At 69.5% G+C, this 54,343-nt stretch carries 62 protein-coding genes and 1 tRNA gene (2 of these 63 only partly in view); 35 read left to right on the forward strand and 28 right to left on the reverse strand.

Translation table 11 applies throughout. From position 1 onward, the window contains the following. The 8 genes from VFQ64_RS13115 to VFQ64_RS13150 form a co-directional block, all read left to right on the forward strand. Positions 1-472: the final stretch of a hypothetical protein gene (locus VFQ64_RS13115; RefSeq protein ID WP_325103787.1), read on the forward strand. 476 nt of this gene lie to the left of the window's left edge; 472 of the gene's 948 nt are visible here — the last part of the coding sequence; its start codon lies beyond the left edge, outside the window; its stop codon occupies positions 470-472. A gap of 202 nt (positions 473-674) precedes the next feature. After that, on the forward strand, positions 675-3,443 hold the full coding sequence (locus tag VFQ64_RS13120) for an ATP-dependent DNA helicase (RefSeq protein WP_325103788.1): 2,769 nt from the start codon (positions 675-677) through the stop codon (positions 3,441-3,443). Continuing rightward, positions 3,440-3,976, forward strand: coding sequence for a histidine phosphatase family protein (locus VFQ64_RS13125; protein WP_325103789.1), 537 nt, complete (start codon positions 3,440-3,442; stop codon positions 3,974-3,976). The genes VFQ64_RS13120 and VFQ64_RS13125 overlap by 4 nt, the downstream gene beginning before the upstream one ends. Continuing rightward, entirely contained in the window at positions 3,963-5,087 is a 1,125-nt protein-coding gene (locus VFQ64_RS13130; RefSeq protein ID WP_325103856.1) for a type III polyketide synthase, read from the forward strand. Before VFQ64_RS13125 ends, VFQ64_RS13130 begins: the two co-directional genes overlap by 14 nt. Next, positions 5,084-5,773, forward strand: coding sequence for a methyltransferase domain-containing protein (locus tag VFQ64_RS13135; RefSeq protein ID WP_325103790.1), 690 nt, complete (start codon positions 5,084-5,086; stop codon positions 5,771-5,773). Before VFQ64_RS13130 ends, VFQ64_RS13135 begins: the two co-directional genes overlap by 4 nt. Continuing rightward, positions 5,770-6,852, forward strand: a complete 1,083-nt coding sequence (locus tag VFQ64_RS13140; protein ID WP_325103791.1) for an NAD(P)/FAD-dependent oxidoreductase — start codon at positions 5,770-5,772, stop codon at positions 6,850-6,852. Before VFQ64_RS13135 ends, VFQ64_RS13140 begins: the two co-directional genes overlap by 4 nt. 31 nt (positions 6,853-6,883) lie before the next feature. After that, the gene (gene msrB, locus VFQ64_RS13145) at positions 6,884-7,276 is read left to right on the forward strand and encodes a peptide-methionine (R)-S-oxide reductase MsrB (RefSeq protein WP_325103792.1); all 393 of its coding nucleotides are present in this window, start codon (positions 6,884-6,886) and stop codon (positions 7,274-7,276) included. Between the two features lie 40 nt (positions 7,277-7,316). Further along, on the forward strand, positions 7,317-9,410 hold the full coding sequence (locus VFQ64_RS13150) for a PBP1A family penicillin-binding protein (protein WP_325103793.1): 2,094 nt from the start codon (positions 7,317-7,319) through the stop codon (positions 9,408-9,410). Here the strand turns inward: VFQ64_RS13150 and VFQ64_RS13155 are convergent. Genes VFQ64_RS13155 through VFQ64_RS13165 form a run of 3 tightly spaced genes read right to left on the reverse strand, consistent with a single transcriptional unit; the run spans position 9,383 to position 11,053 of the window. Then, the gene (locus VFQ64_RS13155; RefSeq protein ID WP_325103794.1) at positions 9,383-10,060 is read right to left on the reverse strand and encodes a M48 family metallopeptidase; all 678 of its coding nucleotides are present in this window, start codon (positions 10,058-10,060) and stop codon (positions 9,383-9,385) included. The two genes, VFQ64_RS13150 and VFQ64_RS13155, sit on opposite strands and share 28 nt — an antisense overlap. After that, complete coding sequence (locus VFQ64_RS13160) at positions 10,050-10,475, reverse strand: YcgN family cysteine cluster protein (protein WP_325103795.1); 426 nt, start codon at positions 10,473-10,475, stop codon at positions 10,050-10,052. Before VFQ64_RS13160 ends, VFQ64_RS13155 begins: the two co-directional genes overlap by 11 nt. Next, positions 10,472-11,053: an SCO family protein gene (locus VFQ64_RS13165; RefSeq protein ID WP_325103796.1), complete on the reverse strand. Its 582-nt coding sequence runs from the start codon at positions 11,051-11,053 to the stop codon at positions 10,472-10,474. Before VFQ64_RS13165 ends, VFQ64_RS13160 begins: the two co-directional genes overlap by 4 nt. Before the next feature lie 72 nt (positions 11,054-11,125). Between VFQ64_RS13165 and VFQ64_RS13170 the strand changes: the two genes are divergently transcribed. After that, positions 11,126-11,719, forward strand: coding sequence for an ankyrin repeat domain-containing protein (locus VFQ64_RS13170; RefSeq protein ID WP_325103797.1), 594 nt, complete (start codon positions 11,126-11,128; stop codon positions 11,717-11,719). Here VFQ64_RS13170 and VFQ64_RS13175 read toward each other — a convergent pair. The 11 genes from VFQ64_RS13175 to VFQ64_RS13225 all read right to left on the reverse strand — a co-directional run bounded on the left by VFQ64_RS13175 (position 11,716) and on the right by VFQ64_RS13225 (position 18,818). After that, positions 11,716-12,207, reverse strand: a complete 492-nt coding sequence (locus VFQ64_RS13175) for an MmcB family DNA repair protein (protein WP_325103798.1) — start codon at positions 12,205-12,207, stop codon at positions 11,716-11,718. The genes VFQ64_RS13170 and VFQ64_RS13175 overlap by 4 nt on opposite strands. 41 nt (positions 12,208-12,248) lie before the next feature. After that, positions 12,249-12,890: a cell wall hydrolase gene (locus VFQ64_RS13180; protein WP_325103799.1), complete on the reverse strand. Its 642-nt coding sequence runs from the start codon at positions 12,888-12,890 to the stop codon at positions 12,249-12,251. A 151-nt stretch (positions 12,891-13,041) separates the two neighbouring features. Further along, positions 13,042-13,362 (reverse strand): DUF1491 family protein, encoded by a 321-nt coding sequence (locus tag VFQ64_RS13185; RefSeq protein ID WP_325103800.1) that lies wholly within the window; start codon positions 13,360-13,362, stop codon positions 13,042-13,044. Continuing rightward, a complete protein-coding gene (locus VFQ64_RS13190) occupies positions 13,359-13,811 on the reverse strand; it encodes a PaaI family thioesterase (RefSeq protein ID WP_325103801.1) in 453 nt (150 codons plus the stop codon). The genes VFQ64_RS13185 and VFQ64_RS13190 overlap by 4 nt, the downstream gene beginning before the upstream one ends. After that, a complete protein-coding gene (locus VFQ64_RS13195) occupies positions 13,801-14,268 on the reverse strand; it encodes a PTS sugar transporter subunit IIA (RefSeq protein ID WP_325103802.1) in 468 nt (155 codons plus the stop codon). The genes VFQ64_RS13190 and VFQ64_RS13195 overlap by 11 nt, the downstream gene beginning before the upstream one ends. A gap of 53 nt (positions 14,269-14,321) precedes the next feature. Beyond that, positions 14,322-14,900, reverse strand: a complete 579-nt coding sequence (gene hpf / locus VFQ64_RS13200; protein ID WP_325103803.1) for a ribosome hibernation-promoting factor, HPF/YfiA family — start codon at positions 14,898-14,900, stop codon at positions 14,322-14,324. A gap of 72 nt (positions 14,901-14,972) precedes the next feature. Further along, on the reverse strand, positions 14,973-15,659 hold the full coding sequence (gene dnaQ / locus VFQ64_RS13205) for a DNA polymerase III subunit epsilon (RefSeq protein ID WP_325103804.1): 687 nt from the start codon (positions 15,657-15,659) through the stop codon (positions 14,973-14,975). Positions 15,660-15,668: 9 nt separating this feature from the next. Then, positions 15,669-16,268 carry a dephospho-CoA kinase gene (coaE, locus tag VFQ64_RS13210; RefSeq protein WP_325103805.1) on the reverse strand — a complete coding sequence of 200 codons (600 nt, stop codon included), beginning with the start codon at positions 16,266-16,268 and terminating at the stop codon, positions 15,669-15,671. 112 nt (positions 16,269-16,380) lie between these two features. After that, positions 16,381-17,190: a shikimate dehydrogenase gene (aroE, locus tag VFQ64_RS13215; RefSeq protein WP_325103857.1), complete on the reverse strand. Its 810-nt coding sequence runs from the start codon at positions 17,188-17,190 to the stop codon at positions 16,381-16,383. Between the two features lie 58 nt (positions 17,191-17,248). After that, positions 17,249-17,836 (reverse strand): nucleoside triphosphate pyrophosphatase, encoded by a 588-nt coding sequence (locus VFQ64_RS13220; protein ID WP_325103806.1) that lies wholly within the window; start codon positions 17,834-17,836, stop codon positions 17,249-17,251. A gap of 163 nt (positions 17,837-17,999) precedes the next feature. Next, positions 18,000-18,818: a pyruvate, water dikinase regulatory protein gene (locus VFQ64_RS13225; protein WP_325103858.1), complete on the reverse strand. Its 819-nt coding sequence runs from the start codon at positions 18,816-18,818 to the stop codon at positions 18,000-18,002. Positions 18,819-19,108: 290 nt separating this feature from the next. Here VFQ64_RS13225 and hemE point away from each other — a divergent pair, with 290 nt between their 5' ends. The 4 genes from hemE (at position 19,109) to VFQ64_RS13245 (ending at position 22,863) form a co-directional block, all read left to right on the forward strand. Continuing rightward, complete coding sequence (hemE, locus tag VFQ64_RS13230) at positions 19,109-20,140, forward strand: uroporphyrinogen decarboxylase (protein ID WP_325103859.1); 1,032 nt, start codon at positions 19,109-19,111, stop codon at positions 20,138-20,140. Beyond that, entirely contained in the window at positions 20,137-20,592 is a 456-nt protein-coding gene (locus VFQ64_RS13235) for a CopD family protein (protein ID WP_325103807.1), read from the forward strand. The genes hemE and VFQ64_RS13235 overlap by 4 nt, the downstream gene beginning before the upstream one ends. Before the next feature lie 138 nt (positions 20,593-20,730). Beyond that, on the forward strand, positions 20,731-21,987 hold the full coding sequence (gene rho / locus VFQ64_RS13240; RefSeq protein WP_325103808.1) for a transcription termination factor Rho: 1,257 nt from the start codon (positions 20,731-20,733) through the stop codon (positions 21,985-21,987). Positions 21,988-22,182: 195 nt separating this feature from the next. Continuing rightward, a complete protein-coding gene (locus VFQ64_RS13245; protein ID WP_325103809.1) occupies positions 22,183-22,863 on the forward strand; it encodes a TerC family protein in 681 nt (226 codons plus the stop codon). 4 nt (positions 22,864-22,867) lie between these two features. Here VFQ64_RS13245 and VFQ64_RS13250 read toward each other — a convergent pair whose 3' ends face one another. Then, positions 22,868-23,335, reverse strand: coding sequence for a methylated-DNA--[protein]-cysteine S-methyltransferase (locus tag VFQ64_RS13250; RefSeq protein WP_325103810.1), 468 nt, complete (start codon positions 23,333-23,335; stop codon positions 22,868-22,870). Positions 23,336-23,379: 44 nt separating this feature from the next. On the opposite strand from VFQ64_RS13250, the gene VFQ64_RS13255 reads away from it, so the two are divergent. The 6 genes from VFQ64_RS13255 to VFQ64_RS13280 are packed head-to-tail and all read left to right on the forward strand — an operon-like array spanning position 23,380 to position 29,045. Beyond that, positions 23,380-23,619: a DUF6489 family protein gene (locus VFQ64_RS13255; protein ID WP_325103811.1), complete on the forward strand. Its 240-nt coding sequence runs from the start codon at positions 23,380-23,382 to the stop codon at positions 23,617-23,619. Beyond that, the gene (gene mnmE, locus VFQ64_RS13260) at positions 23,619-24,893 is read left to right on the forward strand and encodes a tRNA uridine-5-carboxymethylaminomethyl(34) synthesis GTPase MnmE (protein WP_325103812.1); all 1,275 of its coding nucleotides are present in this window, start codon (positions 23,619-23,621) and stop codon (positions 24,891-24,893) included. Before VFQ64_RS13255 ends, mnmE begins: the two co-directional genes overlap by 1 nt. 54 nt (positions 24,894-24,947) lie before the next feature. Next, positions 24,948-26,783 carry a tRNA uridine-5-carboxymethylaminomethyl(34) synthesis enzyme MnmG gene (gene mnmG, locus VFQ64_RS13265; RefSeq protein WP_325103813.1) on the forward strand — a complete coding sequence of 612 codons (1,836 nt, stop codon included), beginning with the start codon at positions 24,948-24,950 and terminating at the stop codon, positions 26,781-26,783. Then, positions 26,780-27,388, forward strand: coding sequence for a 16S rRNA (guanine(527)-N(7))-methyltransferase RsmG (gene rsmG, locus VFQ64_RS13270; RefSeq protein ID WP_325103814.1), 609 nt, complete (start codon positions 26,780-26,782; stop codon positions 27,386-27,388). The genes mnmG and rsmG overlap by 4 nt, the downstream gene beginning before the upstream one ends. After that, entirely contained in the window at positions 27,385-28,170 is a 786-nt protein-coding gene (locus VFQ64_RS13275; protein WP_325103815.1) for a ParA family protein, read from the forward strand. The genes rsmG and VFQ64_RS13275 overlap by 4 nt, the downstream gene beginning before the upstream one ends. Further along, entirely contained in the window at positions 28,167-29,045 is an 879-nt protein-coding gene (locus VFQ64_RS13280; RefSeq protein WP_325103816.1) for a ParB/RepB/Spo0J family partition protein, read from the forward strand. Before VFQ64_RS13275 ends, VFQ64_RS13280 begins: the two co-directional genes overlap by 4 nt. On the opposite strand, the gene holA is transcribed toward VFQ64_RS13280, so the two are convergent. From holA to VFQ64_RS13300, 4 genes are read right to left on the reverse strand one after another with little or no spacing between them, the layout of a single operon-like run. Further along, on the reverse strand, positions 29,042-30,040 hold the full coding sequence (holA, locus tag VFQ64_RS13285; protein ID WP_325103817.1) for a DNA polymerase III subunit delta: 999 nt from the start codon (positions 30,038-30,040) through the stop codon (positions 29,042-29,044). The genes VFQ64_RS13280 and holA overlap by 4 nt on opposite strands. Beyond that, positions 30,037-30,525 (reverse strand): LPS assembly lipoprotein LptE, encoded by a 489-nt coding sequence (lptE, locus tag VFQ64_RS13290; RefSeq protein ID WP_325103818.1) that lies wholly within the window; start codon positions 30,523-30,525, stop codon positions 30,037-30,039. The genes holA and lptE overlap by 4 nt, the downstream gene beginning before the upstream one ends. Then, positions 30,522-33,116: a leucine--tRNA ligase gene (gene leuS, locus VFQ64_RS13295; RefSeq protein ID WP_325103819.1), complete on the reverse strand. Its 2,595-nt coding sequence runs from the start codon at positions 33,114-33,116 to the stop codon at positions 30,522-30,524. The genes lptE and leuS overlap by 4 nt, the downstream gene beginning before the upstream one ends. Before the next feature lie 15 nt (positions 33,117-33,131). Further along, positions 33,132-33,581, reverse strand: coding sequence for a DUF3576 domain-containing protein (locus VFQ64_RS13300; RefSeq protein WP_325103820.1), 450 nt, complete (start codon positions 33,579-33,581; stop codon positions 33,132-33,134). A 207-nt stretch (positions 33,582-33,788) separates the two neighbouring features. Here VFQ64_RS13300 and VFQ64_RS13305 point away from each other — a divergent pair, with 207 nt between their 5' ends. The 4 genes from VFQ64_RS13305 to ribA all read left to right on the forward strand — a co-directional run bounded on the left by VFQ64_RS13305 (position 33,789) and on the right by ribA (position 37,303). Beyond that, the gene (locus tag VFQ64_RS13305) at positions 33,789-34,499 is read left to right on the forward strand and encodes a hypothetical protein (protein WP_325103821.1); all 711 of its coding nucleotides are present in this window, start codon (positions 33,789-33,791) and stop codon (positions 34,497-34,499) included. A 58-nt stretch (positions 34,500-34,557) separates the two neighbouring features. Next, positions 34,558-35,160 (forward strand): outer membrane lipoprotein carrier protein LolA, encoded by a 603-nt coding sequence (locus VFQ64_RS13310; RefSeq protein ID WP_325103822.1) that lies wholly within the window; start codon positions 34,558-34,560, stop codon positions 35,158-35,160. A gap of 305 nt (positions 35,161-35,465) precedes the next feature. After that, a complete protein-coding gene (locus tag VFQ64_RS13315; RefSeq protein WP_325103823.1) occupies positions 35,466-36,266 on the forward strand; it encodes an exodeoxyribonuclease III in 801 nt (266 codons plus the stop codon). Next, positions 36,263-37,303 (forward strand): GTP cyclohydrolase II, encoded by a 1,041-nt coding sequence (gene ribA / locus VFQ64_RS13320; RefSeq protein WP_325103824.1) that lies wholly within the window; start codon positions 36,263-36,265, stop codon positions 37,301-37,303. Before VFQ64_RS13315 ends, ribA begins: the two co-directional genes overlap by 4 nt. Here ribA and VFQ64_RS13325 read toward each other — a convergent pair. Next, positions 37,300-37,962: an HAD family phosphatase gene (locus VFQ64_RS13325; protein ID WP_325103825.1), complete on the reverse strand. Its 663-nt coding sequence runs from the start codon at positions 37,960-37,962 to the stop codon at positions 37,300-37,302. The two genes, ribA and VFQ64_RS13325, sit on opposite strands and share 4 nt — an antisense overlap. Continuing rightward, the gene (locus VFQ64_RS13330) at positions 37,959-38,624 is read right to left on the reverse strand and encodes a YggS family pyridoxal phosphate-dependent enzyme (RefSeq protein WP_325103826.1); all 666 of its coding nucleotides are present in this window, start codon (positions 38,622-38,624) and stop codon (positions 37,959-37,961) included. Before VFQ64_RS13330 ends, VFQ64_RS13325 begins: the two co-directional genes overlap by 4 nt. 21 nt (positions 38,625-38,645) lie before the next feature. On the opposite strand from VFQ64_RS13330, the gene VFQ64_RS13335 reads away from it, so the two are divergent. Further along, positions 38,646-39,155, forward strand: coding sequence for a thiamine phosphate synthase (locus tag VFQ64_RS13335; protein ID WP_325103827.1), 510 nt, complete (start codon positions 38,646-38,648; stop codon positions 39,153-39,155). A gap of 113 nt (positions 39,156-39,268) precedes the next feature. On the opposite strand, the gene VFQ64_RS13340 is transcribed toward VFQ64_RS13335, so the two are convergent. Further along, positions 39,269-39,343: transfer RNA gene (locus tag VFQ64_RS13340), tRNA-Gly, on the reverse strand. A gap of 175 nt (positions 39,344-39,518) precedes the next feature. Between VFQ64_RS13340 and VFQ64_RS13345 the strand changes: the two genes are divergently transcribed. Genes VFQ64_RS13345 through VFQ64_RS13355 form a run of 3 tightly spaced genes read left to right on the forward strand, consistent with a single transcriptional unit; the run spans position 39,519 to position 41,225 of the window. Then, on the forward strand, positions 39,519-40,415 hold the full coding sequence (locus VFQ64_RS13345) for a tetratricopeptide repeat protein (protein WP_325103860.1): 897 nt from the start codon (positions 39,519-39,521) through the stop codon (positions 40,413-40,415). After that, a complete protein-coding gene (locus VFQ64_RS13350) occupies positions 40,412-41,050 on the forward strand; it encodes an LON peptidase substrate-binding domain-containing protein (RefSeq protein ID WP_325103828.1) in 639 nt (212 codons plus the stop codon). Before VFQ64_RS13345 ends, VFQ64_RS13350 begins: the two co-directional genes overlap by 4 nt. A 10-nt stretch (positions 41,051-41,060) precedes the next feature. Beyond that, on the forward strand, positions 41,061-41,225 hold the full coding sequence (locus VFQ64_RS13355) for a Trm112 family protein (protein WP_325103829.1): 165 nt from the start codon (positions 41,061-41,063) through the stop codon (positions 41,223-41,225). Here VFQ64_RS13355 and VFQ64_RS13360 read toward each other — a convergent pair. After that, entirely contained in the window at positions 41,222-42,436 is a 1,215-nt protein-coding gene (locus tag VFQ64_RS13360) for a UbiH/UbiF/VisC/COQ6 family ubiquinone biosynthesis hydroxylase (RefSeq protein ID WP_325103830.1), read from the reverse strand. The two genes, VFQ64_RS13355 and VFQ64_RS13360, sit on opposite strands and share 4 nt — an antisense overlap. A gap of 104 nt (positions 42,437-42,540) precedes the next feature. On the opposite strand from VFQ64_RS13360, the gene VFQ64_RS13365 reads away from it, so the two are divergent. Next, positions 42,541-44,823: an FtsK/SpoIIIE family DNA translocase gene (locus VFQ64_RS13365; protein ID WP_325103831.1), complete on the forward strand. Its 2,283-nt coding sequence runs from the start codon at positions 42,541-42,543 to the stop codon at positions 44,821-44,823. A 6-nt stretch (positions 44,824-44,829) separates the two neighbouring features. Here the strand turns inward: VFQ64_RS13365 and VFQ64_RS13370 are convergent, their stop codons facing one another. Both VFQ64_RS13370 and VFQ64_RS13375 read right to left on the reverse strand, forming a co-directional pair. After that, positions 44,830-45,267, reverse strand: coding sequence for a hypothetical protein (locus tag VFQ64_RS13370; protein WP_325103832.1), 438 nt, complete (start codon positions 45,265-45,267; stop codon positions 44,830-44,832). Next, complete coding sequence (locus VFQ64_RS13375; protein ID WP_325103833.1) at positions 45,242-45,469, reverse strand: hypothetical protein; 228 nt, start codon at positions 45,467-45,469, stop codon at positions 45,242-45,244. The genes VFQ64_RS13370 and VFQ64_RS13375 overlap by 26 nt, the downstream gene beginning before the upstream one ends. A 158-nt stretch (positions 45,470-45,627) precedes the next feature. On the opposite strand from VFQ64_RS13375, the gene VFQ64_RS13380 reads away from it, so the two are divergent. Next, positions 45,628-46,422, forward strand: a complete 795-nt coding sequence (locus VFQ64_RS13380; RefSeq protein WP_325103834.1) for a DUF72 domain-containing protein — start codon at positions 45,628-45,630, stop codon at positions 46,420-46,422. Here the strand turns inward: VFQ64_RS13380 and VFQ64_RS13385 are convergent. Then, complete coding sequence (locus VFQ64_RS13385; protein ID WP_325103835.1) at positions 46,412-47,275, reverse strand: hypothetical protein; 864 nt, start codon at positions 47,273-47,275, stop codon at positions 46,412-46,414. The two genes, VFQ64_RS13380 and VFQ64_RS13385, sit on opposite strands and share 11 nt — an antisense overlap. Then, the gene (locus tag VFQ64_RS13390; RefSeq protein WP_325103836.1) at positions 47,272-47,952 is read right to left on the reverse strand and encodes a uroporphyrinogen-III synthase; all 681 of its coding nucleotides are present in this window, start codon (positions 47,950-47,952) and stop codon (positions 47,272-47,274) included. The genes VFQ64_RS13385 and VFQ64_RS13390 overlap by 4 nt, the downstream gene beginning before the upstream one ends. Positions 47,953-48,116: 164 nt before the next feature. Between VFQ64_RS13390 and tsaD the strand changes: the two genes are divergently transcribed. Beyond that, positions 48,117-49,142 (forward strand): tRNA (adenosine(37)-N6)-threonylcarbamoyltransferase complex transferase subunit TsaD, encoded by a 1,026-nt coding sequence (gene tsaD / locus VFQ64_RS13395; RefSeq protein WP_325103837.1) that lies wholly within the window; start codon positions 48,117-48,119, stop codon positions 49,140-49,142. After that, the gene (locus tag VFQ64_RS13400; RefSeq protein ID WP_325103838.1) at positions 49,139-50,113 is read left to right on the forward strand and encodes an NAD(P)H-dependent glycerol-3-phosphate dehydrogenase; all 975 of its coding nucleotides are present in this window, start codon (positions 49,139-49,141) and stop codon (positions 50,111-50,113) included. Before tsaD ends, VFQ64_RS13400 begins: the two co-directional genes overlap by 4 nt. 140 nt (positions 50,114-50,253) lie before the next feature. Here VFQ64_RS13400 and VFQ64_RS13405 read toward each other — a convergent pair whose 3' ends face one another. Then, complete coding sequence (locus tag VFQ64_RS13405; RefSeq protein WP_325103839.1) at positions 50,254-50,415, reverse strand: DUF1674 domain-containing protein; 162 nt, start codon at positions 50,413-50,415, stop codon at positions 50,254-50,256. Between the two features lie 42 nt (positions 50,416-50,457). Between VFQ64_RS13405 and VFQ64_RS13410 the strand changes: the two genes are divergently transcribed. The 4 genes in view from VFQ64_RS13410 to purH are tightly spaced (at most 9 nt apart) and all read left to right on the forward strand, a layout consistent with a single transcriptional unit that may run on beyond the window. Continuing rightward, positions 50,458-51,750: an RsmB/NOP family class I SAM-dependent RNA methyltransferase gene (locus VFQ64_RS13410; RefSeq protein ID WP_325103840.1), complete on the forward strand. Its 1,293-nt coding sequence runs from the start codon at positions 50,458-50,460 to the stop codon at positions 51,748-51,750. A gap of 9 nt (positions 51,751-51,759) precedes the next feature. Further along, positions 51,760-52,437 (forward strand): ribulose-phosphate 3-epimerase, encoded by a 678-nt coding sequence (rpe, locus tag VFQ64_RS13415; protein WP_325103841.1) that lies wholly within the window; start codon positions 51,760-51,762, stop codon positions 52,435-52,437. Then, the gene (locus tag VFQ64_RS13420) at positions 52,434-54,164 is read left to right on the forward strand and encodes a heparinase II/III family protein (protein WP_325103842.1); all 1,731 of its coding nucleotides are present in this window, start codon (positions 52,434-52,436) and stop codon (positions 54,162-54,164) included. Before rpe ends, VFQ64_RS13420 begins: the two co-directional genes overlap by 4 nt. A gap of 9 nt (positions 54,165-54,173) precedes the next feature. Then, on the forward strand, positions 54,174-54,343 hold the start of the coding sequence (gene purH / locus VFQ64_RS13425) for a bifunctional phosphoribosylaminoimidazolecarboxamide formyltransferase/IMP cyclohydrolase (RefSeq protein ID WP_325103843.1). It continues 1,408 nt past the right edge of the window; 170 of the gene's 1,578 nt are visible here — the first part of the coding sequence; it begins with the start codon at positions 54,174-54,176; the stop codon falls past the right edge of the window.

The raw sequence follows: 54,343 nt of genomic DNA on the forward strand, positions 1-54,343 counted from the left end.
CTATCATCCCGAACGCTTCCGCCATGTCGACAAGGAGGTGCGCCGCGCCGACGAACCGCCGCCCGCGCCGGCCGTCCCGGTTGCCGAGGTGATCGACAGCCTCGCGCCCGTGACCCCGGCCGAGCCGCATCTGCTCGGCCCTCCCGAGCAGATGAAGTCGCGCATCATCAGCGCGCGGGACGAGGGCGAACGGCTGGCCGCCGCGCCGCCCGAGCCGCCGGAAGGTCACCGGTGGCCGAGGGTGCCCGACCCGCACCCGCGTGTGCTGGCCCACGCCGCCCGCCAGCGCGCGCGCCGCGAACGGCGTGAGCAACGGGAGGACGCGTTGTACGGCAACGCCCATGCGGAACGGTTGGAGGAGGCTGTCGACGAACCTGCGGCGCGCGATCCGGGCTGCTATGCGCAATGGCTGGAGGAACACCCCGAGGATCGACCCGCGCCAACCGCTCGGGCTCGGCACCGCCGCAAATAGGGTGCATTTAGGCCTCAACTTCCCCTCAACTTCCGCGCGGACTGGAATGAAGATAGGTCGCATTCGGGCCTCAACTTCCCCTCAACTTTCGTGCTGACGCAGGACGAGATAGGACGCTTTCGGGCCTCAACTTTCCCTCAACTTCCAGGTCCGTTGCGCTTGAAAGGCGCCGGCCGGCAACCCGCGGCGGCTCGCGGACCCGATGGGCATTGCGTGGCGGCACTGGCGTTGCCTGTTCGTTCCGCCGTATAGCCGGGCGGTGCTCCCCCACCCCGCCCTCCATGCCAGCCATGCCGGCATCTGGCTCGCGACGCCGAACGAGACTCGCACCGTCAGCCGTGCGGAGGCGATCCGGGTCGCGGCCGAGACGCCGGTGATCCTCCTCAACGCGCCGCTGGTCGGGCAGCGGCTGGGCTATGCGGAGCTTTCGGGCCTCGACGTGCTCGAGCTGTTCGCCTTCCTCCACCCCGCCCGCTTCGCCGTACCGACGCCCGCCGGGCTCGCCCGCGCGGTGGACCTGTCGCCACCGACCCGCGACGAGGAGGTGGCGAGCTTCCTGCTCGAAGCGACCGAGGCGCTGCTGTCGGTCGCGGCCACCAACTGGCCCGAACGCGAGGGCGCATGGACGGCGGCGGCCTCCTTGCAGCGGCTGCGCTGGCCCTGGGCCCCGGCCGTGCTGGAGCGGCTCCACAAGCCCGACAAGGCAGAACGCTGGCTGTTCGCGCGCCTGCCCGAGTGGGAGGAGACCGCCCCGCGCCCCACCCCGCGCACCGTGCCGGTCGAGCCCGGCGAGGCCGAGACGCGCCTCGCGACGCTGACGGGCCAGGGCGCCGAGGAACGCCCCGGCCAACGCGCCTACGCCGTCGCCGCCAGCGCCGCCTTCGGGCCCCGGGCGGTGCGTGACGCGCCCAACATCATCCTGGCGCAGGCCGGCACCGGCATCGGCAAGACGCTGGGCTACCTCGCCCCGGCCGCGACCTGGGCCGAAAAGGCGGGTGGTGCGGTCTGGATCTCGACCTTCACCAAGGCGCTGCAACGCCAGCTTTCCCACGAGACCCAGCGCCTCCACCCCGACCCCATCCTCCACCGCGAGCGCGTTGTGACGAGGAAGGGTCGCGAGAACTACCTGTGCCTCCTCAACCTGGAGGACGCGCTGCAAGGCGGCTTCGCAGGGAGAGCGGCGGTGCTGGCGCAGCTGGTCGCGCGCTGGGGCGCGTACACCCGCGACGGCGACATGGTCGGCGGCGACCTGCCCGGCTGGCTGACGACCTTGTTCCGCCGCAACGGCTCGGTGGCGCTCACCGACCGCCGCGGCGAGTGCGTCTATGCCGGCTGCCCGCACTACCGGAAGTGCTTCATCGAGCGCGCTGCCCGCGCCTCTGCCGAAGCCGACATCGTCATCGCCAACCACGCGCTGGTGATGGTCAACGCGGCGCGCGGCCGCGAGCTGGCGAGCCGCCCCACCCGCTATGTCTTCGACGAGGGCCACCACCTCCACGACGCCGCCGACGCGATGTTCGGCGTCGCGCTGACCGGCGCCGAGACGGTCGAGCTGCGCCGCTGGATCATGGGCCCCGAAGCCACCGGGCGCGGCCGCCGTCGCGGCTTGCAGGCGCGGCTGTCGGATGTTGCCAGCTATGACGAGGCGGGTCAGCAGGCGATCGGCCAGGCGGTCGACGCCGCGCGCGCGCTGCCCAGCGACGGCTGGTTGCAGCGGCTGGTCGAGGGCCAGCCCTTCGGCGCGATCGAGCAGCTGCTCGCCGCCGTGCGCGGCCTCACCTACGCCCGCGCCGAACAGCCCGGCGACGCCGGCTATGGCCTGGAGACCGAACTCGCCGAACCGACACCCGCGCTGATCGAAGCCGCCGCGCCGGCCGCCCAGGCGCTCGACGCACTGGTCAAGCCGCTCAATGCGCTTGGCCGTCGCCTCGAAGCGGTGCTCGCCGAAGCCCCAGATTGGATGGACGCCCCCGCCCGCGCCCGCGTCGAGGGCGCGATCGCCTCGATCGGCTGGCGCGCGGAGACGGTGGCGAGCTGGCTGGCGCTGCTCGCGCGCGTCGGCGGCCCGGCGGACCCCGACTTCGTCGATTGGCTCGCCGTCGAGCGCGCCGACGGCCGCGAGTATGACGTCGGCCTCCACCGCCGCTGGCTCGACCCCACCCGCCCCTTTGCGGAGGTGGTGCTCAAGCCCGCACATGGCGTCCTCGTCACCAGCGCGACGCTGACCGCCGGCGGCGGCCAGAACGGACCGGATTGGGCGACGGCGGAGGCGCGCGTCGGCGTACCCCATCTCGGCCGCCCCGCCACGCATTTTGAGGCGCCGAGCCCGTTCGATTATGCCGAACAGGCGGAGGTGCTGATCGTCACCGACGTGCCGCGCGGCGATCTGGGTGCGCTCGCCAACGCGTACGCACGGCTGATCGCGGCGGCGAACGGCGGCACGCTCGGCCTGTTCACCGCCATCCGCCGGCTGCGCGCGGTCCACGGCCGCATCGCCGACCGGCTCGCCCGCGACGGGCTGCCGCTCCATGCCCAGCATGTCGATCCGATCGACACCGGGACGCTGGTCGACATCTTCCGCGACGATCCCAATGCGAGCCTGCTCGGCACCGACGCTTTGAGAGACGGCGTCGACGTGCCGGGCGATTCGCTGCGGCTCGTTGTGATGGAGGGCGTGCCCTGGCCCAAGCCGACCGTCCTCCACGCCGCGCGCAAGCTCGCCGGCGGCGGCGGTAGCGCCTATGACGACCGCATCGTTCGCGCCCGGCTGGCGCAGGCATTTGGGCGGCTGATCCGCACCAACACCGATCGCGGCGCGTTCGTCCTCCTGTCCGCCGCCATGCCGTCGCGGCTGCTCACCGCCTTTCCGGCCGGGGTGCCGATCGTCCGCGTCACCTTGGATGAAGCGATCGCAAGGGTCACTTCGCGGCTTTCCACCACGGCTGCGCTGGGGCATGACGTACCCGCATGAAGACGCTGACGCTGCTCCGCCACGCCAAGTCGGGCTGGGACGACGCCGTGCAGCGCGACTTCGACCGGCCATTGAACCCCAAGGGCCGCCGTGCCGCCGCGACCGTAGGCAAGCACCTGCGGCGTGAGAAATTCGGCTTCGACCACATCATCGCGTCGCCCGCGCTGCGGGTGCAGCAGACGCTGGAAGAGATCGCGACCGGCTATGGCCGGACGCTGGCCCCGGCGTGGGACCGGCGCATCTATCTCGCCTCCGCCGCGACGTTGCTCGACCTGATCCGCGACCTGCCGGACGTGCCGAGCGCGATGCTGGTCGGCCACAATCCCGGCCTCGAGGACCTGGTGCTCCTCCTCGTGCCCGACGCCGGTGCGGGCCTGCGCGACGCGGTGGAGGAGAAATACCCGACCGCCAGCGTCGCCGAACTCTCCTTCGCGGTTGATCGCTGGCCGGACGTGGCGGAAGGCGGCGCGACGCTCGCCCGCTTCGTCCGCCCCCGCGACCTCGATCCCGCCCTCGGCCCTGACGAAGAATAGCCGGGGCCGAACCGCGTCTCGCGCGTTAAGCCGGCGAAAGGTCGCCCCCCTGTCCGCATACCTCCACGCCATCGGCACCGCCGTGCCGACCCACGACGTCCACGCCGCCTTTATCGCCTGGGCGCGCGCCCAGGTGGAGCCGCGGAGCGCGCGGCTGTTCGACCGCATGGCGGCGCGCGCCGGCATCCGCCATCGCTGGTCGGTGTTGCCGGAAACCGACGGCGGCGGCTCGCCGGTCGCGCCGGGCGGCTTCTATGACGGCGACGCGCACCCCGGCACGGCCGCACGGATGCGCGTCTATGCCCAGGCAGCGCCCGAACTCGCGCTGGCGGCGATCGACCGGCTGCGCGAGCAGGTGTCGCTGGACGACCTGACCCACCTCGTCGTCGCCAGTTGCACCGGCTTCGTCGCCCCTGGCGTCGATCAGATCATCGCCGCCCGCCTCGGACTGTCGCCATCGGTCGAACGCCTGCTGGTCGGCTTCATGGGCTGCTACGCCGCCGTCGCGGCGCTGCGCAGTGCCCGCCACATCGTCCGCTCGGAGCCGAGCGCGCGGGTGCTGGTGGTCACCGTCGAATTGTCGACACTGCATCTGCAGCAGGTACGCGAGATCGAGCCGCTGCTCGCCATGCTGCAGTTCGGCGACGGCGCCGCTGCGGCGCTGGTCACGGGCGAGCCCGGCGGCTTTCACCTCGATCGACCCTTCGCAGCCGCGCTGCCCGAGTCCGACCACCTCATCCGCTGGGACATCACCGACCAGGGCTTCGCGATGCATCTGTCGGGCGAAGTGCCCGGCCGCATCGCCGCCGCGCTGGCCGATGCGGCGACGCGCGATGCGACGACCGGTGGCGTTGAACCTTCAGCTGTCGATGGCTGGGCTGTCCACGCCGGCGGCCGGTCGATCCTCGACGCGGTGGAGAACGCGCTGTCGCTCCGGCCCGAGGCGCTGGAGCACTCCCGCGCCGTGCTCGGCGACTATGGCAACATGTCGTCGGCGACGCTGATGTTCGTCCTCCAGCGCCTCCTTGCCGGGCCGCGCGTGCGCAACGGCGTCGCGCTCGCCTTCGGCCCCGGTCTCGCGGCCGAGGGCTTCGGCTTCGCATCCGCATGAGCCTCGCCGTGCGGGCAGAGGCCGAAGAGCTGATGGACGCCGACGATCTACCGCCTTCGGTCTACGAGGCGGTGGTCGGCGATCTCGCGAAGGTCAACGCGGTCACCCTGGCCGCGCGCCCGACGCTCGCCTTCCTGAGCCGCGCCGCCCGACGCCACAGGTCGCTGCGCATCCTCGACGTCGGCTTCGGCGACGGCGACATGCTCCGCCGCATCGCGCGCTGGGCGGGCAGACGCGGCGTGACGGTCGAACTGGCCGGCGTCGACCTCAACCCCCGCAGCGAATTGGCCGCGCGGGTCCACACGCCGGCGACGCTGCCGATCCGCTGGGTCACCGGCGACTATGCCGATCTTGCCGGCGAGCGATGGGACTGCGTGATCTCCAGCCTCGTCGCGCATCACATGACGCATGGGCAGCTCGTCGCCTTCCTGCGGTGGATGGATGCCCATGCGCGCGTCGGTTGGCTGATCAACGACCTGCATCGCCATGGCTTCGCCTATCGCGGCTACCCGCTACTCGCCGCACTGGCGCGCTGGCATCCGATCGTCCGCCACGACGGCCGGTTGTCGATCGCGCGCAGCTACCGTCCCGCCGAATGGCCGCCGATCCTGGCGGAGGCGGACATCACCGGCGCGCAAGTCCGCCGCGTCTTTCCCTTCCGGCTGTGCGTGGCCAAGATCTCGTGACGACGCCCGCGCTGATCGTCGGCGGCGGACCTGCGGGCGCGGCGACGGCGATCGGGCTGGCGCGCGCTGGGCTGGCGCACCTCCTTGTCGAGCGCAGCCGCGACACCGGCGACGCGCTGTGCGGTGGCTTCCTCAGCTGGCGGACGCTGGACCGACTGGCGGCACTGGGGATCGAGGCCGACGCGCTCAACCGCGACCGCCTGACCACCGTGCGCCTGTTCGCCGGCAACCGCACCGCGACCGCCGCCCTGCCCCGCCCTGCGCTGGCGGTGTCGCGACGCCGTCTCGACACGCTGCTGCTCGCCCGCGCGCTGGCGGTCGGCGCGTCGGTCGAGCGCGGCGTCACGGTGCGGACGATCGAAGGGACGCAAGCCCGCACCGCAGATGGTGCCACGCTGTCGGCGGACACGATGTTCCTCGCCAGCGGCAAGCACGATGTACGGGGGCTTGCCCGCCCGGCGCAGGCGCGGGGCAGCGACCCGACTCTCGGGCTCCGCCTGCGGCTGCCACCCTCGGCGGCGCTGACCAAGCTGCTCGCCGGTGCCATCGAGCTGCACCTCTTCCCCGGCGGCTATGCCGGACTGTGCCTGCAAGAGGATGGGGCCGCCAACCTGTGCATGGCCGTCCATCGCTCCCGGCTCGACCTCGCCGGCTCCCCGACCGCGTTGATCGCCCGCCTCGGCGAGGAACTGCCCGCGCTGGGCGAGCGACTGGGCCTGGCCGATCTCGGCGTCCCGATCGACGCCATCGCCAACGTCCCTTATGGCTGGCGCGCGGACACCGCGCCGCCCGGTATCGTGCGGCTCGGTGATCAGGCCGGCGTGATCCCGTCGCTCGCCGGTGAGGGAATGGGCATCGCCATCGCCAGCGGCATGGCGGCCTCACACGCCTATGCGGCGGGGGGCGCAGCGGCGATGACACGGTGGCAGCCCCGCTTTGCCCGCCGCCTCGCCCGACCGCTGACCGTGGCCGGCCTGGTCCGGCGCGTAGCCGAGAGCCGCGTCGCCGCTCCTGCCCTGCTCGCCGCGCGTCCGTCCTTGATCGACGCGCTCGCGCGGCTGACCCGCGTCGGTGGTTGACGCTTCGCCCGCGCGACACGACATCGCGGACATGGAACAGCTGAACCTCTCCGAAGCGGAATGGCGCGATCGGCTCACCCCCGAGCAATATCATGTGTTGCGTCAGGCCGGCACCGAACGCGCCTTTGCGGGCACCCTGACCGACAACAAGGCGGCGGGCGTTTACCTGTGCGCGGCCTGCGGCAACGAGGTGTTCGACTCCGCCGACAAGTTCGACTCCGGCTCCGGCTGGCCATCCTACACGCAGCCGCTGACGGCAGAGGCGGTTACCGACCATGCCGATCGCAGCCACGGCATGGTTCGGGTCGAGACGCGGTGCGCGAGGTGCGACAGCCATCTCGGTCATGTCTTCCCGGACGGCCCGCCGCCCACCGGCCAACGCTATTGCATCAACTCGGTCGCACTCGCCTTCAAACCCAGGTGAGCTTGTTGCGGCGGGGCTAACCGCGTAACCCTCGGCCCGCATGGCCCGCGCGCGTTCCCGTCCCACCGCTGCTCCCTCACCCTGGCGGCGGCGGATCATCCGTTCGTTGCAGGTGCTGATCGCGCTGGGTGTTGTCGCGCTCGTTGCACTAGTCATCGCCGTGTTCGTGGCGCGCTCGCAGCTGCCGAGTTTCGAGCAGCTGAAATCCTCGCCCAACGGGCAGATGATCCGCTTCCACGCGGTCGACGGCACCGTGATCTTCGAGCAGGGCCCGAGCTATGGGCAGTGGCTGACCTATCAGAGCATCCCCGACGTGATGCTCGACGCGACGGTGTCGGTCGAGGACCGTCGTTATCGCCAGCACATCGGCGTCGATCCGATCGGCATCGCGCGGTCTGTGCAGGTCCGGCTGGACCGCGGGCGCTGGGTGCAGGGCGGGTCCACCATCACGCAGCAGCTCGCCCGCAACATCTTCCTGACCAACCAAAAGAAGTTCGGCCGCAAGTTCCGCGAGTGGATCCTGGCACTCGCGCTGGAGCGCAAATTCTCGAAGGACGAGATCCTCGAACTCTACCTCAACAAGGTCTATTATGGCGGCGGCGCCTACGGCATCGACGCCGCCAGCCGCCGCTTCTTCGGGCACGGCGCCAACCAGCTGAGCCTGGAGGAAGCGGCGGTTATCGCCGGGCTGGTCAAGGCCCCGTCCAACTACTCGCCCACCGCGGACGCCGAAGCCGCGGTCGGCCGCGCCGGCGTCGTCATCGAGGCGATGGTACGAGAAGGTGTGATAACGCCTGCCGATGCCGCGAGCGCCGATCCCAAGGGCCTGAAGCTCCAGCCCGCGCCCAAGCAGAACTCGGTGCGCTACTTCACGGACTGGGCGCTGCCGCAGCTCGACACGCTGATCGACGACCAGACCGCGCCGCTGGACGTATATACCACGCTCGACCTGACGATGCAGCGCGCGGCGGATGAGGCGATCCGCCTCAACACACCGGCCAACATCCAGGGTGCGCTGGTCAGCCTCGACCGGGACGGCGCGGTGCGCGCGATGGTCGGCGGCAAGGACTATATCACCTCAATCTACAACCGGGCGACGCAGGCGGTGCGGCAGCCCGGCTCATCGTTCAAGCTGTTCGTCTACCTCGCCGCGCTCGAATCCGGTCACAAGCCCGAGGATACCGTGGTTGACGAACCAGTGACGATCAACGGTTGGAGCCCGCGCAACGACTCCCGCCGCAACTCCGGCAATGTGACGCTGCGCACCGCGTTCGCCTACTCCCTCAATACCGTTGCGGCGAAGCTCGGGCAGGAGGTGGGCTTCACCACTGTCGCCGATATGGCGCGGCGGTTCGGCATCACCACGCCGATCAACACCCACCCGTCGATGGTACTGGGCACGTCGGACGTGCGACTGATCGACATGACGCGTGCTTTCGCGAGCGTCAGCCAGAACGGCGTCGCGGTCGCACCATTCGGCATCACCCGCGTCGATGCGGATGGCGAGACGATCTATCGCCACGAGACCGACCGCAGCCATGTGCTGGTAGCCCCCTATGTCGCGGCGCAGATGATCGACCTGCTGCAGACCGCGGTCAACACCGGCACGGGCCGCGCCGCGCAGATCGGCCGACCGGTCGCGGGCAAGACGGGCACGACCAGTTCGTCCAAGGACGGCTGGTTCCTGGGCTTCTCCAGTGGGCTGACGACCGGCGTGTGGATGGGTCGCGACGATGCCCGACCGATTAGAGGATTGTCGGGCGGCACCGCGCCGGCGCGGGCCTTTGCGGCGTTCATGGGGCCTGCGACGCGCAATCGGCCGATCGAGCAGTTCCAGACTCAGGTCACGTTGCCCGAATGGCAATTGGGCAACGAGGAGGAGGCCTATTTCGGCCAGCCCGACGAGACGGTCGAGCCGGGGGTGGGCGTCGACGCCGACGGCAATCCGCTGCCTGGGCCCGCCGCTGCCAACCCGGACGCGGACGCCGCACCCACGGCCGAGGACGACCAGTCCTCGACGCAGCTCGACGAGCTGATCGAGCGCACCACCCGCGACGACCGCCCGCCGGTACCCGTGGAACGCCGGCGACCGCCGCCGCGCGATCCTTATGAGGAAGAGCGTCCGTACCAGTGAAGCGCGGCGCCGTCGCAGCGCAGCCATGCGCGAGCGGCTGAAGGATCGCCGCCGAGCAACTCGGCCACCAGCGCGTGAAAAGCCGGTCCATGGTGCATATGGACGCGGTGCGCGACTTCGTGCGCGACGGTCGCGCGCCGCACGAAGCCCGGCGCCAGGATCAGCCGCCAGCTGTAGCGGATCACCCCGGTCGAGGCACAACTGCCCCAGCGCCCGCGCGCGTCGCCGACCGCCACCTGAGCCACCGTCACGCCGGCAAGCGCGGCAAATTCCGCAGTCTCACGGCTGAGCAGGTCGAGCGCCGCCCCCCGCAGCCAGATCTCTACGCGCCGCGGAACCGTATCGGCCGGACCTTCGATCGAGAGCGTGTCACCGACCCTCAGCACCGTGCGCCGTTTGCCCGCCGACCAGGCGATGGTTAGCGCCTCGTCGGCGACCGGCAGCACCGCGCCGGCCACGAACGGCCGCGCCTGTGGCAGCCGCGCGCGCTGCTCGGCGAGCCAGCCGGCCTTGCTCTGCGCCCAAGCCAGCGCCGGCTGCAAGGGCGCGCGCCGTGGCAGTACCAGCCGTGCCCGCCCGGTGAGGGGGTCCAGCGACAGCTTGCATGAACGCGCGCGCGGGTGGCGCACGACCTCGAATTCAGAGTTCACGGTCGATCAAATGATGCTCCAGATCGCCGACATCGGCCTCGCTCACCGTCCAGCCGCTCACGGACTGTTTGGCGCGGTGTACGGTCTCACGATCGCCGGAGATCAGATAATGCCAAGACGGCAGCGGCTCGTCATTGGCGCGCAGGCGATAGGCGCAGGTGGAGGGCAGCCACTCGATCGCGCGGACATTACGCGTCGTCAGCCGCACGCATTCGGGCACATAGGCGCGCCGATTGCGGTAATCTGAGCACAGTCCGGTGCGCCGGTCGAGCAAACGGCAGGCGACGTTGGTCGCGTGCAGTTCGCCCGTGTCCTCGTCCTCCAGCTTGTGCAGACAGCACTTGCCGCAACCGTCGCACAGCGCCTCCCACTGACCGCGGTCGAGCTCGGCGATCGGTCGTTCCCAGAAGTTCACTTCACCCACTGCCTAATCACCGCTGCGACCGCATCCGGACCGCGATCCTGCTCGGCGGTCGCGATCGGCTTGCCATCCGGGCCCATCAGATAGGCGGCATCGGTGTGGTTCACCAGATAGCCGCCGCCGGACGACACCTCGCCCTTCGAGTGCGCGACGGCATAGGCGCGCGCAACCTTTGCGATCGCCGCCGCATCGCCGGTCAGCCCGATCGCGCGCGGATGGAAAGCGGTGACGAAAGTCTTGAGCACCGCGGGCGTGTCGCGCGCTGGATCGAGCGTGACGAACACCGGCACAACCTTCGCACCCAATGCGGGATCGGACGCCTCGACCTGCTTCAAGCCGGCGGCGATCGCGCCCATGCCGATCGGGCAGACGTCGGGACAAAAGGTGTAGCCGAAATAGACGACCGCATACCGGCCACGAAGGTCGGCGTCGGTGAACGGCCGACCGTTCTGGTCGATCAGCTTGAACGGCCCACCGATCCGCGCGCCCTCGAGCGGTGCCGGCCCGGTGGGTTGTGCCTGACAGGCCGCCAGCGCCAGCGCCACGGCAAGAAGACGGACGTGCCTGTTCATTGCACCGCCAGCCTTGATCGCTAAGGCCGAGCGGCGCAAGCATCGCTCCGCTAACCGCAGGAAATCGCGTCCATGTCGTTTCGCCCCTCGCTCGTGCTCGCCATTATCCTCGCCGCCGCCGCACCGGTGGCCGCGCAATTTCAGTCGGAAGGGTACAAGTTCCTGCAGGCGGTCAAGGACTCCAAGAACAACGAGGTCATCGCCGCGCTCAACAAGCCCGGCAGCACGGTGGTCAACACCAAGGACGTGACGAGCGGTGAGGCGGCGCTCCACATCGTCGCGCGGCGCGGCGACGTCGCGTACACCGCCTTCCTGCTCCAGAAAGGCGCGGACCCGAATATCCGGGACGGACGTGGCAACACGCCGCTGATTCTCGCGATCGACTCGGGGAATGGCGAGCTGGTGCCGATATTGCTGTCGGGGAAGGCCAGCCCCAATCTGGCGACCGGCGCGGGCGTGACGCCGCTGATCCGCGCGGTGCAGATGCGCAACACCGATGCGGTGCGCAGCCTGCTGGCCGTGAAGGCGAACCCGGATCAGAAGGATTACTCGGGCGCCTCGGCGCGCGATTATGCGGAGCGTGACGCGCGCGCCGGCGTGATCGCGAAGCTATTCGCCGACACCCCGCGCCAGAGTCGCGCCGCGGTCGCCGGGCCGAAGCTCTAGAAGCCCAGCAAATCCGGGTCATGGTGCCCGACCAGCCGGCGCGCGGCGCGCCGCGCGAAGGCGAGCGTGCACCGTTTGCGGACATGGGCGGAGAGCGGTGTGGTCTGCGCCTCGCGCACGATCGCGGCATCGTAGCGGTCGGCGACGATGATTCCCGTACGCTCGGGCAGGAAGCCCGGCCCGTCGAGCGGCGCCAGATCGAACCCGGCCGGCACGGCCCAGAAAAAGCGGTCGCAATGATCGAGATAGTCGGGCCACTTGCCGTCGCCGAGCAGGTCCGCGCGCGCCACCTTGATCTCGACGATGACGATCCGGCCATGCGCGTCGATCGCCATCAGGTCCGCGCGGCGACCACCGTCGAGCGGCACCTCGGCCATCGCCATCAAGTCGTGGCGGAAGAGCAGGCGCGTGACGCCCCGACACACGTCCGCGGCACACAGCGGGGAGCCGGGTTCGTCGATGCAGGATTGGGGCGCAAGGTCTAGCACGCCCGCGGATTAGAACATCCCGCGAACGAAGTGCAAGTGCCTCAGCGGTAGAAGGCGTGACCGCCGATCGTCGCGACGCGCTTCAGGCCGCGCAGACCGGCGCGGACACCGTTGAAATAGAGCGCATCGGCGGCGGCTTCGGCCTGCCAGATATCGGACATCGCCACCTTTGCCACGGCGACGGCGGTGCGATAGGCGGCGCGGGTACCGTCGACCGCAGGGATCGCGCCGCCACGCACGAAGCTGAACTGGCCGCGCTGCTTGACGACGCCGCAGACGTTGCTGGCGAAGCGGCCGGATTTGGACCGGTTGATGATGACCTGGGCGACGGCCAGCTGGCCGACCAGCGGCTCACCCTTGGACTCGAAATAGACGGCGCTGGCGAGGCAGCGGACATGCTCGTCCTCGATGGTGCCGGTCTGGGCGGCGACGGCATGGGCGAGGCTGGCGAAAGCGGTGCGGGGCGTGCTGGCTACCGGCGGCTCGATCGCGGCGGAGGCGAGAGGCTGTGGAACCAGCGGGGTGGAAGAGGGGTTGATGACGGGAGTGACAGTGGCCGGAGCCGTGACCGGTACCGTGGCGCGATCATAATCGCTGGCCCGACCGGCGGAGCTCGCCCCGAAGATGCCGGCGGTGGTGAGCATGATCGCCGCAACCCGAGCGGTACTGGTGAAGAACGACATTCAACTGCTTGTATGTGCGGTTGGACCACGGACCCGACCGGCTGTGCCGATCGTCCGGGCATCCCCCCGACTGCGTAACCGATGCGGATCGCACCCGCGGCGGCACAACGCTTGTTGCGATGATGCGGCGTCGGTCCGGGGGCGTTACGAGTCAATCGGCGCACAGGGTTTCAGCGGCGAAGCGTTGCGAGTCCGGGATGTCCAGTTCGATCACCCATAGATCCGGATCGCGCAGTCGCCGCCGCCGCCAATAGCCGGTGAGATCGTCCGCCGGCGTCGAGTCGATCAGGCCGACCCGGCCATCGGGACCGATTCCGCGCTCGAATAGCCTGCTTTCGCCCGCTTCCACCGCCACCACGAGCACCGCGCCGGCCTGCGGATCGCCCTTCGCCAGTACCGTGCCGAAACCGCCGGCATCGTTGGCGCGCCGGAGCATGGCGCTGACCAGGATTCCCGATGGCAACCGGCTCATCTGCGATAGCCGGGCAGATCGGCGAGCGGGATACGCGAGCGCATGAAGGTGCCGGTGCCGCGCGCCACTTCCTCTCCCTCCCCGTCCACCAGCCGCGCATCGGCGACGAACACGCGACGCCGACCGCTGATCCAGCGCCCCTCGGCCACCACCGGCCCGGCGCCGAGCGGTCGCGTGAACAGTATGTTGAACTGGGTGGTCAGCAGGAAGCGGTCGGTGACCAGGCTGTTGGCGGCGTAAAAGGCGGCGTCGTCCAGCATCTTGAAATAGCTGGTGCCATGCGCCGCGCCGCCGGCGTGGAAATGGCGTTCGTCGACCGTGAAGCGGATGCGCGCGACGCCGCTGTCGGCGATCTCCAGCTCGCTGGCGAAGAAGCGGTTGATCGGGGCGTGCGCATAGAGCGACTCCAGCGCCCGGTAGTGCGCGTCGGCACCCGCGTCAGGCGGCATCGCGCGCCTGATCGGCGGCGAACAGCGCGTACAGCGCATCAGGCGACCCGGCGCCCCGCAGCTTGGCCAGGAACGACCGGTCGCGCAGCCGGCGTGACACGCGGGCCAGCGCCTTCAGATGATCCGCGCCCGCGTTGGGCGGCGACAGCAACGCCATGACCAGGTCGACGGGCAGGCCATCGACAGCCTGGAACACCAGCGGCTGCTGAAGCCGCGCGAAGACAGCCGTTACCTGCGCGACGCCTGGCAGCTTAGCATGCGGGATAGCGACGCCGCCCCCGAAGCCCGTGGAGCCCAGCTTCTCGCGCTCCGCCAGGGCCTCGGCGATCGCCCGCGCATCGCCGCCGGTCTGCCGCGCGAGTGCCACGCCGAGCTGCGTGAACAGTGGCTTCTTGGCGATCGCCGACACGCCGAACAGCACGGCGTCGGGGCGCAACAGGTCGGTGAGATCGGTCATGTCAGCATCGCCGCGCCGCCCTTAGGCGCGGCCAAGGCCCGTGGATAGCCGGCTCAGTGCGGCTCTACCCAGCCGATCGTGCCGTCGCCCCGGCGATAGACCATGTTGTGCTGGCCGGTGCCGGAGTTCTTGAACAGCAAGGCCGCGGTGTTGCGGAGGTCGAGCATCATCACCGCGTCCGACACGCTGGCGTCGGGCACGTCGACGCGGGTCTCGGCGATGATCAGCGGGGCGTCGGCGACCTCCTCCTCTTCCTGGCGCGGCTCCTGGAAAAGGGTGTAGCGAGCATTGTCGTAGGCGCCTGCCTCGGCGACCTCGATCGTCTCGGCGGCGTGGGTGTCCTTCAGGCGGCGCATGTAGCGGCGCAGCTGCTTCTCGATCTTGCCGGCGGCGCCATCGAAGGCGGGGTGGGCCTCCTGTGCCTCGTGCGTGCCCTTCAGGATCAGGCCGCGCATGACGTTGACGATGATGTCGCAGGTGAAGCCATTGTCGTGTGGCCCCTTGCCGAAAGTGACCTGTGCCGAGAGTGCTCGGCTGAAATACTTGTCGGCAATGGCCTGGAGCCGGGTCTGGACGTGGGTGTTGAGCGCGTCGCCGGTGGCGACCTGATGACCAGAGATCCGGATGTCCATGTGCTACTCCTTGGCAGGCGGGCATGAAGCCCGCTCTTCGTGTTGGCGGGCAAGACCTGCCCGCCTGATCCGTCAGCCGACCGCCTCTCCCCAGATCGGCGCGGTGACGGTTTGGAGGAACGCCCGATGCCGCGCCTTGTCTCCCTCCGGAACGACGAAAACGCGTGGTGGGCGGACCGGGCGAGGCGCCGAGGCAACGGCCGGCTGTGCTGCAAGCTTCACGTCGCTGACCAGCCCCAGCCCGATCTGGCGGCCACCCATCAGCTCGACATAGACCTGCGCCAGGAGCTGCGCGTCGAGCAGCGCGCCGTGGTGGACGCGGTGCGAGCGGTCGATGCCGAAGCGGGTGCAGAGTGCGTCGAGATTGTGTTTGGCGCCGGGATGCCGCTTCTGCGCGATCGGCAGCGTGTCGACCATGCGTGTGGTGCAGACCAGCGGCCGGCCGCAGCGGCTCATCTCGCCGTTGAGGAAGGCGAAGTCGAACGAGGCGTTGTGCGCCACCAGCGGCGAGTCGGCGATGAACTCGATCAGCTCGTGGACGAGGTGCGCGAACAGCGGCTTGGCGGCAAGGAAGTCGGTCCGCAGGCCGTGGATGCGCGCCGCCTCTTCCGGCATGTCGCGCTCCGGATTGAAATAAGCGTGGAAGTGCCGGCCCGTCTCGCAGCGGTTGACGAGCTCGACGCAGCCGATCTCGACCATGCGGTCGCCACCGGAGAAGCTGAGGCCGGTGGTCTCGGTGTCGAAGACGATCTCGCGCATGGCCTGAGCCTATGAATCCGCGCGGCCCAGCAGGCAAGCGATGACCCGCTCGACCTGGGCGCGGGTGTCGGCGAGCGGCACGTCGGTGGCGATGACGAAATCGGCGCGGGAGCGCTTCTCGGCATCGGGGAGCTGCCGGGCGAGGATGGCATCGAGCTTGCCCGCAGACATGCCCGGGCGGGCGAGGACGCGGGCGCGTTGGATGTCGCCCGCGGCGCTGACCACCGCGACCTTGTCGACACGGGCCTCGCCGCCGGTCTCGAACAGCAGGGGGACGTCGAAGACGACGAGCGGCGCTGCGACATGTTCGGACAGGAAGGCGGCGCGCTCCTCGCCGACCGCAGGATGGACGATCGCCTCCAGCTTGCGCATCGCGTCCGCGTTGCCGAGCACCGCCTCGGCAAGCGCGGAGCGATCGACGCCTTGCGGACCGGAGGTGCCGGGAAACTGCGCCTCGATCGCCGCCACGACACGGCCAGCGGCGCCTTGCAGCCGGTGGACGGCGGCGTCGGCGTCGAACACGGGAATACCGGCGTCGGCGAACATGGCGGCGACGGTCGACTTGCCCATGCCGATCGAGCCGGTGAGGCCGAGGGTGAGTTGCTTCACGCGTTAAGCCCCTCCCCGGCGAAGGCCGGGGCCCAGTTGCAGCGAAGCTGGTGAGACTCACGACGTGCGCCGAGCCTGGGCCCCGGCCTTCGCCGCGGAGGATTGGAGGGCATCATGCGGTGAGAAGCTCGCGCAGCTCCGGGTCGCGGTCGCGCGGGGGTTCGGCGCCGAAGAAGAGTTCGAAGGCGAGCGCCGCCTGGCCGGTCAGCATCTCCAGCCCGTCCACCGTCTCCAGTTCGCGCGCGCGCGCGGTCGCCAGCAGCGGCGTCTCCAGGGGCGCATAGACGATGTCGTAGACGACCGCGTCTTCCGGCAACGGCGACAGGTCGAGCACCAGCGGCGGCTGGCCGGTCATGCCGAGCGTACTGGCGTTGACCAGCAGCGCGGTGGTCGGCGCGAGTGCGGCGTCGAGCGGCACGACATCGCCCTTCAGGCCGAAGCGCGCCAGCAGCCCCGCGGCCTTGAGCGGCGAGCGGTTCATCACCGTCACCCGCTCGACGCCAAGCCGCGCCAGTGCGAACAGGACCGCGCGCGCCGCGCCGCCGGCGCCGACCACCGTCACATGCTGGCCGGCCAAGTCGAGCTCAGCGATGGGGGCCGCGAAGCCGCCCGCGTCGGTGTTGGTGCCGATCACAGACCCATCGGGTTGGCGCAGCAGCGTGTTCATCGCGCCAATCGAGGCGCGGACCGCGCCGGGATCGTCGACCAGGTCCATCACCGCCACCTTGTGCGGCAGCGTGACGTTGCAGCCGCGCCAGTCCGGGTCGGCGCGCGAGCGGGCGAGATAGGCGGGGAGTTCTTCGGGGCTGACGTGGACGCGCCCGTAACGCGCCTGGATTCCCAGCGCGTCGAGCCAGAAGCCGTGAATCAATGGCGATTTGGAGTGGGCGATCGGATCCCCGATCACCTCGGCATGGGGCATCATCAAGCGCGAAAGGCCACACTAAGTTCACATTGCTGCGGTCGAAAACCCGATCCCCTCACGCTTCTAGCACCCCGCGGACGCGCAAATAGCCGAGCACCGGAATCAGCGGCAGGCCGAGTACCGTGAAATGGCTTCCCTCAATGCGGTCGAACAGCTGCACGCCCGGTCCTTCGATCCTGTAACAGCCGACGCATCCCGCAATCGCCGGCCATTCCAAGTCCAGATAACGCTCGATCATGGTGTAGGACAGCGGGCGGACGGACATTTTCGCCGCCTCGACGTGCCGCCAGACCGGACGGCCATCCTCGGCGATCACGGCAGCGCTCCAGAGATGATGAACGGCGCCGCTCATGCGGTGGAGGTGGTCGGCCGCCTGGTCGCGGCTCTCCGGCTTGTCCAACAACGTGCCGTCCGCCAGCGCGACCACCGAGTCGCTGCCCAGCACCAGCGCGTCGGAGTGGCGGGCGGAAACCTTAAGCGCCTTCAGTTCTGCCAGCGCGTCGGCGAGGTCGCGCGGGGAGAGGCCTGAGAGCGACGCCTTGGCGGCATCCTCGTCGACGCCGGCCGCTTCGGTGGCGAAGGGAACGCCCGCGGCGGTCAGCATCGCGCGGCGGGAAGCGGACTGGGAGGCGAGGATCAGCATGCGGTCTGATGGGAGGCACGAAGAAGTCCTCCCCTGCAGAGGGAGGTGGCGCGCGCTTGCGCGTGACGGAGGGGTGTCACCGCTCGTGAGGGCGACACCCCTCCACCACCGCTGCGCGGCGGTCCCCCTCCCCCGCCGGGGGAGGATTGTGGATGAACGGACATCACGCCGCCCCCTCGCGCTTTTCCTGCACCAGCGCGATGATCGCCGCTGCAGTCTCCTCGATCGAGCGGCGGGTGACGTCGATCACCGGCCAGCCAGTGTCGGCGAACATCCGCCGCGCGAAGGTGAGCTCGCGCGAGACCGCGTCCTCGTCGACATAGCTGGTGTCGGGTGCCTGGTTGAGCGACAACAGGCGGTTGCGGCGGACCTGGATCAGCCGGTCGGCGCTGGTGGTGAGACCGACGACGAGCGGGCCCCGCAGCGTGAACAAAGCCGGCGGCGGCGGGCTCTCGATCACGACCGGGATGTTGGCGGTCTTGTAGCCGCGATTGGCGAGGTAGATCGAGGTCGGCGTCTTGGACGAGCGCGACACGCCCGCGAGCACGATGTCCGCCTCCTCCCAATTCTCCGCGCCGATGCCGTCGTCATGCGCGATCGTGAACTGGATGGCGTCGACGCGCGCGAAATAGGCGGCGTCGAGCGCATGCTGACGGCCCGGCCGCGCCTTTGCGGTCTGGCCGAGCAGGCCCGACAGCGCGTCGTTGACGGGATCGAGCGGGGCGACCGCAGGGAGGCCGAGCTGTGCGCAGCGGCCCTCCAGGATCCGCCGGGTCACCGGATTGACCAGCGTGAAGATGACCAGGCCGGGGTTGTGCGCGATCTCCTGGAGGATGCGTTCGAGATGCAGCTCGGTGCGCACCATCGGCCAGAAATGGCGCACGGTCTCGACATCATCATATTGGGCGAGCGCCGCCTTGGCGATGTTCTCCAGCGTTTCGCCGGTCGAGTCCGAAAGGAGGTGGAGATGGAGTCTCACGATGATCGATCTGTGGACAACACCGGGACAAGAACTAGCGCAAGTCGCACCCCCCGCCAAGCGACCTCGCCGGCGTGGATAGAACCCGATCCGTCCACAATCCCGCCAACAGCCCACCGTTCCACGCACAGGCTGTGGATAACGGGGAAGACCGAATCGAATCGTGGGCGCGGCGCGGGTCCGGCGGGGGCAAGCTGTTGGCAAAATAAGGACAGGCGCTAATGAACGGCATTCGCCTGCCAACCACTACATCATCCTCTTAGATTCTCTTCTTAAGGGAAGAAGGACCGGCCCTGACCGACGCTGCGACCCCCAAACCCCTGCTCGCGACGCTGCGCGGTGAACGCCAGTCGCTGCCGCCGATTTGGCTGATGCGTCAGGCAGGCCGGTATCTGCCCGAGTATCGGGAGCTTCGTGCGGAGAAGGGTGGGTTCCTGGCGCTGGCGACCGACCCGGAGGCGGCGGCGGAGGTGACGCTGCAGCCGATTCGGCGGTTCGGTTTCGACGGCGCGATCCTGTTCTCCGATATCCTGATGGTGCCGTGGGCGCTGGGGCAGGATCTGAGTTTCGGCGTGGGCGAGGGGCCGCGACTGGCACCGGCGCTGGTCGACGCGACGCTGGACGCGCTGATCGCGGTGCCCGAACGGCTGGACCCGGTCTATGCGACGGTGCGCCGGGTCGCCGCGATGCTGCCGGCGGCGACGACCTTTCTCGGTTTCGCGGGCTCGCCCTGGACGGTCGCGACCTATATGGTGGCGGGGCAGGGCAGCCGCGACCAGAGCGAGACGCGCGCCTTCGCCTATCGCGATCCGGTCGCGTTCGAAGCCATCATCGCTGCGATCGTCGACCTGACCGTCGATTATCTCGCCGGCCAGGCCGAGGCGGGGGTGGAGGCGGTGCAGCTGTTCGACAGCTGGGCGGGCAGCCTCAGCCCCGATCAGTTCGAACGCTGGGTGATCGCGCCCAATGCCCGCATCGTCGCGCGGCTGCGCGTGCGGTGCCCGGGGCTGACGATCATCGGCTTTCCCAAGGGCGCGGGCGGCAAGCTCGCGGCCTATGCGCAGGGCACGGGCGTGGATGCGATCGGGCTGGACGAGACGGTCGATCCCGCCTGGGCGGACGCGGTGCTGCCGCCGGGGATGCCGGTGCAGGGCAACCTCGATCCGCTGGCGCTGTTGACCGGGGGCGAAATGCTGGAACAGGGCATCGACCGGGTGCTCGCCGCCTTTCCGGAGCGGCCGCTCGTCTTCAACCTGGGACACGGCATCGGCCAGCATACCCCGATCGCGCATGTCGAGGCGCTGCTGCGGAGGGTGCGGCGATGACCGGCTGGCTCGGCGACGCGTATCTGTGGGTGAAGGCGGCGCATGTCGTCTTCATGGTGTTCTGGGTGGCGGGTCTGTTCATGCTGCCGCGTTATCTGGTCCATCATCAAGAGGGGCTCGGCGATCCGGCGGAGGGGCCGCGCTGGGTAAAGCGCGAGGCGCTGCTGCGGCGGATGATCCTGACGCCGGCGATGGGCGCTGTGTGGCTGCTTGGGCTCGCGCTAGCGGCGCATATCGGGCTGTTCGACGGACAGACCGGGCTGGGGTGGCTACATGCCAAGCTGCTGCTGGTCGTCGCGCTGTCCGGTTATCATGGTTGGGCGGTCGGCTATTCCAGGAAGCTCGCGGCGGGGCGGCCGACCCTGGCGCCCAAGACGTTGCGGCTGTTGAACGAGGTGCCCGCGTTGGCGGTGGCGCTGATCGTCGTGCTGGCGGTGGTCAAACCCTTCTGACGCGCTTGACGGGACACCTGCACCCTCTTAGGTCATGACCCTAGTCGCAGCCGGCGTCCTGCCGGATTTGCGCTCCCATCTTGCATCGAGACCCTGCCCCGCGCACACGCGCCGTCCCGAGCCCCCGACGGAATCCCCATGCATCTCAAAGACCTGAAGAAGAAAAAGCCCGCCGAGCTGGTGAGCATGGCCGAGGAACTCGGCGTCGAGGGCGCCTCGACGCTGCGCAAGCAGGATTTGCTGTTCGCGATCCTGAAGGTGCAGGCCGACAATGGCGACCAGATCATGGGGCTGGGCACGATCGAGGTGCTGTCCGACGGTTTCGGATTCTTGCGCTCGCCGGAATCCAACTATCTGGCGGGGCCCGACGATATCTATGTCTCGCCCAACCAAGTCCGCAAGCACGGCCTGCGCACCGGCGACACGGTCGAGGGCGAGATCCGCGGACCCAAGGACGGCGAACGTTATTTCGCGCTGGTCAAGATCACCGCGATCAACTTCGACGACCCCGACGTGGTCCGCCACCGCGTCAATTTCGACAACCTGACACCGCTCTATCCGGAGTCGAAGCTGACGCTCGACACCTTCGATCCGACGCAAAAGGACAAGTCGGCGCGCGTCATCGACATCGTCAGCCCACAGGGCAAGGGGCAGCGCACGCTGATCGTGGCGCCGCCGCGGGTCGGCAAGACGGTGATGCTCCAGAACATCGCGCGCGCGATCAGCGAGAACCATCCCGAGGTGTTCCTGATCGTGCTGCTGATCGACGAGCGGCCGGAGGAAGTCACCGACATGCAGCGGTCGGTCAAGGGCGAGGTCGTCTCCTCCACCTTCGACGAACCCGCCACGCGCCACGTCCAGGTCGCCGAGATGGTGATCGAAAAGGCCAAGCGGCTGGTCGAGCACAAGAAGGACGTGGTGATCCTGCTCGACTCGATCACGCGCCTGGGCCGTGCCTACAACACCGTCGTGCCGTCGTCCGGCAAGGTGCTGACCGGCGGCGTCGATGCCAATGCGCTGCAGCGCCCCAAACGCTTTTTCGGTGCCGCGCGCAACATCGAGGAGGGCGGCTCGCTGTCGATCATCGCCACCGCGCTGATCGATACCGGCAGCCGCATGGACGAGGTGATCTTCGAGGAGTTCAAGGGCACCGGCAATTCCGAGATCGTGCTCGACCGCAAGGTGGCCGACAAGCGCATCTTCCCGGCGCTCGACGTCGGCAAGAGCGGCACGCGCAAGGACGAGCTGCTGGTCGACAAGGCCAAGCTGTCGAAGATGTGGGTGCTGCGCCGCATCCTGATGCAGATGGGCACCACGGACGCGATGGAGTTCCTGCTCGACAAGATGAAGGATTCGAAGTCGAACGAGGCCTTCTTCGAAAGCATGAACCAGTAGCGCAGCGCGCACGGCTGCGGCCGCGCTGCAGCCGAGACGTGCAAGCTCGGCCGGCGAAACGAGGCGCCCATCCGAGGTCACGGCGCAGCTTCGCCGCGACGTCCTTCGTTCCAGCAACAATTCATAACATCCGACACCGGCAATCCAGCCGCTCCGGCCCTTTGCCCGCACGGCTTCTCCCGCTAAAGCCCGGGCATGGACGCTATCTGGACTCAAATCGTCGCCGACATCGCGCATCTGTTCAACGGTGACGGGAGCGCTTGGCTTGCCTTCGGGCAGGTGCTGCTGATCGACATCATGCTGGCCGGCGACAACGCGATCGTGATCGGCGCTTTGGCGGCAGGCTTGCCCGCGGATCAGCGCAAGAAGGTCATCCTGATCGGCATTATCGCAGCACTGGTGCTGCGCATCGCCTTTGCGCTGGTGGTCACGCAGCTGCTGCAGGTGGTCGGACTGGTCTTCGCGGGCGGATTGCTGCTGCTTTGGGTCGCGTGGAAGATGTACCGGGAGCTGCGCCCGGCCGGGCACGGCGGGCCGGGTTCGCCGGAGATCGACGGCGACGAACATTCCGGGCTGAAGCCGGCCAAAAGCTTCGCGGCCGCGGCCTGGGCGGTCGCTGTCGCCGACGTATCGATGAGCCTGGACAATGTGCTGGCGGTCGCCGGCGCGGCGCGTGACCACCCGGGCATCCTGATGATCGGCCTGCTGATCGCGGTGGCGCTGATGGGCATCGCGTCGAACGTCATCGCCAAATATATCGAGCGTTACCGCTGGATCGCGTGGATCGGCCTGCTCGTCATCGTCTACGTCGCCGGCAGCATGATCTACACCGGGATCACCGACCAGGAGGTCGGGCTGCTGACGCTGTTCCGATAGGCTTCTACGCCGCGGCGGCGCGTTCGAACCGGAGCAGCCAGGCCTTCGTCACGGGCCCTTCTCCGGCCGAATAGGGGCCCAGTACGCCGCCTGCCTGCAACACGCGGTGGCAGGGCACGACCAGCGGAAAAGGATTGCGGGCGCAGGCCTGGCCCAAGGCGCGTGCGCTCGACCCATGAAGCCTGGCGAGTTGTCCGTAGCTGGTGGTCTCGCCATGGCCGATCGCGACGATCGCTCGGCGCAGCACCGCGCCGCGTTCGCTCGCCGCGGGAGCCAGGGGTAGGTCGAAGCTGCGCAGTCGCCCTTCGAAATAGGCGGCCAGCTGTGCCGTTGCTTCGCGGACTGCGGCGGCGCCCGTCGAGCAGGGCGCGTGCTGCCCGGTCAGGCGGATACGATGGACGATGTGATCATCGCCCTCGACCACCACCAGGCCGATGGGCGTTGCGACGGCGGCGCTTTCAGGGGCATACATCCCCGCATCCTGCACCGCAGGCGCCTCTTGCTCAAGGAAAGCCGATGAAGGTCACCGTGGACATCGACCTCACGCCCGAAGAAGCGCGTCGCGCGGTGGGGCTGCCCGATCTCAGCCCGTTGCACGATCGTTATATCCAGATGCTGATGGAGACGATGCAGACCGGCGCGGTGAAGCCGGAGATGATCGAGGGCATGATGCGCAGCTGGGCGCCGATGGGCGAGGCGGGGATGGCGATGTGGCGGCGCCTGTTGGAGAGTGGGACGATCAAGCCGGGTAGCTGATGGACACGATCGTCGCCCTGTCGAGCGGCCGGCCGCCGGCAGCAATCGCGGTGCTGCGGGTGAGCGGGCCGGCGGCGTTCGCGGCGGCTGTATCGCTGGCCGGAGCGCTGCCGCCGCCGCGCCGTGCCTCGCTGCGGGCGTTGCGTGATGCCGGGGGCGCGTTGCTCGACCGCGCGTTGGTGCTGATCTTCCCCGGGCCGGACAGCGCGACCGGAGAGGATGTGGTGGAGCTGCACTGTCATGGCGGGCGCGCCGTTGCTGCGGCGGTCGAGGCGGCATTGCTCGTCCACCCCGGCGTCAGGGTGGCGATGCCGGGTGAGTTTACCCGCCGGGCACTCGGGAACGCGCGGATCGACCTGGCGCAGGCGGAGGGCCTGGCCGATCTGCTCGAGGCCGAGACGGAGGGACAGCGCCGCGCCGCGATGACCGCCAGCGAGGGGGTGGTGAGTCGGACGATCGGCGGGTGGCTGCAGGCGTTGGCCGATCTCTCCGCGCGCGTCGAAGCGACGATCGACCACGCCGAGGAGGGCGACGTTGAGCGTGAGGCGGAGATGGTCACCAGCGTGCACTCCGACGCATCGGCGTTGCGGACCGCTATCCTCTCGGTCTTGCAGGCGCCTCCGGTCGAGCGGGTCCGCGACGGCATCCGCGTTGTGATCGGCGGGCCGCCGAACAGCGGCAAGTCTACCTTGCTCAACCTGCTGAGCCAGCGTGACGCCGCGATCGTGTCCCCGCACGCCGGGACGACGCGCGACCGGGTCGAGGCCGCGGTGCAGCGGAACGGGGCCGCGTACCTGCTGATCGACACCGCCGGGCTGACCGAGGCCGCCGATCCGGTAGAGCGGATCGGCGTCTTCCGTGCGGGCGAAGCCATTGCGGCGGCGGACCTGCTGGTGTGGCTGGCGGATACGCCGCCGCCACGCGCTGACGCCTTGTGGGTGCATGCTCGCGCCGATCTTGCGGGTCGCCGGTCCATGCCCATCGGCCCGTCGATCACGCTCAGTCGGGATGATCCACATTCGATCGAGCGTCTATGGGCGGCAATCGAGTCCAAAGCAGCTCGCCTGCTTCCTCGTTCAGACGACTTGCCGCTCAAGGCCGTCCAGCGGGCAGCATGCGACGCCGCTGCGCATCAGCTGAGCCTATCGCGCGACTCGTTGATCGCGGCAGAGCAGTTGCGGGTGGCGCGGCATTCGCTGGGCGCGGTGCTGGGGGTTGATGCGACGGAGGCCATGCTCGATGCGCTGTTCGGTCGTTTCTGTCTTGGTAAATAATGTTCCACATGGAACATCTTTGACGTGCAATCAGGGTAGAGCTAGGCGCGGCGCATGTACGATGTGTTGATCGTCGGTGGCGGACATGCCGGATGCGAGGCCGCTGGGGCGGCAGCTCGACGTGGCGCCAGGACGGCATTGATCACCTTTTCCCGAAATGCCATCGGCGTCATGTCGTGCAACCCGTCGATCGGTGGCGTCGGCAAGGGCCATATCGTCCGCGAGGTCGACGCCTTTGACGGACTGATGGCGGTTGCCGCCGATCGGGCGGCGATCCACCACCGCATGCTCAACCGCAGCAAGGGTGCCGCGGTGCGCGGCCCGCGTGTACAAGCCGACCGTAGCCGCTACGCCGCCGCGATCCGGTCGATGCTGGCATCGCAGCACGACGTGTCCATCCTGGAGGGAGAAGTCACCGAGCTCGTTCTCCGCAACGGGCGGGCGACCGGGGTGAGGTTGGCCGATGCGAGCACCATCGGCGCGAGGACGGTGGTGCTGGCGACCGGCACCTTCTTGGGAGCGAAGCTGTTCCGAGGCGATGAGCGACACGCGGGCGGCCGGATCGAGGAGCGGTCAGCCGCCGCACTGGCCGGTCAGCTCAGGGCGGCCGGCCTGCCCCTGTCGCGTTTAAAGACCGGAACGCCGCCGCGGCTCGATGGACGCACGATCGATTGGGCGCGTCTGGACGAGCAGGCGAGCGACGTCGAAGCATGGAGCATGTCCGCGCTAGCGCCCGACCGGCGTCTGCCGCAGGTCGCCTGCGCGATCACGCGGACGGGTGGTGCGACCCATGACGTGATCCGTCGCAACTTCGACCGGTCGCCGCTGTTCACCGGCGCCATTGAGGCAAGCGGACCGCGTTATTGCCCGTCGATCGAGGACAAGGTGCAGCGCTTCGGAGATCGTAACGGGCATCAGATCTTCCTCGAGCCGGAGGCGTTGAACGATCCGATGGTGTATCCGAACGGACTTTCGACCTCGCTGCCGACCGAAGTCCAGCAGGAGCTGCTCGCCACCATTCGCGGACTGGAGCGGGTCGCGATCACCGTTCCGGGCTATGCGGTCGAGTATGACTATGTCGACCCGCGCTCGCTTGACCGAACCTTGGCGTTGACCGCGATCCCGGGCGTGTTCTGCGCCGGCCAGATCAATGGTACGACGGGGTATGAAGAGGCCGCAGGACAGGGCCTGGTGGCAGGGCTGAACGCCGCCGCCGTGGCGCTCGAGATGGCGCCCGTCGAGCTCGACCGGGCATCAAGCTATCTGGGCGTGATGATCGACGACCTCACCCTTCAGGGTGTGACGGAGCCGTACCGCATGCTGACCGCGCGCGCCGAATTCCGGCTGTCGCTGCGCTCGGACAATGCCGCGACTCGGCTGAGTGATGTTGCGGCGGCGGCGGGTTGCCTTTCGCCCGCCCGGGTGCGGCATCAAACTGATCGGCGCGAACTGATCGCGCGTCTTGCCGGGCGTCTGGGCAACGAGCTCACCGCCTCTCAACTTGCCGCCCGTGGCGCCACGATCGCCCAGGACGGTAGCCGCCGCTCTGCTTATGAGTGGCTGCGCACACCAGAGGTGACGCTCGATCATGTCGCGCCGGACGCCGCCGCCGGCATCCCAGCCGACGTGGTCGAGGAGATCATCGAAGACGCCCGCTACGCGCCCTATATCGCGCGACAGGCCGAGGAGGTGATGCGGCTGCGACAGGAGGAGGGGGTGAGCCTGCCTCAGGATCTGCGGTTCGATCTCGTACCCGGTTTGTCCGCTGAGATGGTCTCCCGATTGGCCCAAGCGCGCCCACCATCGCTGGCGGCGGCGGCCCGGGTTCGAGGGGTCACCCCCGCCGCCTTGTCGGCGGTTCTGCTATATACCCGCCGCATGGCCGCGTGACGGAGGAGCAAGCCCAGGACTGGCTGCGTGATCGGTTTGGCGTTGCGGCGTTCGGGCGATTGCAACAGTTGAACCTGATGGTGGCCGAAGAGAACGGACGGCAGAATCTGGTAGCACCCTCGACGTTCGAGGTGATGTGGAACCGCCACATCCTCGACTCGGCACAGCTGGTGCCGCTCGCCCCATCCTCAGGGACTTGGATCGACGTCGGCACAGGGGGCGGCTTCCCCGGCCTTGTCGTAGCCATACTTCGTAACGATCCGGTGATATTGGTTGAGCCAAGGCGCAAGCGGGCGGACTTCCTGGTCCGCTGCGTGGCGGAGCTTGGGTTGGCAGGTACCACCGTTCATGCGACCCGAGTCGAGCAAGTCTCCGACATCGCCATGACAATTTCGGCTCGCGCCGTCGCCTCGATCGAAAATATTTTGCACGCAGCCGCTGGGTGCGCCACAATGGCGACACGATGGCTGCTGCCGCGTGGTCGCTTTGCTGAGGCGGACCGTGCTCAGCTTAAACGGCATTGGAGAGGAGTGTTTCATGTGGAACAAAGCCTCTCTGATGCCGGGTCATCCATTCTCGTGCTCGATGGGGTGAGCCGCCGATGATCTCTATTGCGGTGGCGAACCAGAAGGGTGGTGTGGGCAAGACCACTAGCGCCATCAATCTGGCTACCGCACTGGCCGCGACGGGTCTGCGTGTCCTGTTGATCGACCTTGATCCGCAAGGCAACGCATCGACCGGCCTTGGAATCACGCAGGCCAGTCGGTTACGATCGTCCTATGAGGTGTTGATCGGCACCGCCTCGATCGACATTGCAGCGGTAGCGTCGAAGGTGCCCAGACTCGATGTGGTACCCGCAACCGTAGACCTGTCGGGCGCCGAGATCGAGTTGGTCGATTTCGATCAGCGGACGCACCGGCTCGATGCCGCAATGCAGAAGGCGCCGCCGCGCTGGGACATCGCGCTGATCGACTGCCCACCCTCGCTCGGGCTGTTGACGATCAACGCGATGGTCGCCGCCGATCGGCTGCTGGTGCCCCTGCAGTGCGAGTTCTTTGCGCTGGAAGGGTTGTCGCAGCTGCTCAGCACCGTGGAGCGCATCCGTGCTCGATTTAATCCCGGGCTGGCGATCATCGGGGTTGCGCTGACTATGTACGATCGGCGCAATCGTCTAACCGAGCAGGTGGCGAGCGACGTCCGTGCGGTGCTCGGCAAGGTGATCTTCGACACGGTGATCCCCCGCAACGTCCGACTCTCCGAAGCGCCGAGCCACGGCCTGCCGGCATTGATCTACGACCATCGTTGCAGCGGCTCCGAAGCCTATATTGCACTGGCTCGTGAGTTGATCGCGCGACTGCCGATTATTCACGGGGCGGTGGCGGCATGAACCGGATGCGCACCGGCGGACTAGGGCGCGGGCTCAACGCGCTGCTGGGGGAGGTTGCGCGCGAGGCACCCGTGAGCGGTGAGGACGAAGCCGGTGGCGTGCGCTCGCTGCCGATCCGATCGCTGTCTCCGCACCCGGACCAGCCGCGCCGCAATTTCGACGACACGCTGCTCGACGAGCTCGCGGCTTCGATCCGGATCCGCGGGTTGATCCAGCCGATCGTCGTGCGCCCGCATGGTCGTGGCTATCAGATCGTCGCCGGCGAGCGGCGTTGGCGCGCGGCCCAACGCGCGCAGCTTGACGAGGTGCCGGTCGTCATCCGCGAGTTCAACGACTCCGAAACGCTTGAGATCGCGCTGGTCGAGAACATTCAGCGGCAGGACCTCAATGCGATCGAGGAGGCGCGGGCATACCATCGGCTCGCCAAGGAATATGGCCATACCCAGGAGGCGCTGGCGGGGATCGTCCACAAGTCGCGTAGCCACATCGCCAATCTGCTACGGCTGCTCGACCTTCCGGATCGGGTACAGGCGCGGGTGATCGACGGCTCGCTGACGATGGGGCATGCCCGGGCCTTGCTCGGCGCCGCCGATGTCGAGGGGCTCGCGGAGCAGGTGGTCGCGCGCGGGCTGTCGGTGCGCGAAACCGAGCAGCTTGCGCGGTCGGCCAAGGGGGGCGCCCGCGAACCATATCGCGAACGGAGCCGATCGACGCCGAACGGCGATATCGCCGCGTTGGAGCGGCAGCTGGCCGACCTGCTCGGCGTGTCGGTACGCGTCAGCCATGGCGCGAACGGGGGTACGCTGGCGCTGGGATATTCGACGCTCGATCAGCTCGACATGCTGTGCCAGCGGTTGACCGGAGAGCCGATCTAGCGCGCGACGCGGCGCGCCAAGGTCACCGCGGCCTGTTCGGCGCGGACCGCACCGGCGGTGCCGCTGCTCATCGCACCCAGCTCGGCCTCTCGGACGCGCGCTAGCGCAATCGCGATCATGTCGGGCGACCAGCGCCGCAGGTCTCGCATCGTGCGCTGCTCCTCGCGGAAGAAGATGCGGTGACGTTTGAGCACCGCGTCGACCGGCTCGCCGCGATCGACCGCGCTGCGCATGTCGCCGAGCGTCACCAGCCGCCGCTGCAACGCGCGCAGCCAAGGCACCGGCGATGCGCCGCCTTCATCGAGGCGGGTCAAGCGCGGGCCGAGCTCGGCGGGCTTGCCTTCGACCATGGCGTCGATGGCTTCGGCGAGCTCCGCTTCGCCCAAATCGGCGCCGATCGCGTCCAGGTCTGCGATTCCGGCATCGTGCGGGCGCTCCGGCGCCGCGTCGAGGTACAGGGCGAGCTTGTCCACCTCCTGCGCTATCAGGGCACGGTCGCCGCCGCCTGCCTCGGCGATACGGCGGGCGAGGCCGGGGGCGGGACGCAGGCCAGCTTCGGCCAGCATCGCCATCGCCGCCTTTTCGGCCTCGGCGGCGCTCGGCGCATAGCAGGCCACCGCCATCGCGCGCGGATGGTCGAGTGCGAGTTTGACGACCTTGGCGCTTGCCTTGATGCTCGGAGCGATCGCGATGACGGGACTGCCCGTCCGGTCGGCGGCGAGGAGCAGCGTCAAGGCCTCCAGGCTTTCCTCGCCGATCGGCGCCGCGCGGATTAGTCGGACATCGCCGAAGAGTGACAGCGACGCTGCCTCGTCTGCCAGCCTGCCTGGTTCCTTCTTGAGCATCGCACCATCCACATCGACACGCTCGGCATCGGCGAGCGTCGCGCCTAGCCGCCGGGCGAGATCGGCCGCGCCGGCTTCGTCCGCGCCGTGGAACAGGTACAGGCGGATGTCGGGACGAAGCTTCGGAAGCTGGCCGTTCGCGCCCTTCACGGCCTCGCCGTCTGCTCGCGGGCATACACCGCGACGCGGCCGATGATCTGGTCGGCGACGATCACCGACAACCGCTCCAGCGCGGTGTTCTCGGCGGCGATCGTGGCATATTCGGAACCGACCACGTCGATACCGGCATCAGAGCCGGCGGTGGTGTCGATCAGCACCGCGCTGGTGGCGAGGTCGACCAGTCGGTAGCGCGCGCGCAGCGTCCGCCGTTCGCGCGCGACGCTGTCGTCACGGCGGACGCCGAGGCCGGTGATCTTATCGTCGAGGCGGATATCGAGCCGGTACCGCGGCGTTCCGCCTGCCGCGAGGCGGTCGCGCAGGGCGTTGGCGACCAGCCAGCCGCCGCGGCCCTCGATCGGGGCCACCTCGACGCCGGCGAGCGCATTGGCGACCGCGCCCGAGCCCCCGCCGGCGTAGAGCGGCTGCAGCCCACAGGCGGGGAGCGCGAGTGCCAGGAGCAGGACGGCGCGCTTCATGCGACGAGGTTCACGAGACGGTCGGGGACGACGATCACCTTTCGTGGCGGCTTGCCAGCGAGGAAGCTGACCACCTTTTCCGATGCGAGCGCCGCGGCTTCGGTCTCTTCGCGCGCGAGCCCCTTGGGGAGAGTGAGCGTATCGCGCAGCTTGCCGTTGACCTGCACCGCGATCGTCACCTCGTCCGCGACCAGCAGCGCCGCATCGACCTCGGGCCAGGCGGCGTCGGCGATCAGGCCGTCCTGTCGCCCGTCGGCCCACGCCTGTTCGGCGAGATGCGGCGCCATCGGCGCGACCAGCAGCATCGCCGCGCGTACGGAGGCGTCCCGCGAAGCCGAAGGCTCGGCACGCTCGATGGCGCTGGTCAGCTCGTAGAGCTTGGCCACCGCCTTGTTGAACGCCAGCGCCTCGATGTCCGCCGCGACGCCGGCGATCGTCTGATGGAGCTTGCGATCGAGCGCCCGATCTTCCTTGGAAGCGTCTTCGCCCGCGCCCTGTTCGCCCGAAGAGAACAGCCGCCACAGCCGCTGTACGAAACGCCACGCGCCCTCGATTCCGGCTTCGGACCAAGGCAGGTCGCGCTCGGGCGGCGAATCGGACAAAACGAACCAGCGCACCGCGTCGGCGCCATACTGATCGACGATCGGCAGCGGATCGACAGTGTTGCGCTTCGACTTCGACATCTTCTCGACGCGGCCGACCGCCACCGGGCCGCCGCCGGCGATCTCGATGCCGTCCGCCACCTCGATCGGTGCCAGCCAGCGGCCATCGGCGCTGCGATAGGTCTCGTGCGTCACCATGCCCTGGGTGAACAGCCCCGCGAACGGCTCCGCCACGTCGAGCCGGCCGAGATGCTTGAGCGCGCGTGTCCAGAAACGCGCGTAGAGCAGGTGCAGGATCGCGTGCTCGACGCCGCCGATATACTGGCCGACCGGCAGCCAGCGCTCCGCCGCGGCGCGGTCGAACGGCTTGTCCTTGGGCTGGCTGGCGAAGCGGATGAAGTACCAGCTCGAGTCGACGAAGGTGTCGAGCGTGTCCGTCTCGCGCCGCGCCGCCGCGCCGCAGGACGGGCAGGCGACATGCTTCCAGGTCGGGTGGCGATCGAGCGGGTTGCCGGGCACGTCGAAGCCGACATCCTCCGGCAGCACCAGGGGCAGCTGCTCGCGGGGAACAGGGACGACGCCGCACGCCTCGCAATGGATGATCGGGATCGGCGTGCCCCAATAGCGTTGCCGCGACACGCCCCAGTCGCGCAGCCGGTAAATGGTGGTGCCCTCGCCCCAGCCTTCGGCCTCCGCCCGCGCGATCACCCGTGCCTTGGCCGCCTCGACGTCGAGGCCGTCGAGGAAGTGGGAGTTCACCAGCTTGCCGGCACCGGTATATGCCGTATCGCCCTCGAATACCGGCTCGATCGCGTCACCATCGGCGACCACCCGAGCGACCTCCAGCCCGTATTTCCGCGCAAACTCCAGGTCGCGCTGATCGTGCGCGGGCACCCCCATGACGGCGCCGGTGCCATATTCCATTAGCACGAAGTTTGCGATGTAAACGGGCAGCATCCGCTCGGGATCAAGCGGATGCACTGCGGTCAACGCGGTCGCGAAGCCCAGCTTCTCCTGCGTCTCCAACTCGGCCGCGGTGGTACCGCCCTGCTTGCAGAGCGCGATGAAGTCCGCAGCGGCAGGATCGGCTGCTGCGGCGGCCTGCGCGATCGGGTGATCGGCCGCGACCGCGATAAAGCTCGCGCCGAAGATGGTGTCCGGACGGGTCGAATAGACCTCGATGGCTTCAATTCCCCGCGCGCTTGCGGGAGGGTCTATTTGATCGGTGGAGGCTACAAGCCCTCCCCCGACCCCTCCCGCAAGCGGGAGGGGAGAAAGCGCGAAGCGTATCCGCATCCCCCGGCTGCGGCCGATCCAGTTCTCCTGCATCAGCCGGACCTTGTCGGGCCAGTCTCTGAGTTCGGCGAGACCGTCGAGCAGCTCGTCGGCGAAGTGGGTGATCTTGAGGAACCACTGGTTGAGCTTGCGCCGCTCGACCGGTGCGCCGGAGCGCCAGCCGCGGCCGTCGATCACCTGCTCGTTGGCGAGCACGGTCATGTCGACCGGGTCCCAGTTGACCGCGCTCTCCTTGCGGTAGACCAGCCCGCCCGCGAGCAGGTCGAGGAACAGCGCCTGCTCGTGCCCGTAATAATCAGGCTCGCAGGTCGCGAGCTCGCGCGACCAGTCGAGCGCGAAGCCGAGTCGCTTCAGCTGCGCCTTCATCGTTGCGATGTTTGCGCGGGTCCAGCTGCCGGGATGGACGCCCTTCTCCATCGCCGCATTCTCGGCCGGCATGCCGAAGGCGTCCCACCCCATCGGGTGCAGCACCTCCATGCCCCGCATCCGCCGATAGCGCGCGAGCACGTCGCCCATCGTGTAGTTGCGGACATGGCCCATGTGGATGTGCCCCGAAGGATAGGGGAACATCTCCAGCACATAGGAACGCGGCTTCTCGGACGCGTCATCGGCGGCGAAGGTCTGCCGCTCGTCCCAGACCTGCTGCCAGTGTGCGTCGGCCTTCTGCGTATTGAACCGGGAAGGCTGGGTCATCGAGTGTGGACGGACTCAGCCAGACACGGCGGCGCGGCGCAGGTCGCGGGCGCGGGTGAGGATGATGTCCTCCAGCTTCTGCGTCGTCGCAGCCTGCACCGGCGCCGCGACCCACTGGCCACCCTGATTGACCTGGCGCAGCGCCGCAACGCGCACCGCGTCGGCGCGCAGGTCCTGGTCGAGAATGGAGACCGTGACCTTCATCCGCTCGCCCGGCGTCTGCGGATTGACGTACCAGTCGGTGACGACGACGCCGCCGTTGGAATCGGTCTGGAGCAGCGGCATGAAAGAGATGGTGTCGAGCGTCGCGCGCCACAGATAGGCGTTGACGCCGATTGTCGTCACCCGCGACGCGGCCAGATCGGCCTTGGGACGGTCGCCGCCGCTGCTGCAAGCCGCCAGCGGCAGGAGGAGTAGAGCGGCGCCGAAGAAGGCTGGGGTCGCGGTGCGCAACGGGCGGAACATCGGCAAACTTCCTGTATCGTTGGGCAAGGCTCTACAGGTGCCCCCCGTGCGTCGCAAGCGCACCTGTTTATGCAGCAGCACCGGCCGATTGTGCGCATTTTACCACAGTTGCGGATATTTAGCGCAGCCTTGTGGTGGCGGCGCGACGATCCGCTATATGCCGGGTTGTACAGGGTCGAGTCCGTCAAGGATCGGAAAAACAACAAGGTGACCGCACGGGGCGTCATGTTCGCGATCGCGGCCGGGGTGCTCGTCACCACCGGCATCGCCGTCGCGCCTGCGTCCGGCGCCACCGATCGGGATGCTGCCGCGAGTCGCGCGGTCAAGCGTGGCGTGGCGGCGCGCTCCTCGCTCACCTTCACCCCCGCCGCCGCCGATCCACGGCTTGCCGCGGTGTTCGCGCGCGGCGGCATGGATACCAGCGGGTTCCGTTTCACTCCGGCCGAGACGCGGCGTGACAGCCGCGCCGTGACCGTGGCGGTGCGCGCGCGTACCAACCGTGCCGAAGCGCCGCGGACCGCGGCGGCCGAGGTGGGTGTCGGCCTGGCGCCGATCGCTTACAATCTGGGCGTCGCGGTGGGTTGGCGGCGGTTCGGCATCGCGGGCGACGTCAAGCGGGTCGATATGGCCGGCCAGCCCGGTGGGCGCGAGGCGGCGGACGTGACGGTCACCTATGCGGGCGAGCGCGTCACCGGCCGGGTCAAGGCGGTCGCGGATCGGCCGTTCGCGGCGGTGGCGCCACGGATCGAGGATCAGCGCAGCTACTCGCTCGATGTCGGCGGCTCCTATCGCCTCACCGGCAACCTCGATGTCACCGCGGGTTTGCGCTATCGGACCGAGCGCGACCGGCTGGTGCGGCTCGATGACAACCGCCGCGACAGCCAAGCGGTCTATGTGGGCACCGCGTTCAGGTTCTGAACCGACCGTCCCGCGTGGTTCACGGCATGTTCAATGCCGCGCCGGCAAGGGCCGGAGCATGAAATTGCTGCCACTCCTCCCCGTCGCCGCGCTGATCGCCGCCGCTCCCGTACCCTCCGCGGACATCGCGCAGGTACAGCGCCACCTGCAGGGCTTGTCGACGATGACGTCGGCCTTTTCGCAGACCGACCGCAACGGCAAGGTGCTGACGGGCACGCTGACGCTGAAGCAGCCGGGCCGCATCCGCTTCCAGTATCAGAAGGGCGTTCCGATCCTGCTCGTCGCGGACGGCGGCGCGCTGACCTATATCGACTATTCGGTGAAGCAGGTGCAGCGCTGGCCGGTGAAGAACTCGCCGCTGGGCGTGCTGCTCGATCCCAAGCGCGACATCGGCCGCTACGCGCGCGTGGTGCCGACGGGAGCGGCGCAGGTCGTCTCGGTCGAGGCGAATGATCCCAAGCATCCGGAATATGGCCGCATCACGCTGGTCTTCGCGCGCAATCCGGGTGGCCCGGCTGGGCTGATCCTGCAGGGCTGGGTGGCGCTCGACAGTCAGGGGAACCGCACGACCGTGCGGCTGACCAACCAGCGCTTCGGTGTTGCAGTCGGCGATGACAGCTTCCGCTGGAACGATCCCCGCAGGACCGGCGCGAGACGGTAAATATAAGAATAAGCGCGATTTTCCTGTTTGTTCATGAAGGCGACAGGTTGATCCGCTATGGGGGCCGGGCGGAAGCGGTCGCTCGGGATTTCCCCCCTGTTACCCGGGTCTCGATCGCTTCCCGCCTGCGTGACGAACGCTAGGTCGGCCCTCGCTCCATGCCCCCGGAGCGGGGGCCTTTCGCTTTTTGCGGCCTGTGGCACCCTGCCACAGGACTCGGAGAGAAGCGCGGCATCTGGGCCCCGGCTTTCGCCGGGGAGGGTGTTAGATGACGCGGAGCGCCTAACCTCCTAGAAGCCGGTCCCGTGAAGATCGTCTCCTGGAACATCAACTCCGTCCGCTTCCGGATCGACATCGTCCAACGCTTCCTGCGCGAGGCCGACCCCGACATCCTGTGCCTGCAGGAGACCAAGGTGATCGACGCCGACTTTCCGGCCGATGCCTTCCGGTCGCTCGGCTACGGCCATGTGCTGATCCACGGCCAGCGGATGCACCACGGCGTCGCGATCATCAGCCGGGTGCCGATTGCCGAGGATGACCGGCTTGACTGGCAGGCCAACCGCGAGGCGCGGCACATCGGTGTCCGCCTGCCGCCTTCTGCCCAATTTCCTGGCGGCGTGCGACTGGAGAACGTCTATGTTCCCGCCGGCGGCGACGTGCCCGACCGCGAGGTGAATCCCAAGTTCGGCCAGAAGCTCGATTTCGTCGAGCGGATGACGCGCTGGTCGGAAAGTCTGGCGTGCCCGACGCTGCTGATGGGGGATTTCAACATCGCGCCGCTCCCGGAGGACGTGTGGAGCCACAAGCAGCTGCTCGGCGTCGTCAGCCATACCCCGATCGAGGTCGCGGCGCTGGAGCGGCTGCGGCTGTCGAACAGCTGGGTCGATCTCGGCCGCCACTTCCACCCCGCGCCGGCGCGGCTGCATACCTGGTGGAGCTATCGGGCGCGGGAGTGGTCGCTGTCGGATCGCGGCCGGCGGCTGGATCATCAATGGGCGACAGCGGACGTGGCGGCGAGTGCGGTCGCGCATCGGGTCTTCGAGGACTGTCGCGGCTGGCTGAAGCCGTCGGACCATGTGCCGATCATGACCGAGTTTGCCTGGTGACCGATCCGCGCGGTGCGGCGCGCGCGATCGACGCCTTGCGCCGGGGCTGGCCGGTGTGCGTCGAGGGCACGACGATGCTGGCGGTGGAGACGGCGGATCCGGCGCGGCTGGCGGCGTTCGATCCGGACGCGCGGGCAGCGGTGCTGATCTCCGCCGGCAGGGCGGCGACGCTGAAGCTCGCCAATCAGCTCGCGGCCGCGGACCCCGAGCACCCCGTGCTGGTGGAGCGCGCGCCCTGGCTCGACCTGTCCGGTGCGATCGCGCTGGCGGACCCGCAGTTCGACCTGGCGACCCCGCTCAAGGGGCCGTTTCGCACGATCCCGCCGCCGCGGGGTGCGGCCACCGCCCTGCGGCTGGCGCGAGTGGCGGGGCTGCTGCCGGCATTCTTCGTCGGCGGCGTCGGCGCGGAGGCGAGCGTGACGGCCGCGGACCTCGACGCGCATGTCGACCCTGCCGCGCTGGTGCTCGCCACCCGGGCGCGGCTGCCGGTGGCGGGCGCGGAGCAGGCGGAGATCGTCGCCTTCCGCGCGCCCGATTCGACCGATGAGCATGTCGCGCTGCTGATCGGCCAGCCCGGTGGCCAGCTGCCACTGGTGCGTCTGCACAGCGAGTGCCTGACCGGCGACGTGCTCGGCTCGCTCAAATGCGACTGCGGGCCGCAGCTGGACCATGCCATCGCCCGCATCGCGGCGGAGGGCTGGGGGGTGCTGCTGTACCTGCGTCAGGAGGGGCGCGGGATCGGGCTGGTCAACAAGCTGCGCGCCTATCGGCTGCAGGATCAGGGGTTCGATACCGTGGACGCCAACACCCGCCTTGGCTTTGCGGTGGACGCGCGCGACTTCGGCGTCGCGGCGCGCATGCTGCTGCTGCTGGGGCAGCAACGGGTGCGACTACTGACCAACAACCCGGCCAAGGTGGCAGGGCTGGAGGCGGCCGGCGTCGAGGTGGCGGAGCGTGTGTCGCATCACCTGCCGCCCAACCCGCACAACGCGCGGTATATGGCGACCAAGCGCGACCGGACCGGGCATCAGCTTTAGCCGAGCAGCGCCGCCACCTCGTCGAAGCTATGCGCGATGGCCTGAGCACCCAATGCGCGAAGCCGGCCGGCATGGTCGATGCCGCAATGCGTGCCCGCGCACAGGCCGATGACATACCCGCCGGACGCCACCGCGCCGGTGGCGCCGACCGGTGAGTCCTCGATGATCGCGCAGTCCTTGATGTCTACGCCGAGGGCGGCCGCGCCGAGAAGATAAAGGTCGGGCGCCGGCTTGCCGCGTTCGACATGCTCGCGGCCGGAATAAAGGTGGTCACCGAACGCGTCCGCCAACCCGATATGGCGCAGGTGCCGGCGGATCCAGGCGGTGGAGCTGGAGGACACCACCGCCTTCGGCAATGACGGCAGCAGCGCCCGCACGAACGCCACCGCGCCTGCGACCGCGTCGATGCCGTCGCGCATTACGCGTTCGTCCTCGGCGCGGCGGGCATCGTGGAAACTCTCCGGCAACGGGCCGCCGATGTAGCGTTCGAGTGCTGCATGGAAGTCCGCCCCGGCAAGACCCATGAACCGCGCCATCGACTCCTCGGGCGTGGTCGGGTGTCCGTTCGCGGTCAGCCACGCGGCGATCTGACTGTTGCCGAGATATTCGCTCTCGATCAGCACACCGTCAAAATCGAAGAGCAACGCGGCGAACCTCACGCGCCCTCCCGCTTTCTGGCGCCGAACAGCGCAGATCCGACCCGGATATGCGTCCCACCCAGCATCGCGGCGGTCTCGAAATCGTCGGACATGCCCATGCTGAGCCCGGCAAGGCCATGATCGCGCGCCAGCTTGGCGAGCAGCGCGAAATAAGGGGCCGCCTCGACGCCCGCGGGCGGCAGGCACATCAGACCGGCGATCGGCAGTTCCGCAGCCGCCTTCAGGAGCGCGGGCAGCGCCGCGACCGCGCAACCGCCTTTCTGCGGCTCGTCGCCGATATTGACCTGGACGAAGCAGGCGGGGCGGCGGCCGAGCTTGTCCATCGCCCGCGCCAGCGCGCCGACCAGCGAGGGCCGGTCGACGGTGTGGATGGCGTCGGCGAACGCCACCGCCTCTTCCGCTTTGTTCGACTGAAGCTGGCCGATCAGGTGCAGTTCCGCATCGGGATAGCGTTCGCGCAAGGCCGGCCACTTCGCGGCGGCCTCGTGCACGCGGTTCTCCCCGAACCGGCGGTGGCCGGCGGCGAGCAGCGGCGCGATCGCGTCCGCGGTCTGGGTCTTGGAGGCGGCGATCAGCTGTATCGCGTCGGACTTCCGCCCGGCCAGCGCGGCGGCGCGGGCGAGGCGGTCCTGGATGTCGGCGAGAGCGGGGACGGGGGGCATCCGCGCCGCTATAGCCGCCCTGTGCGCACCCGCTACCCTTTGCTCTGGCTGATGACCGACGAGCGGCTGGGTGAAGGATTGTGGGGCGCGCTGCGGCGCCTGCCGCCGGGTAGCGGCGTGGTGTTCCGGCACTACTCGTTGCCGCCACGCGCGCGCGCGCGGCTGTTCGTGGCAGTGCGTCGGCGCGCGCGGGCGCGAGGGTGCGTGGTGCTGAGTGCCGGCGGGCTGCTGCCGGGCGCGGATGGGGTGCATGGGCGGGGGCTGGGCAGAGGCTTGCGGAGCTGGCCCGCGCATGATCGGCGGGAGGCGATCGCGGGGGTACGCGCCGGGGCGGGGTTGCTGTTCGTCTCGCCGGTGTTCGCGACGCGGTCGCATCCAGAGGCCGACGGGGTGGGACCAGCGCGCGCGGGACGTGTTGCGCGGGGATTGAGAATAAAGGTGGTCGCGCTGGGGGGGATGGATGCGCAGCGGTTTCGTGGGATGCGCGCGCGGGGGTTCGATGGGTGGGCTGGGATCGACGCTTGGGTCTAGTAGAGGGGCGCGGCAAAGCCGCGCCATGACGTCGCACGAGTTCGGCTCCGCCGCCTCGCCGGCCGAGCTGTCGATCAAGGCACTGATTAGCGTCGCTAATCAGCGACGACAGCTGGAGCGGGCGAAGGGATTCGAACCCTCGACCCCAACCTTGGCAAGGTTGTGCTCTACCCCTGAGCTACGCCCGCTCTGGCGCCGAGCCCGGCTGCTGTGCGCGCCGGGCGGGTGGAGGCGCGGCCACTAGCAGCGGTGCGCCCGGCCCGCAAGCCCCGCGACCTGGACCAGGCGGGACTTCCATTGCGGCTGCGGCGCTCCGATATAGCGGGTCGACAAAGGAGCCCGGACTTGGCCAGCACGCTCGGTATGACCCCCGCCCAGAAGGAGGCGGTCGAACACTTCCGCCGCGACGTCGTCGAGCCGTCGATGACGAACCTGGTCATAATCGACTTCTGGGCGGAATGGTGCGGGCCTTGCAAGGCGCTGACGCCGCTGCTGGAAAAGGTCGCCGCCGCTTACGCCGATAAGGGCGTGGTGCTGGCCAAGATCGATACCGACAAGAACCAGTTCATCGCCGCGCAATTCCAGATCAAGTCGATCCCGACGGTCTATGCGATGTTCCAGGGTCAGCTCGTCGCCGACCTGACGCCCGCGCGGACCGAATCGCAGCTGCGCACGACGCTCGACCAGCTGCTCCGTCAGCTGCCGATCAAGTCCGATGCCGCCGATGCCGCCGCCGAGCTCGAGCCGCTGATCGCGATGGGCGAGGAGGTGCTGGCGGAGGGCGATGCCGAACGCGCGCTGTCGATCTTCGCGCAGCTGTCCGAAATGGCGCCCGATCACCCGCAGGTCGCGTCCGGGCTGGTACGGGCCCTGATCGCATCCGGGCAGATGGAGGAGGCGCAGGCGGTGCTCGATGCCCTGCCCGAGGAGGCTGCCAAGGCACCGGAGGTCGAGCGCGCCCGCGCGGCGCTGGCGCTCGCGCAGTCCGCGCCTCCGGTTGACGACCTTGCGCCGCTGGTCGCAGCGGTCAACGCGAATCCGGACGACATGCAAGCGCGCTTCGAGCTCGCCAACGCGCAGATGGCGGCGGGCGATCGCGATGCGGCGGCGGACGGCTTCCTGCACATCGTCGCGGCCGACAAGGCATGGAACGAGGGCGCGGCGCGGCAGCAATTGCTCAAACTGTTCGAGGTGGTCGGGCTGATGGACCCCTGGGTGTCGCAGCAGCGCCGCCGCTTGTCCGCGGTGCTGTTCGGATGACGGTCGAGCAAACCAAGCTGACGCGGTTGTCGATCTTTCCGTTGCCCGGCGCATTGCTGTTCCCGGGCATGCACCTGCCGCTCCACATCTTCGAGCCCCGTTATCGGGCGCTGGTCGGCGACGCGATCGCGCGCGACCGGCGGATCGGCATGATCCAGCCGCGTCCGATCCACACCGCCGACCCCGAACGGCCGCCGCTGTTCGACCTTGGCTGCGTCGGCAGGATCGCCGATGTCGAGGCGCTGGACGACGGCCGCTACAATCTGGTGCTGCAGGGCGTGGCGCTGTTCCGCGTGGTGCGCGAACTCGATGTCGCCACCGCGTTCCGCCAGGTCGAGGCCGAGCTGCTGCCTGTGGCCGGCGATCAGTCGCTGTCGATCGCGCGCCGGTCATCGCTGGAGACCGAATCGCGCGCGTTCGCGGATGCACAGGGCTATGCGGTCGACTGGGACCAGGTCGGGCGGCTCGACGACGAGAGCCTCGTCAACGGCATCGCCCAGATCGCGCCGTTCGATGCGGCTGCCAAGCAGGCGCTGCTCGAGGCGCCCGACCTGGAAGGCCGCGCCGAGCTGATCATCCAGCTGCTGCAGTTCTTCGGCCGCCATGGCGGCGAGGAGCGGGTGACGCTCCAGTGAGGGTTGCTGGGTGATCGACCCCTGGCTGCTGTCCAAGCTGGTCTGCCCGCTGACCCGTCAGCCGCTGCGCTATGATGAGGCCGTGCAGGAGCTGATCTCCGACGCCGCCGGTCTCGCCTATCCGGTGCGCGATGGAATTCCGGTGATGTTGATCGAAGAAGCGCGGCGGCTCTAGACCGTCACGCCTTCGAGCAGCTTGGGCAGCGCGCCGGCTTCGCCGCGCGCTTCCGCCATGAAGCGGTCCTTCAACGGCGGGATCGCATTGACCGCCGAGATGCCGAACCGCCGTACCGCGCTGGCGGTACGGCCGGGGATGCCGAACATGCGTGTCAGGCTGTCGGTCGCGAAGGCGACCGCGAAGGTGTCGAGCCCGCGCCAGCGTTCGTAGCGCGCCAGCAGCTGCGCGTCGCCGAGATCGAGTCCCAGGCGCTTGCCTTCGACCAGCACCTCGCAGAGTGCTGCGACGTCGCGGAAGCCGAGATTGAGCCCCTGGCCCGCAATCGGGTGGATGCCGTGCGCCGCGTCGCCGACCAGCGCCAGGCGCTCCGCGGTGACCCGCGCGGCATGGTGGAAGCCGAGCGGATAGGTCGCGCGCGGGCTGGCGCCCGACAGCGCGCCGAGCAGCCCGCCCATCCGCTTCTCCGCCTCGTGCAGGAAGGCGCGGTCGGACAGCTTGAGCATCGCCGGTCCGGCGTCGGCGTCGACCGTCCAGACGATGGCGGAGCGATGGCCCCCCGCATCATCGAGCAGCGGCAGCAGCGCAAACGGGCCGGCGGGGTAGAAGATTTCAAAGGCGACATTGCCGTGGCCGCGCTCGTGGTGAAAGGCGCCCACGACCGCGGCATGGTCATAGCGCCACCGCGCGGTACGGATGCCGGCGGCTTCGCGGGTGGGCGAATTGCGGCCTTCCGCGGCGATCAGCAGCGCCGCGCGTACGACGCTGCCGTCGCTTAACGTCGCGATCACGCCGGCGGCACCGCGCACCACCTCGACCGCGCGCGTCTTCATGCGTAGGTGGATGCCGACGGTGTCGCCGACGGCGTCGTGCAGCACGCGACGCAGCAGCTTGTTCTCGTACATGACGCCGAGCGCGCCATCTCCCGCGTCTGGCTGGAAATCGAGTGCGCCCGGCCGCAAGCCGTCGCTCACCCGGATCGCCGCGATAGGGCAGCCCTGCCCCGCCAGCCGCTCGCCCAGGCCGATCGCGTCGAGCATCCGGCCGCTCGCGCTCGCCACCGCTGAGGCCCGGCCGTCGAAGCCTGCCGCGAGCGTCACCTCAGGATCGGCGGGGTCGATGACGGTGGCGCTGACCCCATGCTTGGCCAGCGCCAGCGCCAGCGTCGCGCCGACCAAGCCGCCGCCCAGAATGATCACGTCAGTGTCCATCTGCTTACCCTACGCCTGCGGACGCGTGCTGCCAATCGCGGCCCGCCTTGACGTCGGACTCGCAGAAGAGGATGATTCCGCCCGGATTTGTGGGGGTAGGTGTGATGGCGAGCCGGGCGGAGCCGGTATTGTGGCGCGAGACGGTGCGCGCGGGCGCGGTGCGCAGCGGCGCTCTGGCCGGCGCGGTGGTGCTGTTCGCGCTCACGCTGCTGATGCTGCTCGCGTTGGCGAGCTTCGACGGCCGCGACGCCGCGCTCAGCACCGCGTCCGGCGCGACTCCGCGCAACCTGGTCGGCGCGCCGGGCGCCTGGTTCGCCGATCTGGCGTTGCTGCTGCTCGGGCCGGCGGTCGTGCTGCTGCTGCCGATCCCTGCGACGGTGGCGCTGCGCTGGTGGCGCGACCTGCCCGCCGGACCCTGGGTGCGGACGCTGCGCAACGCCGGCGTCGGTGTGGTGCTGATGGCGACCGCGTTCGCGTTCGTATCGGGCGCGTCGGTCCTGAAGCTGCCGGGCGGCTGGGGCGGCACGGTGGGGCTGTTGCTCGCCAATGGCGTCCGCGCGCTCCTCGATCTGGCGGGTGACCCTATGGTGACGCTGTGGGGCGCGCGCGCCGCCGGGCTGGCGGCCGGCGTGGCGGGCATGGTGGTGTGGGCCAAGGCGCTCGAGATCGAATGGTCGCAATGGCGCTGGCGGCGGACGCCGCGCGCTCCACAGGCCGTCGTGGCCGCGGAGGAGCCACTGACTCTCACCCGCAAGCCGGTCGAGCCGCGTCCGGTGGCGGAGCCCGATCAGCGGCCCGCGCCCGTCATCGCCGACCGCGCGGTCGCGCCCTCGGTTGCCCCGCCCAAGCCAAAGCAGACGCAGCTCGACCTCGGCCACAGCTACAAGCTGCCGACGCTCGATTATCTCACGCCCGCTCCGCCGACCCCCAAGGGGCAGATCGACAAGGCGTCGCTGGAGCGCAATGCCCGGCTGCTCGAGAGCGTACTCGACGACTTCAAGGTCAAGGGCCGGATCACCGAAGTGCGCCCGGGCCCGGTGGTGACCATGTACGAGCTCGAACCCGAATCGGGGATCAAGGCCAGCCGGGTCATCGCCCTAGCCGACGATATCGCACGCAACATGAGCGCGGTGTCGGCGCGCGTCGCCACCATCCCCGGCCGCACGGTGATCGGCATCGAGCTGCCCAATGCCAAGCGCGAGGCGGTAGCGCTGCACGAGCTGGTGTCGTCGCAGAGCTTCGAGGACCAGCAGGCGCAGCTGCCGCTGATCCTGGGCAAGAACATCGCCGGCGATCCTGTCATCACCGATCTCGCGCCGATGCCGCATCTGCTCGTCGCCGGCACCACTGGCTCGGGCAAGTCGGTGGGGCTCAACTGCATGATCCTGTCGCTGCTCTACCGGCTCACGCCCGACCAATGCCGGATGATCATGATCGATCCCAAGATGCTCGAGCTGAGCATGTACGACGACATCCCCCATCTGCTGTCGCCCGTCGTCACCGACCCCGCCAAGGCGGTGCGCGCGCTGAAATGGGCGGTGGAGCAGATGGAGGACCGCTATCGGCAGATGTCGTCGGTCGGCGTCCGCAGCCTCGCCGGCTTCAACGACAAGGTCCGCGCGGCAAAGGCGAAGGGGCAGCGGCTCGGGCGCCGGGTGCAGACCGGCTACGACCCCGACACCGGCGCGCCGATGTACGAGGAAGAGCAGCTCGACTACGACGTCCTGCCGCAGATCGTGGTGATCGTCGACGAGCTCGCCGACCTGATGATGACCGCGGGCAAGGAAGTCGAGTTCCTGATCCAGCGCCTCGCGCAAAAGGCGCGCGCGGCCGGCATTCACCTCATCATGGCGACGCAGCGGCCTTCGGTCGACGTCATCACCGGCGTCATCAAGGCGAACCTGCCGACGCGGATCTCCTTCCACGTCACCTCCAAGATCGATTCACGCACAATCCTGGGCGAACAGGGCGCCGAACAGCTGCTTGGCCGCGGCGACATGCTCTACATGCCCGGCGGCAAGGGCATCGTCCGCGTCCATGGGCCCTTCGTCAGCGATGACGAGGTCCGCGCGGTCGCCGATCATTGGCGGAGCCAGGGACGGCCGGACTATATCAGCTCCGTCACCGAGGAGCCGGAGGACGGCTTCACGCTCGAAGGGACGCCGACCGGCGAGGACACCGCCGAGGACCAGCAATATCGCGCAGCGATCCAGCTCGTCTGCGAATCGCGCAAAGCCTCAACCAGCTGGCTGCAGCGCCAGCTCCGCATCGGCTACAACTCCGCCGCGCGATTGATCGAGCGGATGGAAAAGGACGGCATAGTCGGCCGGCCCGACCATGTCGGTCGCCGCGAAGTGCTGCGCGACGCGGAGGGGCACGCGATTTGATTTGGCTCAGAGGTCGAAGCTGAACTCGAAACTGCCGTCCTCTTCGAAAACGAGCCGCCCGCGCGAGGCCAGGTCCATGCCGAGCAGCACCTGAAAATTGTCGTTGTCCTGGAACGGCGGCGCTACGAACTCGTCGGCGAGGACGTAGAGCGTCCTGTCTGTGGGTCCGGACGTGCAGAACAGCCCAAGCGAGTAGCCATAAGCCTTTCGACGTTCGGGATACGAGGTAGCACTCGAGACCAACACCTTGCCTCGCGGCGGCAGCCCCAATTGCTGGATAAGCTCGGCCGTGAGGCAGGTGCGTGTTGCACTTTTATCGATCAGGGCTTTGCAGGAGACCCGCTCCCGAAGCGAGCCATAAGAGGCTATGCTGACGTCGATCAGCGGCTGGAGGTGTTCAAGCGAGCCGCGGATGAATTCAATGACTGTAGAAGCCCAGGTCAACAGGGCGGTCGGTCACCTCCTGTACGGAGTAGAAGCCATCGCCGAAGCCACTGCGCCCTGCCGCCAAGGCCAGCGACGTCGTGTCGTAGAGGTCGATCACATTAGCGTGGCGCAGCAGTGCGTGCTTACCACATTGGGTAGGCAGCAGGTCGGGAAGCGCTTCGACAAACGCATCGTAGTTGCGGTCAATCTCGTCGTCCAAACTCGACGTGATGCTGCTCCGGCCGCACATATGGTGCCGAACGATCGGTCTTCGTACCAGCATCGGCTGCGCTGAATCCGCCTAGCCGTGCATTGTCTGAGTCGGGCCGCTATGCCAGTTGCGGCTGCCGTGGTGACAGATACGGCGCGAGGTGAACGATGGCCATGATCCGCGTCGGCATCGGCGGCTGGACGTACGAGCCGTGGCGCGACAATTTCTATCCCGCGAAGTGGCCGCACAAGCGCGAGCTGGAATATGCCAGCCGTCAGCTCAGCGCGATCGAGATCAACGGCACCTTCTATTCCAGCTTCAAGCCCGCAAGTTGGGCGAACTGGCGCGACACGGTGCCGGACGGCTTCGTCTTTGCGGTCAAGGGCTCCCGCTACTGCGTCACTCGCAAGGTGCTGGCGGAGGCGAGCGAGTCGGTACAGCGGTTTGTGGGCCAGGGATTGACCGAACTCGGCGACAAGCTGGGACCGATCCTGTGGCAGTTCGCGCCGACGCGGCGCTTTGATCCGGACGACCTCGGCGCGTTTCTGGCGCTGTTGCCGCGCGTGCAGGACGGAGTGCCGCTGCGCCATGCGGTGCAGGCGCGGCATGAGAGCTTCGGCTGTGCCGCGTTCGTCGAGCTGGCGCGGACCGCGGGCGTGACGATCGTCTATGCCGACTCCGAAAAATACGGCGCTGTGGCCGACGTGACGGGCGAGTTCGTCTATGCGCGGCTCGAGCAGGCCGAGGAGGCGAATCCTGACGGCTACCCCGCGCAAGCACTCGACCGCTGGGCGGATACGGCGCGACGCTGGGCGGCAGGCGAGCAACCCGAGGGGCTGCCCTATGTCGCCGCTGCGCCGCCGCCGCGAACCCCGCGCGAAACCTTCATATTCTTCATCAATGGCGCCAAGGCGCGCGCACCCGCCGGGGCACAGGCGTTGATCGCCCGGCTCAGGGGATGACGGCGCCGATCCCGGGTGCGGGCGGCGGCGCTGGCGAAGCGAGCGCGGCGGCCTCCAGCACATCGAGCGCCTGGCGCGCGAGCACATAGCGTCGCGCCGCGGCGAGCCAGTTGGCGGCTTCCTCGGCACCGGGGAGTTCCGCCACCTCCGCGCGCGCGGCCTCGACCTGATCGGCCTGCAACAGCCGTTTCGCGCGCGCGAGGTGATCGGCGGGCAAGGGCGAAGGCGTGCCGGCGCGACGCAGCACCACCAGGGTCGCCAGTTCGCGGCGGAGGCTGTCGAGCCAACCCTGCCGCACGCCTGCCGCGGCATTGGCGCCGATCACATCCAGCCCTTGGCGCAGATCCTCCAGCGTGACGGGTTCGCGCGCCGCCTGGCGGACGATGGCGACCGCGCGCGGCTGACTCGGCCCGAACCGCGCCAGCAGCTGCGTCTCGAGCGCGCCGAGCGCCAGGCCGCGGTCGAGCATCCGGCGCGCGGCGACGGCGATCAACAGCCCCTCTGCCCGGGTCGCCTGACCCGCCGCACCCTCGGCGCTGGCACTGAGCGAGGCGGAACGCGCCTCCAGCGCCGCCAACTGGCCGGACAATACCGCCTGGCGCGCGCTGAGCGACACGGCGTCGGCCGGGGGCGGGGTGGCGACCGGCTGGGCTGCGACTGGCTGGGCCAAGGCCGGGATCTCGGCTGCATCCATGCGCGCGTTCTGGCGGCGTACCAGCACGACGGCGAGCGCCAGCCCGACCAGAAACGCGATCGCGACCAGCACCGAGACGACGCCGATACGAAGGCCCTTGGGACCGGCGGGCGTACCATGGGCCGACGCGGGTGGGGGGAGGGACCGGTCGTCGCTCATGCCGGCTGCTTATCCGCGCGCGGTCGAGGCTGGTCAATCAACTCCCGCGCCAATGCGGTCAGCGCGCCATCGTCGGGCTCGGTCGCGGCGATGCGGCGCGCCCAGCCGCCGCCGGCCGCGGTGGCGACGGCGGGGCTGATCGCGGCGATGTCGACCGTCGAACGATCCACACCCTGGCTGTCGATCAGCGCGGCGAACCGGCGCGCCGCGCGGGGGGAGTGGAGCAGCGCGACGTGCTCCGACCAGCCGCGCACCGTGGCTGCGTCGATGGGTGCCGGATCGCTGGCATAGACCGTCAACTGTCGTACGTCGGGCAGCTCCACTCGCTCGCGCCCGGCGAGGTGGAGGAGCCTGCCAAAGCCGGCGGATCGAGCTTGGGCGAGCAAGGCCGCGACATCGCGATCACCGACCATCGCGGCCTCCAGCCCGACCCTTCGCGCCGCCGCCGCCGTGGCTTCGCCGACCGTCAGCACGGGAAGGTTCTGCAAGGTAGCCAGCGAGGGCCCGGCGAGGCGCGGGGCGTTGGCGCTGGTCAGGAGCAGCGCATCGAAATCCTCGGGGGCAGGGGGCTGCCAAGCGACCGGGGCGATGGTGAAGAGCGGCTGGACCTCGGCAGTGACGCCGAGCGCGCGCAGCCGCGCCGCCGTCCGGTCCGCGCCGGGTTGTGGGCGCAGCACGAGCGCGCGCCGGTTCACCCGGCGGACCGCCGGCGCGCCGACTCCGGCGCCGGCGCGAGCGGCTCGATCAGCAGTATCTTGCGGGTCGAACCGGGTGTGCCGCGTCTGAACCGTTCCACGCCCGCGCCTTCGACAAGGCGGCGTCGAAAGTCTAGAGCGCGGCGGTGCTCATCCTCGGCCTGGAATCCTCGTGCGACGAGACCGCGGCGGCGCTGGTCACCGGTGACCGGCAGGTGCTGGCGCATCGGCTGCTGGGGCAGGAGGCGGCGCATGCGCCCTTTGGCGGCGTGGTTCCCGAGATCGCGGCGCGCGCGCATGTCGAGGCGCTGGCGCCGCTGGTTGAGGCGGCGCTGGCGGACGCGGGCGTTCGGCTGGGCGATGTGGATGCGGTTGCCGCGACCGCAGGACCGGGGCTGATCGGCGGCGTGATGGTCGGGCTGGTCACCGGCAAGGCGCTCGCCCATGCGGCGGGCAAGCCGCTGATCGCGGTCAACCATCTGGAGGGTCATGCGCTCAGCCCGCGGCTGTCGGACCCGGACCTCCATTTCCCCTACCTGCTGCTGCTCGTGTCCGGTGGGCACTGCCAGCTGCTGCTGGTCGAGGGCGTCGGCCGCTATCGACGGTGGGCGACGACGATCGACGATGCGGCGGGGGAGGCGTTCGACAAGACCGCCAAGCTGCTCGGGCTCGGCTTTCCCGGCGGACCGGCGGTCGAGCGCGCGGCGGCGGCGGGTGACGCATCGGGGGTGCCGCTGCCGCGTCCGCTGTTCCGTTCGCCCGAGCCGCATTTCTCGTTCGCGGGGCTGAAGGCGGCGGTGGCGCGGGTGGTCGGGCAGTACCCGCCGGAGGACATCGCGGCGTCGTTCCAGCAGGCGGTGATCGACTGTCTGGTGGATCGTACGCGGCTTGCGCTCCAAGGACATGGCAGACCCACGGCGCTGGTGGTGGCGGGCGGTGTCGCCGCAAATGGCGCCGTGCGCGCGGCATTGCAGGCGCTGGCCGAAAGCCATGGCCTGCGTTTCGTCGCCCCGCCCTTGTGGCTGTGCACGGACAATGCCGCCATGATCGCCTGGGCGGGAGCTGAGCGGTTCGCGGCCGGGCTGACCGACCCGCTCGACGTGCCCGCCCGTCCGCGCTGGCCACTCGATCCTGCGGCAGAAGCGGTGCGTGGCGCGGGGGTGAAGGCATGATCGGGGTGGTCGGCGGCGGCGCCTGGGGCACCGCGATCGCGCAGGTAATGGCATCCGACGGCAGCCCGGTGCGGCTATGGGCGCGCGAGCCGGAGGTGGTCGCGGGCATCAACGAACGGCACGAGAATGCGACCTTTCTGCCTGGCATCCCCCTCGCTCCGTCGGTGCGCGCGTTCGCCGATCTCGCCGCGCTCGACGGCGCCGCGCTGATCTTCGTCGTCACCCCGGCACAGCACATGCGCGCCGTGCTCGCCGGCCTGCCCTCTCGCGGCGCGCCGCTGATCCTGTGTTCCAAGGGGATCGAGGCGGGATCGCTCAAGCTGCTGCACCAGGTCGCGGGCGAGGCGGTGATCGGTTCGCCGGTGGCGGTGATGTCCGGCCCGACCTTCGCGCATGAGGTCGCGCGCGGCCTGCCCACCGCGGTGACGCTGGCGGCGCGGGACATAGCGGCGGCGACGCGGCTGGCCGAACAGGTCGCGCGGTCGACCCTGCGCCCCTATGCCAGCGACGATCTCGCCGGCGCGGAGATCGGGGGTGCGGTGAAGAACGTCCTCGCCATCGCCTGCGGCGTGGTCGAGGGCGCGGGGCTCGGACAGAACGCGCGTGCGGCGTTGATCGCGCGCGGCTTCGCGGAGATGACCCGCTTCGGACTGGCGCGCGGGGCGCGCGCGGAGACGCTCGCGGGGTTGGCGGGGCTGGGCGACCTCGTGCTGACCTGCTCGTCGACATCGAGCCGCAACTTCTCGTTGGGAATCGGGCTGGGGCAGGGGCGGTCCGCGGCCGCGTTGCTCGCGGACCGGCGGACGGTGGCCGAAGGCGCCTTCACCGCGCCGGTGCTGGCGGCTGCGGCGCGCGCAGCCGGGGTGGACATGCCGGTGACCGACGCGGTCAACCGGTTGCTGGCAGGTGCGGCGGCGGCGGAGGTGATCGAGACGTTGCTGGCGCGACCGTTGCGGGCGGAGGGGGCGTAACGCCGCTGCAATCCTCCCCGACGAGGGCCGGGGTCCAGCTGCGCAGGTGCATGTTGGTGGTGTTGCACCTCCCCTCCGCTTTGGTGGCAACTGGGCCCGGCCTGCGCCGGGGAAGAGTATCTGGTCGGCCGATCCGATGTTCAGAAATCGACCGCGATGCCCTTGAGCTCCCAGTCGCCATAGCGGGTCGGATTGCGGCCGAGCGGGTCGTCCGCCTTGCGCTCGCGGGCCTCGGGCAGCGGCACCGGCTTGGTCGGTGTCAGGTATTCCGGCGGCTTCACATGATCGGGGCGCTTGCCCATCGCGGTTTCCTTATCCGGCGTCGCCCCCCACATGGGGCGTTGATGCCGATTCGCCAGACCCGTCCCCCGGAACCGCCCAGAGAACCTTTGGGCACTGCCACCCGGCGCGCGGCGCTGCGGCTGCTCGATGCGGTGCTGCGGCGTGGCGAGGCGCTGGAGGCGGCGCTGCCGGCCGCGACCCGCGCGATCCACGGTCCCGACCGGGGCCTCGCCCATGCCATCGTCGCCGAGGCGCTGCGCTGGCTCGTGGACCTAGACGCGTTGATCGACGCGCAGACCCGGCAACGGCTGCCCGATGACGCCAAGGCGCGGTTCGCGCTGCGTATCGCGCTGGTGCAGGTTCTCCGCCTCTCGACCCCGCCCCATGCCGCCATCGCGACGGTGCTGCCGCTGGTCGATGGCGGCCCGCGCAAGCTGGTGCACGGCGTGTTCGGCTCGGTCGTGCGCGGTGGGGCGACGCTGCCCGAGACACCGACCCTGCCCGCGGACACGCATGCGCGCTGGGCTGCCGCCTGGGGCGAGGATGTCGCACAGGCCGCGGCCCGCGCCATCGCCGCGCCGCCGCCGCTCGACCTGTCGTTGCGCGATGACGGCTGGGCGGAGCGCCTGGACGGTCGCTCGCTGGCGGCGGGTCATGTCCGGCTCGACGACGCCGACTCCGTGCCCGACCTCCCAGGTTATGCCGACGGCGGCTGGTGGGTCCAGGATCTCGCCGCCTCGCTGCCGGCGCGGCTGCTCGGCGCCGGCGGCGGCACGGTGCTCGACCTGTGCGCGGCACCCGGCGGCAAGACGTGCCAACTGGCGGCGGCGGGGTGGCGGGTAACGGCGGTGGACAGCAGCGAAAGTCGTCTGGCGCGACTTCGGGATAATCTTGAGCGCACGGGGCTGGAGGCGAAGGTGATCCGCGCCGACATCCTCGACTGGAACCCGCCCGCACCGGTGGACGCGGTGCTGCTCGACGCGCCCTGTAGCGCTACCGGCATCTTCCGCCGCCACCCCGACGTGCTGCACCGCGTCCGCCCGGCGGTGATCGCGGAGATGGCCGCGTTGCAGACCCGCCTGCTCGCCCGCGCGGCGGAGTGGGTGCGGCCGGGCGGCACACTGGTCTATGCCACCTGCTCGCTGGAGCCGGCGGAGGGCGAGGACCAGGCGGAGCGGTTCCTCGCCGACCGCCCAGACTTCACGCTGGTCGCGCCCGCGCCCGGCGAACTGCCGGTCGCCGCCACCGACCGCGGCTGGGTAAGGACCGTGCCCGGCACGCTGGCAGCGGAAGGGGGGTGCGACGGTTTCTTCATCGCGCGCTTCCGGCGTGACGGGGGCGGCACGGCGGGTTAGAGCCGCCCGGTGCAACAGCCCGTCCGCCCCAACCTTGTCAGGATCGCCCCGTCCATCCTGTCGGCCGACTTCGCGCGGCTGGGCGAGGAGGTCCGCGCGATCGACGCGGCCGGCGCGGACTGGATCCATCTCGACATCATGGACGGGCATTTCGTGCCCAACATCTCGTTCGGCCCGACGGTGGTGAAGGCGCTGCGGCCGCTGACGACCAAGCCGTTCGACGTCCACCTGATGATTTCCCCGGTCGACGCGTATTTGGACGCATTCGCGGAGGCTGGCGCTGACACGATCACTGTCCATCCCGAGGCCGGGCCGCACATCCACCGCTCGCTCCAGCACATCAAGGGATTGGGCAAGCGGGCGGGCGTGGTGCTCAACCCGGGCACGCCGGCCAAGATGCTCGATTACCTGCTCGATCTGGTCGACCTGGTGCTGGTGATGAGCGTCAACCCGGGTTTCGGCGGCCAGCACTTCATTGATTCGCAGCTCAAGAAGATCGCTGCGGTGCGCAGGATGATCGACGCGAATGGTCGCGCGATCGACCTGGAGGTGGACGGCGGCGTCGATGCCGACAGCGCGCGCCGGTGCATCGAGGCCGGCGCCGATGCGCTGGTCGCCGGCACCTCCGTGTTCCGCGGCGGGCCCGACCGATACGCCGCCAACATCGCCATGCTAAGAGGCGGGTGAGCGCCGACCAACCCGACGTCGCGCCCGACACCATCGACGAGGGCAAGCGGCTGGTGCGCCTGGGCGGCGACACGGGGCTGAGCCTCGCCGAGCGGCTGTCAGACACTTTCCACAAGCTGACCTGGCGGACGCCGCTTCACACATTGCGGCTGCGCGGGCGCTATCCGCTCAAGCTGATCGCGGTGCCCGACGATCCGGTAGTCGGCGATGTCGCGCGCGGGCAGGCGCTGCTCGATGGCCGCATCAGCTTTCGTGGCGAGTCGCACCTGCTCGACGAGCTAGATTTCGGACGGCGGGACTGGGGCAAGCCGTTCGCCAACCACGTCCACAGCTTCGCCTGGCTGCGCGACCTGTCGACCGTCGCGACCCGGGCGCAGGGCGCGCCGATCGCGGAGGCGCTGACCGGGCGCTGGCTGCGCGCGTATGAGAACAAGGTTGATGCGCTCGCCTGGGCGCCCGATCTCTGGGGTCGGCGGCTGCTGTTCTGGACCAGCCACGCGCCGCTGATCCTCAGCTCCACCGACCTGATCTACCGCTCGGCGGTGCTCAACACGCTGGCGCGCGGCGCGCGGCACATCGAGCGTGGCGCCGACAAGGCACCGCCGGGCGCGCGGCGCATCGCTGCGTGGTGCGGCATCGTCGCGGCCGGGCTGCTGATCCCCGGCGGCGATCCCAGGCGCGCGTTCGGCGAGGCGGGATTGGCGCGCGCGATCGCGGGCGGGCTCCACGACGATGGCGGTGCGGTCTCGCGCAGTCCGGCGCAGCTGCTCGACACGATTGCGCTGCTGGCGATGCTGCGCGAGACCTATGCGGCGCGGCGGCTGGAGCTGCCGCAGAGCGTCGCGGCGGCACTGACGCGCGCGGTGCCGGCGCTGCTCGGCGTCACCCATGCCGACCGCTCGCTGGCGAGCTGGCAGGGCAGCGGTCCGGCGTCGGCCGCCGAGGTCGCGGCCGTGATCGAAGCGACGGGCATCCGCACCCGGCCGCTGCGCCAGTCGCGCGACTGGGGCTATCAGCGGCTGGCGGCGGGCAGCGCGGTGCTGATCGTCGATGCCGCGCCGCCGCCGGTCGGTCGGCAGGTGGAGGGGGGTTGCGCTTCGACGCTGGCATTCGAACTGTCGGACGGACCGGCCCGTCTGGTCGTCAATTGCGGCGGCGCGCGCGCGGCGACCGCCGGCCTGCCGCGCGAACTCGCCGAGGGGCTCCGCACCACCGCGGCGCATTCGACCCTGGTCGTCGCCGATTCCAACTCCACCGCGATCCAACCCGACGGCACGCTGGGTCGCGGCGTCGCGCAGGTGGAGCTCTCGCGCCAGGAGAGCGACGCCGCGAGCCGATTGGAGGCGAGCCATGACGGCTATGTCCGGCGCTGGGGGTTCGTCCACCGCCGCCAGCTGCTGCTGACCGGCGACGGGCGCGAGCTGCGCGGCGAGGACGCGCTGTTGCCGCAGGGCAGGCGCAGGCGCGCGGGTGCGGCGTTCGCGGTCCGCTTCCACCTCGGCGCGGGCGTGCAGGCGTCACCGACCGCTGATGGTCTGGCCGCATTGCTGCGGCTGCCCGGCGGCGCCCTGTGGCAGTTCCGCTGCCGCGGCGGCACGCTGGCGATCGAGCCGAGCCTGTGGATCGACGCCACCGGCCGACCGGTGTCGACGCAGCAGCTGGTGGTGAGCGGCGAGGCGGCGGCGGGCGGCGCGGGCATCAGCTGGGCGTTCAAGCGGGCGATCTGAGGGATGAGCATGACCACTGTTTCGATTCGACGCGCGTTGCTGTCGGTTTCCGACAAGACCGGCATCGTCGCGTTCGCCAGCGCCTTGGCCGAGCGCGGCGTGGAGCTGGTCTCGACCGGCGGCACGGCCAGTGCGCTCCGCGAGACCGGTCTGACGGTGCGCGACGTCGCCGAGCTTAC

Origin of the sequence: Sphingomonas sp. (assembly GCF_035714405.1) — a bacterium.
Classification (GTDB): Bacteria; Pseudomonadota; Alphaproteobacteria; order Sphingomonadales; family Sphingomonadaceae; genus Sphingomonas.

Bases quoted from the DNA above. Each gene is read 5' to 3' on its own strand.
- VFQ64_RS13120 (WP_325103788.1), top strand. From the start codon at position 675: ATGGGCATTGCGTGGCGGCACTGGCGTTGCCTGTTCGTTCCGCCGTAT.
- VFQ64_RS13125 (WP_325103789.1), top strand. From the start codon at position 3,440: ATGAAGACGCTGACGCTGCTCCGCCACGCCAAGTCGGGCTGGGACGAC.
- VFQ64_RS13135 (WP_325103790.1), top strand. From the start codon at position 5,084: ATGAGCCTCGCCGTGCGGGCAGAGGCCGAAGAGCTGATGGACGCCGAC.
- msrB (WP_325103792.1), top strand. From the start codon at position 6,884: ATGGAACAGCTGAACCTCTCCGAAGCGGAATGGCGCGATCGGCTCACC.
- VFQ64_RS13150 (WP_325103793.1), top strand. From the start codon at position 7,317: ATGGCCCGCGCGCGTTCCCGTCCCACCGCTGCTCCCTCACCCTGGCGG.
- VFQ64_RS13165 (WP_325103796.1), bottom strand. From the start codon at position 11,053: ATGAACAGGCACGTCCGTCTTCTTGCCGTGGCGCTGGCGCTGGCGGCC.
- VFQ64_RS13170 (WP_325103797.1), top strand. From the start codon at position 11,126: ATGTCGTTTCGCCCCTCGCTCGTGCTCGCCATTATCCTCGCCGCCGCC.
- VFQ64_RS13180 (WP_325103799.1), bottom strand. From the start codon at position 12,890: ATGTCGTTCTTCACCAGTACCGCTCGGGTTGCGGCGATCATGCTCACC.
- VFQ64_RS13185 (WP_325103800.1), bottom strand. From the start codon at position 13,362: ATGAGCCGGTTGCCATCGGGAATCCTGGTCAGCGCCATGCTCCGGCGC.
- VFQ64_RS13190 (WP_325103801.1), bottom strand. From the start codon at position 13,811: ATGCCGCCTGACGCGGGTGCCGACGCGCACTACCGGGCGCTGGAGTCG.
- VFQ64_RS13195 (WP_325103802.1), bottom strand. From the start codon at position 14,268: ATGACCGATCTCACCGACCTGTTGCGCCCCGACGCCGTGCTGTTCGGC.
- hpf (WP_325103803.1), bottom strand. From the start codon at position 14,900: ATGGACATCCGGATCTCTGGTCATCAGGTCGCCACCGGCGACGCGCTC.
- dnaQ (WP_325103804.1), bottom strand. From the start codon at position 15,659: ATGCGCGAGATCGTCTTCGACACCGAGACCACCGGCCTCAGCTTCTCC.
- aroE (WP_325103857.1), bottom strand. From the start codon at position 17,190: ATGCCCCATGCCGAGGTGATCGGGGATCCGATCGCCCACTCCAAATCG.
- VFQ64_RS13220 (WP_325103806.1), bottom strand. From the start codon at position 17,836: ATGCTGATCCTCGCCTCCCAGTCCGCTTCCCGCCGCGCGATGCTGACC.
- VFQ64_RS13235 (WP_325103807.1), top strand. From the start codon at position 20,137: ATGACCGGCTGGCTCGGCGACGCGTATCTGTGGGTGAAGGCGGCGCAT.
- rho (WP_325103808.1), top strand. From the start codon at position 20,731: ATGCATCTCAAAGACCTGAAGAAGAAAAAGCCCGCCGAGCTGGTGAGC.
- VFQ64_RS13245 (WP_325103809.1), top strand. From the start codon at position 22,183: ATGGACGCTATCTGGACTCAAATCGTCGCCGACATCGCGCATCTGTTC.
- VFQ64_RS13250 (WP_325103810.1), bottom strand. From the start codon at position 23,335: ATGTATGCCCCTGAAAGCGCCGCCGTCGCAACGCCCATCGGCCTGGTG.
- VFQ64_RS13255 (WP_325103811.1), top strand. From the start codon at position 23,380: ATGAAGGTCACCGTGGACATCGACCTCACGCCCGAAGAAGCGCGTCGC.
- mnmE (WP_325103812.1), top strand. From the start codon at position 23,619: ATGGACACGATCGTCGCCCTGTCGAGCGGCCGGCCGCCGGCAGCAATC.
- mnmG (WP_325103813.1), top strand. From the start codon at position 24,948: ATGTACGATGTGTTGATCGTCGGTGGCGGACATGCCGGATGCGAGGCC.
- VFQ64_RS13275 (WP_325103815.1), top strand. From the start codon at position 27,385: ATGATCTCTATTGCGGTGGCGAACCAGAAGGGTGGTGTGGGCAAGACC.
- VFQ64_RS13280 (WP_325103816.1), top strand. From the start codon at position 28,167: ATGAACCGGATGCGCACCGGCGGACTAGGGCGCGGGCTCAACGCGCTG.
- lptE (WP_325103818.1), bottom strand. From the start codon at position 30,525: ATGAAGCGCGCCGTCCTGCTCCTGGCACTCGCGCTCCCCGCCTGTGGG.
- leuS (WP_325103819.1), bottom strand. From the start codon at position 33,116: ATGACCCAGCCTTCCCGGTTCAATACGCAGAAGGCCGACGCACACTGG.
- VFQ64_RS13300 (WP_325103820.1), bottom strand. From the start codon at position 33,581: ATGTTCCGCCCGTTGCGCACCGCGACCCCAGCCTTCTTCGGCGCCGCT.
- VFQ64_RS13310 (WP_325103822.1), top strand. From the start codon at position 34,558: ATGAAATTGCTGCCACTCCTCCCCGTCGCCGCGCTGATCGCCGCCGCT.
- VFQ64_RS13330 (WP_325103826.1), bottom strand. From the start codon at position 38,624: ATGCCCCCCGTCCCCGCTCTCGCCGACATCCAGGACCGCCTCGCCCGC.
- VFQ64_RS13345 (WP_325103860.1), top strand. From the start codon at position 39,519: ATGACCCCCGCCCAGAAGGAGGCGGTCGAACACTTCCGCCGCGACGTC.
- VFQ64_RS13350 (WP_325103828.1), top strand. From the start codon at position 40,412: ATGACGGTCGAGCAAACCAAGCTGACGCGGTTGTCGATCTTTCCGTTG.
- VFQ64_RS13360 (WP_325103830.1), bottom strand. From the start codon at position 42,436: ATGGACACTGACGTGATCATTCTGGGCGGCGGCTTGGTCGGCGCGACG.
- VFQ64_RS13365 (WP_325103831.1), top strand. From the start codon at position 42,541: ATGGCGAGCCGGGCGGAGCCGGTATTGTGGCGCGAGACGGTGCGCGCG.
- VFQ64_RS13380 (WP_325103834.1), top strand. From the start codon at position 45,628: ATGGCCATGATCCGCGTCGGCATCGGCGGCTGGACGTACGAGCCGTGG.
- VFQ64_RS13385 (WP_325103835.1), bottom strand. From the start codon at position 47,275: ATGAGCGACGACCGGTCCCTCCCCCCACCCGCGTCGGCCCATGGTACG.
- VFQ64_RS13400 (WP_325103838.1), top strand. From the start codon at position 49,139: ATGATCGGGGTGGTCGGCGGCGGCGCCTGGGGCACCGCGATCGCGCAG.
- VFQ64_RS13405 (WP_325103839.1), bottom strand. From the start codon at position 50,415: ATGGGCAAGCGCCCCGATCATGTGAAGCCGCCGGAATACCTGACACCG.
- VFQ64_RS13410 (WP_325103840.1), top strand. From the start codon at position 50,458: ATGCCGATTCGCCAGACCCGTCCCCCGGAACCGCCCAGAGAACCTTTG.